Raw genomic sequence first — 40,860 nt, 5'->3', positions numbered from 1 at the left:
CTAGCGATTCCGACTTCATGGAGTCGAGTTGCAGACTCCAATCCGGACTACGACGCACTTTTTGGGATTCGCTCACTCTCGCGAGTTGGCTGCCCTCTGTATGCGCCATTGTAGCACGTGTGTAGCCCTACTCGTAAGGGCCATGATGACTTGACGTCGTCCCCACCTTCCTCCGGTTTATCACCGGCAGTCTCCCTGGAGTTCCCGACATTACTCGCTGGCAAACAAGGATAAGGGTTGCGCTCGTTGCGGGACTTAACCCAACATTTCACAACACGAGCTGACGACAGCCATGCAGCACCTGTCTCAGAGTTCCCGAAGGCACCAATCCATCTCTGGAAAGTTCTCTGGATGTCAAGAGTAGGTAAGGTTCTTCGCGTTGCATCGAATTAAACCACATGCTCCACCGCTTGTGCGGGCCCCCGTCAATTCATTTGAGTTTTAATCTTGCGACCGTACTCCCCAGGCGGTCTACTTAACGCGTTAGCTCCGAAAGCCACGGCTCAAGGCCACAACCTCCAAGTAGACATCGTTTACGGCGTGGACTACCAGGGTATCTAATCCTGTTTGCTCCCCACGCTTTCGCATCTGAGTGTCAGTATCTGTCCAGGGGGCCGCCTTCGCCACTGGTATTCCTTCAGATCTCTACGCATTTCACCGCTACACCTGAAATTCTACCCCCCTCTACAGTACTCTAGTTTGCCAGTTTCAAATGCAGTTCCGAGGTTGAGCCCCGGGCTTTCACATCTGACTTAACAAACCACCTGCATGCGCTTTACGCCCAGTAATTCCGATTAACGCTCGCACCCTCCGTATTACCGCGGCTGCTGGCACGGAGTTAGCCGGTGCTTCTTCTGCAGCTAACGTCAAGAGATGCCGCTATTAACGACACCCCCTTCCTCACTGCTGAAAGTACTTTACAACCCGAAGGCCTTCTTCATACACGCGGCATGGCTGCATCAGGCTTGCGCCCATTGTGCAATATTCCCCACTGCTGCCTCCCGTAGGAGTCTGGACCGTGTCTCAGTTCCAGTGTGGCTGATCATCCTCTCAGACCAGCTAGGGATCGTCGCCTTGGTGAGCCATTACCTCACCAACTAGCTAATCCCACCTAGGCATATCTTGACGCGAGAGGCCCGAAGGTCCCCCTCTTTGGCCCGTAGGCATTATGCGGTATTAGCCATCGTTTCCAATGGTTATCCCCCACATCAAGGCAATTTCCTAGGCATTACTCACCCGTCCGCCGCTCGACGCCGTTATCGTTCCCCGAAGGTTCAGATAACTCGTTTCCGCTCGACTTGCATGTGTTAGGCCTGCCGCCAGCGTTCAATCTGAGCCATGATCAAACTCTTCAATTTAAGATTTTGTGACTCAATGAATACTGATTACATTACATAGTAATGTTGAATTGACTGTGCCGAATCTTACGATTCGAATTGGTCACTCAGTTCATTGAAATCATTTTGATACCGAAGTATCTGTTTGCCTTTGCTTATAAAAGCGAAAACAAACTTAGTGATATTCATCAACGAGTGCCCACACAGATTGATAGGTTCTAATTTTTAAAGAGCTTTACTTTTTTGAGGCTTACCTCTCAAAGTGGACGGCCATTCTAGCGAATTAACATTCAGTGTCAAACACTTTTTGAAAATTAATTTCTTTTGAATTTTCGTCTTACTGATTACTGCTGAAGCCTTGTGGCGCCTGCCGTGTCAGTGAGGCGGCATTATAGAGATACCTAAGAACTTGGCAACTACTTTTTCATAAAAATTGAATAAATAGGGGTTAACTGCCTAATAGTTCATCAAAACCAAAAAAAGAGAGCATTTCTGCTCTCTTTTTGAACGAATTAATACGCTTTTAGTTAAATAAATGCGTAGGCATCAGCGTACATATGCTCGCGTTTCGCATCTTTTTTCTCAGTAAATTGTTCTCTTGCAGCGCCTGCCATTTCAAAACGACCTGCTATATAGATGTCGTAATCAGCCAGAGACTCAAAGTTATGGTTAATTGCTTCTAGCACATTACCGGTTTGACCGTTCCATGCTGCTGGTGCGTCTTCTACTACTGGCACGAAGTGAACATTGCTGTGCTTTTCTGCAATCTCAGTTAGTTCTGCTTTCGCGTAAAGCTGGCGCTCATCTTTAGCCCCCCAGTATAGGTGAATCTCTTTTTGGCTATTCTGGGCGATACAGTGATCAAGAATAGAACGTACGTAACTGAAACCCGTACCACCAGCTACTAGTAATAGTGGACGATCGCTCTCTTCTTTTACCCAAGCGTCACCGTGAGGCGCATCAATCGCGATATCTCCATCTTCTGCTAGCGCTTTCTGCATAGCTTCTACTACTTCGAGCGCGTAAGCGTTATGTTCTGCGGCACCGATATGTAGCTCTAGTTCACCTTCGTGACGGCAAGGGCTGCTCGCAATTGAGAATGGACGCTTATCTTTCTCGCCCATCTCTACCATAAGGTATTGACCAGCTTTAAATGCTACTGGTGTTTCTGGGTGAAGTAGAATCTGGTACGTGTTACACGCCAACGGCTCGATAGACTTCACTTTACATTTAATTGTCATGCTATTCCTCTCACAGACCTTTAATCAGCAAAGGTCAGGACTAAATTACTTTCTGCTATTGCTTGGCAAGCGAAGATCCACCCTTGTTGCTGCTCTTTCTCTGTAAGCATCGGCTCAAGGTGGTAACTGACTTGCCCTTCTAGTTTTTTGCACATGCACATCGCACAAGCGCCGACTTGGCAACGGTTAGGGAAGTTAATGTTGCTGTTGAGCGCAGCATCCAACACCGTTTGCCCTTTTTCTATATCGAAGGTGATATTTTCTGGATACAAGACTACTTGGTAGCTCATAAGATTCCTAGTTGTTCCCAGATACTATCAACTTTTTCGACAATCTTTGGATCTTTTGTAATGGGTGTGCCCCACTCGCGTCGACACTCTTGACCTTGAATCTTATTCGTCGCATCCAATCCCATACGAGACAGTGAAGATGGTTGTGATTCAAAAATCGTATCGCGCGCCGGATCCATTCGCGTGGTGATCGCCCAGATAATATCGTTCCAATCACGAACATTAACGTCGCCATCACACACAATTACGAACTTGTTATCAGCAAACTGCTGCCAGATGGTTTCCATAACCTCTTTTGCATGATGCGCCTTCGCCTTCTCAATCGAAACCACGACCATGCTGCTATTGTTATTTTGCAGATGGATATCGATGATTTCTGGATGAGCTTGCTTGATCTGTTTTAGCGCTTGCTCGCATACCGGCTTGTCTTCACTTACAGCAGAAGCTTCAGGAGACAGTTCAAGCTCAGCATCCCACTTCTTGGTGATATCCAGCCCCATCTTAGAGCCTAAGCCAACAACTGGAGATGCAAAGTCGAGAGAATCAATAGGGGTGCTTTCTATCATCAATGTGTCACGCTTAGGGCTCATATGTTCCGCCATCGCTGCAGTGACTTCAGACCAATCACGTGCATTAACACTCTCATCGCAAACCAGTACAAACTTGGTGTACATGAACTGACGTAAGAAAGACCATACCCCCATCATCACGCGCTTTGCATGACCCGGGTACTGTTTCTTCATGGTCACTACTGCCATTCGGTATGAACACCCTTCAGGCGGTAGGTAGAAATCTTCAATTTCAGGGAACTGCTTTTGCAGAATTGGCACGAACACTTCGTTCAGCGCAACACCTAATACTGCAGGCTCATCTGGCGGACGGCCTGTATAGGTGCTGTGATAAATAGGGTCTTTACGCATGGTGATATGAGTAATGGTAAACACATGGTGTTTTTCTTTCTCATTGTAGTAACCGGTGTGATCACCATATGGACCTTCATCAGCAAACTCGTTCGGGTCGATATAACCTTCCATCACAATCTCTGCGCTGGCTGGCACTTCTAGATTATTGCTAACCGACTTAACCACTTCTGTTTTGCTACCACGTAGCAGACCTGCAAACGCATATTCGGAAAGCGTATCTGGCACTGGTGTTACCGCACCTAATATAGTGGCTGGGTCTGCACCAAAAGCAACTGATACTGGGAATGGCTTACCTGGGTTGGTCTCCATCCAGTCTCGAAGATCGAGTGCTCCACCTCGGTGAGCAAGCCAACGCATAATAATCTTGTTCTTACCTATCTTCTGTTGACGATAGATACCCAAGTTTTGGCGTTTCTTATTTGGCCCACGAGTAACCGTCAAGCCCCAGGTTAGTAGTGGTGCGACATCGTCCGCCCAGCAGCTCATTACCGGAACTTTATCGAGATCAACCTCGTCACCCTGCCAAACGATCTCTTGGCACGATGCTTTACGCAGGCGCTTGGCTGGCATATTTAAGACTTGTTTAAAGACTGGGATTTTTTCTATCGCATCTTTAAAACCTTTTGGCGGCTCTGGCTCTTTAAGATAAGCCAGTAACTTACCTACTTCGCGTAACTCTTTAACGTCCTGACGCCCCATACCGATAGCCACACGCTCAGGCGTACCAAATAAGTTGGTCAACACAGGCATGTTATAGCCAATTGGGTTTTCGAATAGTAATGCAGGACCACCAGCACGTAATGTACGATCGCTGATCTCTGTCATTTCATAATCGGGGTCGACAGGGTGAGAAATGCGCTTTAGCTGACCAATCCCTTCTAGGTGATCAATAAAGTCGCGTAAATCCTTATAACTCATAGGGCTTCTAATGCTGATTAATCTGCAAGCAGTATAACAAAAAGGGGCATCCTGAGATCCCCCTTTTTAGTAAGGTTATTGCGAGGTAAAACCCAGTTACGGTAGCACTTTCTGGATTACAGAGCTTTTAACTTGTGGGTTATCGTTAACTAAGTCTTGTAGCCACCCCGTGTGACCTTGTTTAGCTAACTCACGTGCGACCAACGAGGCTTCGTCTGCTATCGCCATGCGAGAGACTAGAAATGCTTTTACCTCTTCCGAGAGTGGGTTCACTCTTGTGAGTAAGGTGATCGCTTCTTCTTTTAGGCGTGGGTTCTTAGTTGCTGCCATCACCTGCTCCAATGCGAAAGGTTCTTTGCTTTCAGCCAAACGTACTAGCTCTGCTTGACTATGATAGTCGGCTTTCATCTTCCAAAGGATTTGGTAGACCTCAGGGTCTTCGCTGACTTGTGCCAAGCGTACTACCACTTCTGTTGATGGTAACCAACTCACGATTGGCGACTCGGTTAACTGTTTAGCTAGGTAATCCACCGCCTCTGGAGACAAACTATCGAGCTCACGAACTAACAATGCTTCTCGCGTTTGAACCTGATGGTCCGCTCCTGTTAGCCACGACTTTAAGTCGAGATCTTTCTTTTCAGCATTTAATACAAATACCAGGGTATTTTGGTCTTCGCGGAACTGTTTGATAAGACGGTTAGCAATCGATGGGTAGTTAAATGCAGGAACCGTAAATTCGTAGCCATCACCACGTTCTAAAACTTGGTAGGTAGGGGTAATCGCGAGCTGTTGCTCGACAAAGATCGACATCTTAGGAGTAAGAACGATACCTTGCTGCTCTATCTTTTTGAGTAGCTGAAAGCGAGCCACTTCCTGCTGGGGAAAGGTAAGACGCTCAAGGGCAAAGCGCAATGAGTTCACTTCATCGCGCATCACTAACTCTAGAAACTCTGAGGTCTTTTGTTTTACTTGGTCATTCTCCAGCCATGTTTCGACTGTTTGAGGAGACATCTCTGTCGCGAACGATACGCTGACAGGTGTAAATAACAGTGAAATAGACAGGAGTATTGACGACAACAGTCCATGTTGCATTTTAACTTCCTTGTAACACTTTTGGTTATTCTGCAAGCTACTCGCCAAAAATGCAAATAAAAAGCGCTACCAGTGGCAGCGCTTCATAGTCGTTCTAGATAACGATATCTAACTTATTGACGACGCATTGCGTCGAAGAACTCATCGTTGGTCTTCGTCATCGCTAGCTTGTCGATCAGGAATTCCATTGCATCGATTTCGCCCATTGGGTGAACAATCTTACGTAGGATCCACATCTTCTGCAGCTCATCGTTCTTCGTCAGTAGCTCTTCACGACGAGTACCTGAACGGTTAAAGTCGATAGCAGGGAAGACACGCTTCTCAGCGATCTTACGGTTCAAGTGGATTTCCATGTTACCTGTACCCTTGAACTCTTCGTAGATAACTTCGTCCATCTTAGAACCGGTATCAACCAGTGCAGTTGCTAGGATAGTTAAGCTACCACCCTCTTCTACGTTACGTGCAGCACCGAAGAAACGCTTAGGACGGTGTAGTGCGTTCGCATCCACACCACCAGTCAGTACTTTACCTGATGAAGGTACTACGGTGTTGTATGCACGTGCTAGACGAGTAATAGAGTCAAGTAGGATAACAACGTCTTTCTTGTGTTCAACAAGACGTTTCGCTTTCTCGATAACCATTTCTGCAACTTGTACGTGGCGAGATGCTGGCTCATCGAAAGTCGATGCAACTACTTCACCTTTAACTAGGCGTTGCATCTCGGTTACTTCTTCTGGACGCTCATCGATAAGAAGTACCATTAGCTCACACTCTGGGTGGTTGTGAGCAATGCTTTGTGCAATGTTCTGAAGCAACATTGTCTTACCCGCTTTAGGCGGAGCAACAATCAGACCACGCTGACCTTTACCAATTGGTGATGCAAGGTCAAGTACACGTGCTGTGATGTCTTCAGTAGAACCGTTACCGCGCTCCATAACCATACGCTCGTTAGCGTGTAGAGGGGTAAGGTTTTCAAATAGGATTTTGTTACGAGCGTTATCTGGTTTGTCGTGGTTTACCGTGTTTACTTTAAGCAGTGCAAAGTAACGTTCGCCATCTTTAGGTGGGCGAATCTTTCCGGCAATTGAGTCACCAGTACGTAGGTTGAAACGACGAATCTGACTTGGCGATACGTAAATGTCATCAGGACCAGCTAGGTATGAGCTGTCTGCGCTACGTAGGAAACCAAAACCGTCTTGCAGAATTTCTAGAACACCATCACCGAAGATGTCTTCACCACTTTTTGCATGTGCTTTAAGGATGGAGAAGATAATGTCCTGTTTTCTTAGACGAGCTAGGTTTTCTAGGCCTAGGCTTTCGCCAAGTTTAACAAGTTCAGATACAGGTCTGTTCTTCAGTTCTGTAAGATTCATTGTGGTGGATGCTTGTTTAGTCAAAATAAGATCTGTTTTCTAGTTAAGAGGGATTCGGTCACAGGATCGACCAAGAAGAGAAATTTGTTCAATTAACGTGCGATAAATTATCACTAAAACTAAGCCTAGTCTATAGCTTAGAAAAAACAAAACCGTGCATTTGTTAACTGCACGGTTTCTTTTTATTGCTTGCCTATTATAGGTTCGCGTCTAGGAACTCTTTCAGTTGAGTTTTAGACAGAGCACCAACTTTAGTTGCTGCTACGCCACCATCTTTGAAAAGAAGTAGCGTTGGAATACCACGGATACCAAACTTAGGTGGTGTACCCGCGTTTTGGTCGATATTCAGTTTACCGATAGTGAGCTTGCCTTCGTACTCGTCGGCGATTTCATCAAGAATCGGCGCAATCATTTTACATGGACCACACCATTCCGCCCAAAAATCAACAAGAACCGGGCCTGCAGCGTTGATTACGTCGTTATCAAAACCTTCATCAGTAAGCTGCAAAATCTTATCACTCATCTTCCACTCCAATGTGTTTTTTAGAACTGGTTGGATGATAACCAGTAAATAGATGCCCTATTGGAATGTATTTACTTTCGTATTGCAAGCTTAAGCTGATATTCTATAGCTATGAAAAAGACGCATATCACAGAGCAAAAGTTCGCCGATTTGGATTTAAACGCCCAAGTCATTGAAGGATTGGAGAAAAAAGGGTTCGAATATTGTACCCCAATTCAAGCCTTGGCGCTGCCGGTACTGCTCACCGGCCAAGACATCGCAGGCCAGGCCCAAACGGGCACTGGTAAAACGCTCGCGTTTCTTACTGCTACCTTTAACCACCTGCTAAATACGCCTGAACACGAAGGTCGTAAGCCAAATCAGCCTCGTGCGATTATTATGGCTCCGACGCGCGAGCTAGCGATTCAGATCTTTAACGATGCTGAGCCTCTTATCGCGAGTACTGATATTAAAGCGGCACTTGCCTACGGTGGCGAGAGCTACGATAAGCAGTTAGCAAAGCTAGAAGACGGTGTAGACGTTCTGATCGGTACTACTGGCCGTATCATCGACTTCTACAAGCAGAAGGTATTTAACCTGAACCACATCCAAGCCGTTGTACTGGATGAAGCGGACCGTATGTTCGACCTTGGTTTCATTAAAGACATCCGTTTCTTGTTCCGTCGTATGCCTGAGCCAAAAGATCGCCTGAACATGCTGTTCTCTGCGACGCTGTCTTACCGCGTACAAGAGTTGGCGTTCGAGCACATGCACAATCCTGAGCATGTTGTGGTTGAACCTGAGCGTAAAACTGGTCACCGTATCAAAGAAGAGCTGTTCTACCCATCAAACGAACACAAGATGGCACTACTGCAAACTCTGATCGAAGAAGAGTGGCCTGAGCGTGCAATCATCTTTGCCAATACTAAGCACAAGTGTGAATCTGTATGGGGCCACCTAGCAGCTGACGGTCACCGTGTTGGCCTACTAACGGGTGATGTACCTCAGAAGAAACGTGAAAAAATCCTTGAGCAATTCACTAAGGGTGAAGTTGACCTATTGGTTGCAACCGACGTTGCGGCACGTGGCCTACATATTCCTCAAGTAACTCACGTATTCAACTTCGATCTACCTGACGATTGTGAAGATTACGTTCACCGTATCGGCCGTACTGGCCGTGCTGGTGCAAGTGGTCACTCAATCAGCTTCGCTTGTGAAGATTACGCAATTAACCTTCCAACAATCGAAGAGTACATTGAGCACGCAATCCCAGTATCTGACTACGATGCTTCGGCACTTATTGAAGATCTGCCAGCACCATTGCGCCTGCGCACGCGTAACCCGCAACAGCGCCGCTCAAACAACGGTGGTTCTCGTAACGGCAACCGTAAGCCGAACCAAAACCGTCGTCCACGCCAGCCGCGTCATAACAAGGAAGCTTAAACGCCTATGACTCAAACAGTGTCACCCCCGCTATACGCTGCTATCGACCTCGGGTCGAACAGTTTTCATATGCTCGTTGTGCGTCATATCGATGGCAGCGTCCAAACCATGGCCAAGATTAAGCGCAAAGTTCGTTTAGCTGCCGGCTTAGATGAAAATAATGCTCTTAGCTTAGAGGCTATGCAGCGAGGTTGGGATTGTTTGAGTCTCTTTGCTGAGCGACTTCAAGATATTCCTACTGAGAACATCCGTATTGTGGGTACTGCTACTCTGCGTACCGCAACCAACGTGGATATTTTCTTAGAGAAAGCGAACCAGATTCTTGGTCACGACATTAATGTTATCTCTGGTGAAGAAGAAGCTGCGACCATCTATAAAGGCGTAGCGCACACCTCGGGTGGTAGCGGTCGTCGTTTAGTCGTCGATATTGGTGGCGCAAGCACCGAGATGATTATCGGTGAAGGTTTCTCTGCCAAAGCACTAACTAGCCTAAAAATGGGCTGCGTGACATGGCTTGAGCGCCACTTTAAAGATCGCCAACTGACGGCAAGCAACTTCGAGCACGCAATTGATGCTGCTAAAGCGACACTAGAGCCAATCCTAGAGAGCTACACCAAGCTAGGTTGGGATGTGTGTGTGGGCGCGAGCGGCACAGTACAAGCTCTGCAAGAAATCATGCTGGCGCAAGGTATGGATGAGGTTATCACTCATGCCAAGCTTAAGCGTTTGCAAAAGCAAGCGATGATCGCCGAACGTTTAGAAGAGCTAGAGATTGAAGGTCTAACTCTAGAGCGCGCTTTGGTATTCCCAAGCGGCCTTTCTATTCTGATTGCAATCTTTGAACTGCTTGAGATCGACTCAATGACACTGGCCGGTGGTGCACTGCGCGAAGGCCTAGCCTATGAGATGGTCGATGAGCTGCGCCAAGATGACATTCGTGCACGCACGATTGCGAGTGTTCAATCACGCTACCAGATGGATACTCAGTACGCTGAGCAAGTTTCTCAGCTGGCTGAGTCTCTTTACCAACAGGCTGGCAGCAGTGAGTGGATTGCAGAGCCTCAAGCTCTCGTCATGTTACAAACCGCAGCCAAACTGCACGAGATTGGTCTCACTATCGATTTTAAAAAGGGTGGTGAGCATAGTGCTTACTTACTTCAGCATCTCGATTTACCAGGCTTTACACGTGCGCAGAAGCACTTCCTTGGCGAGCTAAGTCGTCGTTACCGTGAGCAGTTGACATCATTACCAGAACAACATGCAATTTCAGGCACCAGCGCTAAGCGTGTACTGCGCTTATTGAGACTGGCTATTCTGTTAACTCACCGCCGTAACCCAGAACTAGAGCCAAAAGTGACGCTTGCTGCCGATGGCGATAACTTAACAGTGACCATCGATAAGCAGTGGCTTACGAGTAATCCGCTTACCGCAGCCGAGCTAGAGATTGAAGCCAACCGTCAAACCGACATTGGTTGGCCACTGACCATCGTTGAGTCGTAATCGGTACACGTATCTCAAATACACAAAAGGCCTTCTCAACTGAAGGCCTTTTTCTTATTTACTTCCCTGCACGCTTCCTTTCCACACTTCTACTCATACGCTCCATGACGAGAGTGCTGACTCCGAACCATGGCATTAATCCGATTGAATTGGGAATGCTCTCTTCCATTTCTTACGGCGATAATCACTATATACGCAGTAGAGTTTGAAGGTGATAAGGATAAACATGACGTACCTCAATGACAAAGAGTCACCATTCTACAAACCCATACCATCACGGCATCAGCAAAGGGTTACCATTCGATAATAACGATATAAAGGAAATATAAACCAAAACTTATCAGTTAGTTAATGGGGGTTATGTCGGTGTTCTAGCTTGAAGTTCGAAGAGATTTTAGAATGAGGAAAACAGCGAAGTGAGAAAAACAAGCGCCCTTTAACAGGAAGTCAAAAAGCGCTGAATAGATAAGTCGTCGTTGTCTATGCGTTTACGCCGGTAGCTTTAAAGCTAGGGTTAACCGCCGTCAGTTTCTTCACGATGTAGTTCAGTAACACGCCGTACATCGGTACGAACAGACCTAAGCTGATCACCAACTTAAAGCCATAGTCCACCAGAGCAATCTCAGTCCAATGTTCAGCCATGAATGGATCTGGGCTTTGGTAGAAAGCAATCGCAAAGAAAGCGATGGTATCAATTGCGTTACCGAATAAGGTTGAACATGTCGGTGCAATCCACCACTGTTTCAGTTGGCGCAGACGGTTAAATACGTGCACATCAAGAATCTGACCTAACAGGTACGCCATAAAGCTTGCTGCTGCGATACGAGCAACAAACAAGTTAAACTCACCAAGCTGCGCAAAACCTTGGAACTGGCCTTCAAAGAACACAACCGATAAGAAGTACGACACCGCTAGTGCAGGCAACATCACCAAGAAGATGATTTTACGCGCTAACTGAGCACCGAAAATACGTACGGTCAGGTCGGTCGCTAGGAAAATAAACGGGAAAGTGAACGCGCCCCATGTGGTATGCATACCGAAGATGGTAAAAGGCAGCTGAACAAGGTAGTTACTTGATGCAATAATGATCAGGTGGAATAGAACTAGCAGGGCTAGAGCTTTGCGCTGTTGCGCAGGCGTAAAGTTACTCATGCGGTACCTTTTTAGTTTGGTTTGGGGGTGAGGGAACCCAAATCGAGTGACTTATTCATTTATCATGAACAAGGCTCTTACCAATAATGTGAATAAAAAATCTGTTTAACTTTGCTCTATTGAGCGGCGGGCGATTATACATTAATCAATTTTGACTGCAATGAGAGGAATAAACGCAAACGTTTATCCCTAACATTTCTTCATTTCAGTAGTGATTCCGCGGGAGTAAAATTAGAAACCGCGTTTAAGCAGAGAAGCCAGATAATCGAACTCTTCTCGACTCGCCTCTGGGCTCAGAGACTCAAACCAGACTGACTCGCTATAATGTTCTGACTTCAGGAACAACTGACATCCTTCAAAATCCACTAGCCAAGAGTGCATATCCGCATCCCACTGCTTTTCAATCACACTGGCAGAAAGCAGCGCAATTAGCTTCTCTCCTAACTCAGGAAAAGTGTCAAAGTCAAAGCTTGGCGTGGTAATCAGCAGTCGCCCTTCTTCAGCAAGATATTCTCTCAGTCCAAATTCCATTTTACTTCTCTATTTATAATTTTCGGGACGTTAACCGTGGTTGGTAATGTGTTCTTGAATCAAATCAAGGAACGGATCGGCATATTTGTCCAACTTACGCTGGCCAACACCGTTGACTGCTAGCATCTCACCGTAAGAGGTTGGCAAAATTTCCGCCATGTCGATCAGTGTGGCATCACTGAAGACAACGTAAGGCGGCAAGCCATCTTCATCGGCAATCGACTTACGTAGCTTGCGTAGCTTAGCAAACAGCTTCTTATCGTAGTTCTTGCTGCTGAGCTTATCCGACTTCGCACTGCGTGCAGCAGTATCCAGACGTGGCACTGCCAATTCTAGCGTCATTTCTCCGCGTAGCAGCGGGCGCGCTTCTTCAGTCAGCTGCAACGTAGAATTACGGGTAATGTTTTGGAACAACAATCCTTTATGAATTAACTGACGGAAGATACTGATCCAGTAATCATGACTGTGGTCACGACCAATACCGTAGGTAGAGAGCTTATCGTGGCCGTTGTCGCGCACACGGATGTTCTGCATACCACGCATCACTTCAACCACATAACCCATACCAAAAGATTGGTTTACTCGATACACGCATGAAAGGGCTTTCTGCGCTTCTTCGGTCGCATCAAAGTGCTTGGGTGGATCGAGACAGATATCGCAGTTGCCACATGGCTTTTCACGATACTCACCAAAGTAGTTAAGCAGTACCTGACGACGACAGGTTTGCGCCTCAGCAAAGGCACTCATCGCATTGAGCTTGTGGGTCTCTACCTGCTTTTGCGGGCCATCATCTTTCTCATCCAACATGCGGCGTAGCCAACCCATATCTGCTGGGTCGTACAACATCATCGCTTCGGCAGGCAGACCATCACGCCCTGCTCTACCCGTCTCTTGGTAGTAAGATTCGATGTTTCTTGGAATATCAAAATGCACCACGAAACGAACATTGGGTTTGTTGATGCCCATACCAAACGCCACGGTTGCGACAACAATCTGAATATCATCACGCTGAAACGCTTCTTGCACATAAGCGCGTTCGTCTGTATCCATGCCAGCATGATAACCCGCAGCGCGAATACCGTTGTTACACAGCTTCTCGGTAACCATCTCTACCTTCTTGCGGCTACCACAATAGATGATGCCGCAATTACCACGCTGGGTTTCAAGGTAACGCACCACTTGAGAAACCGGTTTGTGCTTCTCTACCAGGTTATAGCGGATATTAGGACGGTCAAAGCTGCCTAAGTAGGTGTGAGGATCCACCAGCTGCAAGCGCTGAATAATGTCTTTACGCGTCGCATCGTCCGCGGTTGCCGTCAATGCCATATAAGGGACATGAGGAAAATACTGCTTAAGCTGACCAAGTGATGCGTATTCTGGACGGAAGTCATGACCCCATTGTGAGATACAGTGCGCTTCATCCACTGCGATCATCGACAGCGGCAAACCTTGCAGGCGCTCAATGAAATCACGCATCAACACGCGTTCAGGTGAAACGTAGACCATCTTTAATTGGCCTGAGTTCATGCGATTGAAGACTGAAATTAGCTCTTCACGTGGCATTGAGGAGTTAATACACTCTGCCGCAACACCATTGGCCTTGAGTTGATCCACTTGGTCTTTCATGAGCGAAATCAGTGGCGAGATAACTAATGTGAGCCCCTCACGCACTAACGCGGGAATCTGGTAACAGAGCGACTTACCACCACCGGTTGGCATAATCACTAGGCTATCTTGCCCGGACACCGCCATATCGATCACCTCTTGCTGACCATCTCTGAACTCTTGATAGCCGAACACCTCCTCAAGCACGCTTTGAGCGCTGATGGTGGTATTGGTGGTTTGTTCTGCAATCAAAGTAGCGGTCATTGGGTATCCTAATCGCGGGGTTAAATAAGCTCGCTCAGCAGTAAAGCGAGGCGACACATTGTAGAGGGGAATGGTGGTGAATAAAACCGCAAATTATTAGGTGAAACGGTCTAACGCTCCTATACTGACCAACTCTCTTTATAAATCTTATTCATAAGCACTCTGTGCCAGAGATAATTCATGACACCAGAACAACAACAGCGTACACGCCAAGGTATTTTGCTTGCGATTGGTGCGTATACGATGTGGGGCATTGCGCCTATATATTTCAAATCGTTAAGTGAGGTTTCTCCGTTAGAGATCCTAAGTCACCGTGTAGTTTGGTCTTTTTTCTTACTCGCTTTTCTACTACACCTTGGCCGTAGCTGGCGAAATGTTCGCGACACACTGACCTCCAAGCCGAAAATGACTTATTTGGTTGCTACCTCTCTATTGGTTGGTGCCAACTGGTTAATCTTCATCTGGGCGGTCAACGCCAACCACATGCTCGACGCCAGTCTAGGGTATTACATCAACCCGTTAATTAATGTGGTACTTGGTATGATCTTTTTGGGCGAGCGTCTCAGAAAGCTGCAGTGGTTTGCGGTTGGCTTAGCCGCGATTGGTGTCTTGATTCAGATTGTCGCGTTCGGTTCTATCCCTGTGGTGGCGATTGCTCTCGCCTTCTCATTCGGCTTCTATGGCTTGCTAAGAAAGAAGGTCAGCCTCGAAGCACAGACCGGCCTATTTATTGAAACCTTAGTGATGCTACCTGCTGCTGCCATCTACCTGTTGTTTATCGCGGATAGCGCAACATCGGACTTAGCGGCAAACCCAATGACGCTCAACCTGCTGCTGATCGCTGCTGGTATCGTTACAACCTTACCTCTGCTGTGTTTTACTGGCGCTGCAACACGACTCAAGCTATCGACACTCGGCTTTTTCCAGTACATAGGCCCAAGCTTGATGTTCTTATTAGCGGTTCTCATTTATGGCGAAGCCTTTACGACAGATAAAGCCATCACCTTTGCCTTTATTTGGGGCGCTCTGGTGATCTTCAGCTTTGATGGACTGCGCCACAACAAAAAAAGCAAACGCACTCAACAGTGATGTGATCGTTTTTTACAAGACAATTTAGAAATACAGAGATAAGCTTGGTTGGATTGATGATAATTTAACCAAGCTTTTTTATACCATGGATAAAGTCCACTACTACTCAACACCCACTGAAGATATCAGTCTGATCCAAGCTCAATACCAAGAGTTTGCTTTTCAGCGCCACTATCATTTGGACTTTCACATTGGTTTGATTACCCAAGGACAGCAAAAATTCATCTATAAAGGTACTAGCCATCATGTGGGAGCGGGTCAGGTAGTAATCATGCCACCAGATGAGCTGCATGATGGTCACTCAAAACTAGATTCAGGCTATCAGGTAAGCGTGTTCTCAGTATCTCCTCAATGGTTTCAAGATCTTGCGGATCCCGACCAAAACGGTCACACATTGAGCTTTTCGGAGCTGATCCTTTCTGATCACGCCGCTTTTTCACAACTACGCAACCTGCATGGCTTGCTCATCAATCAAAATATCAGCCAACTCGCCCAAGACTGCCTCCCTTTTGAAGGATTTTCGACGATTGTGGATCGTTACGCCAAGTTTGGATCCAAAACCGAGACTCAACTAGGTAATCAATCTATCGAAACACTGAAAGAGTATTTAATGGCAAACCTAGACCAGCCAGTACGTTTAGAGCAGCTCTCTGAACTATGTGACTTATCAACCACGCAGTTCCAGCGCCACTTTAAGAACAAAATGGGCATTACACCTTATGCTTGGCTAAGTCGTTTGCGTATGGAGCAGAGCATGAGGCTCATCAAATCAGGTGTGTGTGGTACTGACGTGGCGCATCAAGTTGGTTTCTACGATCAAGCGCATTTCTCAAAGGCGTTCAAGACAACCTTTGGTGTCCCGCCTTCACAAATCAACTGAGTGTTGATTATTTACAATTGCTCTGTGTGAGATCTAGGTAAGCTAACCCATATACCAACAACAGTTAGAATCTAGCTAAGCGTTATCGAGATTAGACAATGAACGAAATCACCATCCTTATCACCCTAGCCTCTATCCACTTTATTGCTTTAATGAGCCCCGGTCCTGATTTTGCGCTTGTGGTCCAAAATGCCACACGTCACGGTAGGCAGACAGGCTTGTACATCGCGCTAGGTTTGTCGTGTGGGATTTTACTTCACTCATTACTGAGCTTGACGGGCATCAGCTACCTAGTCCACCAGCAACCAACCCTATTTGCGATTATCCAGTTAGCCGGTGGTAGCTACTTACTTTACTTGGGCTATGGTGCTCTCAAAGCAACATGGGCAACGATTCAAAGTCATGATGACGACAATCAAGCGCTCAACTCGAAAGATCTTATTCTGACCAACAAACGTGAAGCATTCTCTAAAGGCTTTGCCACTAACATCCTCAATCCAAAGGCGTTAGTGTTTTTTATCAGCTTGATGTCGAGCTTAGTTCCTGCAGATATGTCTCTGTCGGGCAAAGGCTTTGCGCTACTTATCTTGTTTGGTCTGTCGCTATTTTGGTTCTCACTATTGGCTTGGATGCTTTCAACCAAAGCACTTCAGAAAAAGCTGCATGAAGCGACCGTTTACATTGACGGCTTGTGTGGCGCGCTATTCAGCATGATAGGTTTAAGTATCTTATGGCAATCGGCTTCATCATTGATCGCCTAAATTAGAATCAAGATTACAATTCGTTAACAACGTACTGGCTAAATATCATTTCCACTGCCAATCTAGCTCTGCATATGAAAAGGAGAAGATCATGCAGTGGAAAACAAAACTAACAACCCTCGCCACTTCTACCCTACTTTTTGCCTCTCACGTCAGTTGGGCAAATCAAGCTGCCGATTCCGTCGCCCCAGAACAAAGTAGTGGTTTAGAAGCCAAGCAACTCGTCAAAGCCAACGATTGGATGGTCACAGCAGCCAACCCATTGGCAACACAAGCAGGCGCTGACGTACTTGCGCGTGGTGGTAACGCAGTAGACGCCATGGTTGCGGTGCAGCTAATGCTTGGCTTAGTTGAACCACAATCGTCTGGAATTGGTGGGGGTGCCTTCCTTGTCTATTTTGATAACGAAGCCAAACAGCTAAAGACCTACGACGGCCGCGAAACTGCACCACTAGATGCGACCCCTCGCCTTTTCCAAGACGAAAATGGAAAGCCCCTTAAATTTTACGATGCCGTTGTTGGCGGACGCTCAGTTGGAACCCCAGGTACTGTCCAATTGCTGTGGGATACTCACCAAAAATACGGCAAGTTGGAGTGGACGTCACTGATAGAACCCGTCGCTCAATTGGCGAAAAAAGGCTTTACCATCAGCCCGCGCTTAGCGACGTTGATTGCCAATGATCAACAGCGCCTTAGCCGCTTTGCCACCACCAAGGCCTACTTCTTTAATACCGATGGCAGCCCGAAAACCGCAGGGACTCTTCTTAAAAACCCAGAGTACGCCGCAACACTAGAGGCCATTGCCAAAGACGGTGCCAAAGCGTTTTATCAAAGTGAAATCTCTGCAGATATCATCAACACAGTACAAACTGCCAAGGGAAATCCCGGTGTCTTAGCGCAAAAAGACTTCGACGCGTACTCTATCAAGCAGCGTGAGCCAGTATGTTCCGCTTATGAGAGCTACGATATCTGTGGCATGGGACCACCAAGCTCAGGAGCGCTCACTGTCGGACAAATCTTAGCAATGACTGAGCAGTTTGATCTCAAATCTTGGGGACCAAACGATGCAAAATCTTGGCAAGTGTTAGCAGACGCTTCTCGCCTAGCCTTTGCAGACCGTGGTATGTACATGGCAGACCAAGATTACGTACCAATGCCAACTCAAGGGTTAGTAAACACTGACTACCTTAAAGAACGTGCGCAGCTCATCACTGCAGGAAAGGCATTGGAAAGCGCGCCATCAGGTACGCCACCTTGGGATCACGCGATGCAAAGAAGCCAAGATATCTCGATTGAGCTTCCTTCCACCAGCCACTTCAATATCGTCGATAGCGATGGCAATGTCGTGTCCATGACCACGACGATTGAGAATGCGTTTGGCTCGCGCTTAATGGTGAGAGGCTTCCTACTTAATAATGAATTAACCGACTTCTCATTTAAAACTCATAACGATGGTAAGCCTATTGCTAACCGCCTAGAACCGGGCAAGCGTCCACGCTCTTCGATGGCGCCAACCATCATTATGCAAGATGATAAGCCTTACATGGCGATTGGCTCTCCGGGTGGCAGCCGCATCATAGGTTATGTTGCACAAGCAATCATCGCTCATACACTGTGGGATATGGATATTCAGCAAGCGATCAACCAACCACACTTCCTAAATCGTTTTGGTACCTTAGATATAGAAAAAGGCACCTCAGCCGAAAACTTCAAACCTGAGCTAGAAAAGATGGGATTTGAGGTCAATATTCGCGATCTTAACTCTGGTTTACACGCTATTCGCATCACTAAAGATGGCTTAGAAGGGGCTGCAGACCCTCGTCGTGAAGGTGCAGCGATAGGTAAATAGTCGGTTATTACGCCTTTTTACTCACTGCCTTGTGAGAGATCTCTTACAAAGCAGTGAGTATATATCGATATTTAACTAAGAAAACTAGCAACAACAGCACCTAAACCATTGAAATAAAACAATACGTCTATTTTGACACCAATATTACTGTGAGAAATTTGAGTTTCAGCCATTGCTGATAAATTGGGGATCGGTAATATGAATGGTGTCGGAAGGATGCTGACACGGAACAGGAAAACACCAAGGACTTGGTTATCTTCAGGATGAAGATTCGATTACTCAGGATGAATAATCGGCACGGATAGCGAAATTGGACATTGAATGGACGCAATAGTAACTAGGATGGTTGCTACTAAGGAAAGACAATGGACACCTCTGGACGAGGAAAGGACTGAACATCAGGATGATGTAAAGGACACCGCTCAAGGAACAAGTGACGCGCGCTAACGAGGATTGTTGGCAGATCGGGATAAGATCAAGGACACCGCTAGGAAGGCGACGAAAGGAATACGCTGAAGGATAACAGCACACTATCATGGATTAGATGCATGGAGCACACTTAGTAGCCGGATTGCTGCGAGTAAGACTATAGACCCCGATGAGCGCAAGCTCTCGGGGTTTTTCTTTATCTGCTGTTTATCGCCTTTCTGGGTACTCAACTTATACCAATCACAGTAAGTAAGTGATCAAAAATAGCGCAGGAAAAAGGCTTGAGAACAAGGCAGTTTTTTTGCAACAGAGAGTTTCGATAAGTAGTTATTCTACAATCAAAAATTCTAATGCAGTTATCGAGCATTTTAACAAGCTAGGGTGAGCAATTATTTACTACGATTGGTATTAAGTATCGCTCAACAAAAAAGCCGCCCGAAGGCAGCTTTTCAAATCACTCTAGTTTTCTAGCACTTAACCTAGCTTCTCTAAACGAGCGTAAGCAGTCACCAGCCATTTGATACCCTCGCCGTTGAAGGCCACCTGAACTCGGCTCTGTGGACCACTGCCCTCAAAGTTGATAATGGTACCTTCACCAAACTTAGGGTGTTTAACACGTGAACCTAAGCTAAAACCAGTTTCGTTGAAGTTCTCTTTAACTGCGGTTTGTCCAAAGCGACCGCTACTTGCCGGACGACTCACCTGTGCTTTCATTCGTACTTCATCAAGACAAGTTTCAGGCAGTTCACGAATAAATCGTGATGGCTTGTGGTACTTATCTTGGCCATATAGGCGACGCATTTCTGCGTAGGTGATGTAGAGCTTCTCCATTGCACGCGTCATACCTACATAACAGAGACGACGTTCCTCTTCTAAGCGCATCGCATCTTCGGCAGACATCTGGCTCGGGAACATTCCCTCTTCGACACCAACCATGAACACCATTGGGAACTCAAGACCTTTAGCACTATGCAGAGTCATCAATTGAACAGCGTCATCAAACTCATCGGCCTGACCCTCACCCGCCTCCAGTGCGGCATGAGTCAAAAATGCCGTCAGCAAGCTCATCTCTTCGGCTTCTTCTGGCTTCTCGAATTGACGAGTCGCCGTAACTAGCTCTTCCAAGTTCTCAATACGTGCCTTCGACTTCTCGCCTTTTTCTTGCTCATACATAGCAAACAAGCCAGACGACTTAATCACGTGGTCAGTCTGTTCATGCAGGCTCATCTCGTGAGTGTCATCTTCTAGTGCGTTGATAAGCTCGATAAATCGGCTCAATGCCCCTGCTGCTCTGCCCGCCAAAACCTGCTCTTCAAGAAGTGCGATACTCGCCTGCCACATCGTCGCGCCACGATCGCGTGCAGCAAAACGAATGGTCTCTAAGGTTTTATCACCCATACCGCGCGTTGGCGTATTCACCACACGTTCAAAGGCTGCGTCATCATTGCGGTTAGACATCAATCGCAGATAGCTCAGTGCATCTTTGATCTCCTGACGTTCGAAGAATCGCATGCCGCCGTAGATACGGTAAGGCAATCCACCTTGAATCAAAGCTTCTTCGAGTACACGAGACTGGGCGTTGTTACGATAAAGCATCGCCGTATCATTCAACGCTCCGCCCTTGTCTTGCCACTCTTTGATTTTGCTCACCGTAAAGCGCGCTTCGTCGAGTTCGTTATAAGCAGAATAAACCGAGATAGGCTCACCGTCATTGCCGTCTGTCCACAGCTCTTTACCCATACGCTCAGTGTTATTCGAAATCAATTCGTTCGATGCTTGCAGAATGGTCTTAGTTGAGCGGTAGTTCTGTTCCAGACGAATGGTGGAAGCACCTGGAAACTCATCTAAGAACTTTTGGATATTCTCAATTTTAGCGCCGCGCCAGCCGTAGATTGATTGGTCATCATCGCCTACGATCATCACGCGACAGTCAGGACCTGCCATCATGCGCAGCCACGCGTATTGAATGTTGTTGGTATCTTGAAATTCGTCGACCAAGATATGCTTAAAGCGCGCTTGGTAGTGTTCACGAATGTGCTTTTTATCACGCAGAAGCTCATGACAACGCAGCAAGATCTCAGCAAAATCAACCAGACCAGCACGATCACACGCCTCTTGATACGCAGCGTAGATCTTAAGCCAGGTCTTAGTGACTGGGTCATTGTAGGTATCAATATGGCTTGGACGTAATCCTTCATCCTTCTTGCCATTGATCCACCAAGACGCTTGTTTCGCTGGCCACTGCTTCTCATCGAGATTTTGCGCTTTAATCAGACGGCGCAATAAACGAATTTGATCATCGGAATCAATGATCTGGAAATCTTCTGGCAATTTCGCATCTAAGTAGTGAGCGCGCAAAACACGGTGACAAATACCGTGGAAGGTGCCGTTCCACATACCTGAAGAGCTACCCATCATCAGCTCATCAATACGACCACGCATTTCAGCGGCCGCTTTGTTGGTAAAAGTCACCGACATGATAGAAAACGGCGACGCCTGCTCTACAGTTTGCAGCCATGCGATACGGTGAACCAACACTCGCGTTTTACCACTGCCTGCTCCCGCTAAGATCAGCAAGTTTTCTAAGGGTGCAGCCACTGCCTCACGCTGCTTGTCGTTGAGGCCATCGAGTAAAAGCGAAGGATCAATCATTTGGGTTTGCTCACTACTGGGTATTTATACATAAAAGTTGATTATAACCTAAACACAGAGCGCAGTTTAGGAGAATAAGAAGAAAAAATATCCAAAAATAAATTATTAATAATCATAACTTTACACATCGATATATCATTTATTTCTATAAATCTTCAGTTCTTTTGAAATTATTTCTTAGTTCTTCCTATCCTTTTTACTAAGCAAGTTAACAAAACCTTAACCTGCTCAATGTAAATAACAATTAAGTCTAGAGGGAATGACTATGAAAAATTCTAATCTTGCTGTAACTGCTGCAATCACAAGTGTACTAGCGTTTGGTGGTACTGTTCTAACTTCGGCTCCTGCAGAAGCGGCAGCGAAAGAAAAGTGTTATGGCGTGTCTAAAGCTGGTCAAAATGACTGTGCGACTAAAACAAGCTCATGTGCTGGTACAGCAAAAGAAGATAACCAAAGCGATGCATTCGTTGTCGTACCTAAAGGGCTTTGTGGCAAGCTTACTGGCGGTAGCACTCAATCTTCATAATACCCGCTATAAACCAGGTGAGCATGCCTATCAGCTCACCTGGATTGTTCCACCCACCGAAGGAGAATACCTGTGGCTCATCCTCTACACCCGCTGGCAGGCGTGGGTTTAAGAACACCTCACTTAGATTATTTTAGCCACAACTCTAATAAGGTCGACTGGTTAGAGATCCACAGTGAGAATTACTTCTCCCCACATGCAAAAGCAACTGAACAACTCAGAGCAATTCGACAAGACCATGAGATTAGCTGCCACGGCGTAGGTTTGTCGCTGGGTTCTGTAGAACGTATCAGTAAGGAGCACTTGTTCCAGCTCAAACGCCTAATTAGCGACATTCAGCCCTTTTTAGTATCAGACCATCTAAGTTGGAGCCAAACCGGTGGTCATCATTTCAATGACCTATTGCCACTGCCTTATACCGAAGAAGCACTCGATGTCTTTTGTCGCAATGTATTAGAGGTTCAGGATGCTCTGCAAAGGCCACTACTTGTTGAAAACCCTTCGAGTTACCTCGCATTCAAACACTCGACAATTCCAGAGTGGCAGTTCCTAGCAGAAGTTCAGAAACGCACTGAGTGCCGATTGTTGCTCGACTTCAATAATATTTTTGTTTCTTCGTTCAATCATCAATTCAGTTGTGATGACTACCTCGAGGGAATCCCGGCCGATGCAGTGGACGAGATCCACCTTGCTGGTTTTACTAAGAAGCAGCTAGAAGATGGTGAGATATGGATAGACACCCACAGTAAGCCTGTTTGTGATGAAGTGTGGCAACTCTACACACAATGGCTTATGACTCACGGCGCGCGGCATACATTGATCGAATGGGACTTAGATATCCCAGAGCCAGGGGTGTTGTTTAATGAAGCTGAAAAAGCCAGCCACCTACTGCATCAATATCAAAACGCAGGGTCATTACGAGGCCAAGCATCATGAGTTCCTTAGCTGAAATACAACAAGCATTTGGTGATGCGCTCCGTTATCAAGGTGAAGATTCACTGTGTCAGGTCGTTAGCGATCACTTCTCAGATAGCCAGAGGCTACAAATCTATCGTAACAACTTCGTGATTGGCGTTAGTGATGTACTTGTGGCTACCTATCCTCTTGCCCAAGCCTTAGTTGGTGAAGAGTGTTTCGCCCAATTGGCACGTCATCACGTGCTTAGTACGCCACCTCAATCGGGTGATGTAACTGAGTACGGAGAAGGCTTTAATGAGGTCGTTAAGCACTTTCCAGCGGTTATAGAAGCCGCTCCTTACCTAGGAAATATGATTCAGTACGAGTGGCACAAAGATGCGCTAATGCGTGCCGAACCAAAGCCCGTTGCGACAGGACAATATCCACTGGCTGCTCTCTCTGCAATTCCAGAGCATCAGCATGCTGAGTTGGTGTTTCACTTGCTTCCAGACATTGTCTTGCTCAACTTCGATTATCAAGTGCTGACTTTAGAACAAGCCATCATCAATAACCAACTCGACGGACTCAATATCGCCCAACCGGAATTTGCTGTCTTACAGAAAATAAATAACCATACCTTGGAGCCTCATATCGTGACGTCAGAAGTCTTCCAGCTTCTGCAAGCCTTCCAAGCCCAACAAATGCTCGCTGATATCGACCCAACGCTGCTAGCCCATCTTAACGATGTCTTGGCGCTCAATATCATCTCTGGATTTTCTATTAGCGGCGAATAGGAGAAATAAAATGGATAACAACACCGTGACCAACATGATGGCTCAATACGATAGCCTCGTTGATAAGTTCCAGGCCCTGTTTGTGCCAGCGTTACTGCTGTTTTGTCGCTTATGGGTTGCTTGGGTTTTCTTTAATTCCGGGCTGACCAAGATTGCCACTTGGGATAGCACTCTGTTTCTGTTCGAGCTTGAGTATCAAGTCCCGCTCATTCCATGGGAAATGGCGGCCTATATGGGTACCGCTGCAGAGTTGATTCTTCCAGTGTTTATTGCATTAGGCTTGTTAAGTCGACCTATGGCAGTTGTCTTATTCGCCTTCAACGTAATTGCAGTCGTCTCTTACCCAGTGCTTTGGGACCAAGGTTTCTACGACCACCAACTGTGGGGGCTGATGATACTGATTGTGATTGTATGGGGTGCGGGTCCGTTTTCACTAGACCACATCCTAAAACGACAATTCCGAGGCTAACCACTAGCCCTCAAGATCAAAAAAACCACTCATTCGAGTGGTTTTTTGTTTACCAAGTAACATCACATCATTACTTGTTCAGAAATGCCTGTAGATCTTCTGCAGAAATGCCTTGCTCTACCATCTCTTTTGCTAACAGTTGAACTTGTTCACCTTTACGGTCTTCAATCACACTCTGAAATTGGAACACAATATCGCGTAGTGTGTTAATTGGAACCTGCTTCGCAGCGCTGCGAATACGCTCACCACTTTGGTTACCAAGCTCGTTCAGCAATTTTCCAAACATGACCTTTTCAGGAGCGTCTTCCATTTGTTCTAAGACGCGTGCCATTTCGTAGGTTGTTAATGACATTACAGTATTATCCGTTGTGATACTCACATTTTAATGAGCGATAAATATACCATGTTTTAACGATGGAAAAACTGTCCATCTGTATAATTTGTCATCCAATTGACTTACGCCTGCTTAAGGACGCCATGCCACGATTTTCCAGCCTTACCAAACAGTACAAATAGTGCTGGAACAATCAGGAACATCTGCAATGCAATCATCACTTGTGGCTCCAATTGCAGTCGCTGCATAGTACCCACCAACAACCCAGAACCACTCATCTGGAACAGGCCTAATAGCGCAGCAGCCGTACCCGCTCGGTCACCAAATGGCTCTAGTGCTTTGCCAGCAGATGCGCCAAGAATCCATGCAAAACCAACTGAAGATAAGAAAATTGGGAACATAAACGCTAATGCTGTTGCCTGGTTCGCCAGTACCAACATCAGTGCGCCTGCTAAGCCCAACAGAAGAATACCAACTACCAATGTCTTGTAGGTACCAAAGCGATCCATGAACTTAGGTGCTGTGAATGCCGCAATGATATTGAATGCTGCATTAATACCAAACCAGAAAGTAAACTCGTTCATGCTCAAGCCTAGGTTTTCCATCAGTACCACTGGCGCAGATGTTACGTAAGCTAAGATTACAGCCATTGCCATCAAGCACAACGAAGCATGGAAGATAAACGATGGCGTTTTAAGTACTGACCAGTAACGCTCAAACCTAAATACCGCAACCTTCTCTGTCGCTGGATTGGTCTCTTTCATCTGGAAGAACAAAATAGCGCCGACAATCACAGCAAAGCCAGCCATAAAGCTGAAGTTAGATCGCCAGCCAAACTCTTGAGTTAGCCAGCTACCTAAAATAGGCGCTAACGCTGGAATAAAACAGATAGCACCGTTTAGGTAGCTGATCATCTTGCCACTTTTTTCAGGACCAAATAGATCGCGAACTGTTGCGAACGCAGCAACGGATGTTGCACACGCTCCTAATCCTTGAAGCAGTCGAGCCATCAACATCATATCAATAGACTGAGCGGCCCACGCCAAGCAAGCGCTCACTGCATAGATGCTGATACCGCCAAGGGCAACAGTTCGGCGACCTAATTTGTCCGCAAGGGGGCCAGCAAACAGTTGGCCAACACCCATCGCGAATAGGAACCAGGTAATGGTGTCTTGAGCTAATGCATGTTCCACGTGGAACGTCTCTGAGATTTGAGGTAAAGCTGGTAAGTAGATATCAATAGCCAACGGGCTAAATAGAACAAGCATTGCCAATAATGCTACTTGCAACTTACTCGGGGATGAATGCACAGACACACGATTTTCCTGATTGATAAATGATGATGGGAATCATAACCAACTAAAGATATGAACAAAAATGGCTTATACTCATTACCATTATTCCCATATGGAAAATCTCATGAATCTCGAAAAATTGTCTCGAATTGACCTCAATTTGCTAGTTTGTTTGCAGGTTCTCCTTGAAGAGCTCAGTGTCACCCGCACCGCTCATCGGCTGTGTTTAAGCCAATCAGCCGTAAGTAAATCACTGGCTAAATTAAGAGAGCAATTCGACGATCCGCTATTTACACGCAGTGCCCATGGTTTGCGTCCGACGCCCAAAGCGGTGTTCCTAAAGCCGCGCCTGGAAAACCTTATTAACCAACTTGAAGTGCTAACACAACCGGAAACGTTCACGCCTTACAATAGCGATCACAGCTTCCACATTGCCGCAGTTGAGAGTGTCTACCCGCTTATCCTACCGCACTTTCTGCCAGCCATTTTCCAACAAGCGCCACACGTCAACATCAATACTCACGCATGGTCAGAGCAAACCTTTAAAAAGCTTCAGCTTGGCGAACTCGATATCGGTTTAACCGGTAAAGATATCGACATCAATGACGCGCGACTCACCATGCTGCCACCTGATGATATCTGTGAACAAGAGATCTATCGAGATGCACAAATGTGTGTTTTAAGGCGTAACCATCCAGCCCTTGAACATAATTGGGACTTAGAGACCTACTTGGCCCAAAGACACGTTCAAGTTAGGTGCGATGGCAACGACCGCTGGTTGCTCGATTATAAACTAGCGGACATTGGTCGACAGCGTGATATCGCTATCTCAGTTCCCGATTTCAACAGTGCGGCTAGCTTGTGTACTTACACCGATTTTGTGTTCACCGCCCCAAGCCATTTTACTTATCTTGTTGCAAAACAGATGGATCTCGTCGTGGTGCCTCTACCTCTAGAATTTCCCCCGATGGCATACACTCTGTTCTGGCATAGAGACAGAGAGAATGACCCAGCACTGACTTGGTTGCGAGATATCATCAAAGAAAAAACCTTACACCTTAGATAAAAATGACGTACGCCGTTTGCTCTCTTGCGATAAAATGAGTAGCTTAACTGTCGATAGTCCTTTTTGGCTCATCTATGGCCAGTTGTATTCCAGCTCAATTGAAATATCGACCTTATTCAGTTGACCCATGTCTTGCTGTAAGCAGATGGATACAGCGTCCACACCTGAGCATCAAGGAGCGGTAATTTGAAGGAATAAACACAGATGCATAACGATACTCAAAGCCGCGTGAATGCAATTCGCGAATGGCTAGCACAACACAATATTGATGCCCTACTTGTCCCACACGAAGACGAGTACTTGGGTGAATACGTACCGGCTCACAATGAGCGCCTACATTGGCTAACTGGCTTTACTGGTTCAGCGGGCGTTGCTGTTATCACCAACAACAAAGCTGCAATGTTTGTCGATGGTCGCTACACGGTACAAGTGACAAAACAGGTACCTGCCGAACTTTTCGAATATCGTCATCTGATTGAAGAGCCTGCTCTTGACTGGATCAAAGAACAGCTTGCTCAAGGTGCATCTGTTGCTATCGACCCTCGAATGCACAACTCAGCATGGCTAGATGTTGCACAAGCTAAACTAGCTGGTGACATTGAACTTAAGATCTTAGAAAGCAACCCTATCGATGAGTTGTGGAGCGACCGCCCTGCACCTGTTGTTTCTGACGTACGCCTAATGCCAACAGACGCTGTTGGTCAATCAAGCGAAAGCAAGCGTCAAGAGATCGCAGAGCTTATGAAAAAAGCGGGAGCTGATAGCGCAGTTATTACAGCTCTAGATTCTATCTGTTGGTTGCTCAATGTTCGTGGCTTAGATGTATCACGCTTGCCTGTTCTGCTTTCTCACGCAATTCTGCATGCTGATTCTAGCGTTGAGTTCTTCTTAGACCCAGAACGCATCCCAGCTGAATTCGCTGCGCATGTTGGAGCGGATGTTACTGTTCACCACCCAGAAGCACTTCAATCTCGTTTAGAAGTTCTAACAGGCAAAAACGTTCTTGTAGACCCAGCAACCAGCAATGCTTGGTTTAAGCTAGTGTTACAAAACTCGGGCGCGAATGTAGTCAGCAAAGCTGATCCATGTCTAATGCCAAAAGCAGCAAAAAATGCTGTAGAAATCGCGGGTATGAAAGCATGTCATGTTCGCGACGGTGTTGCTATGACTCAGTTCTTATGTTGGTTGGATGCAGAAGTTGCTGCAGGTAACCTACACGATGAAGCAACGCTATCTGACAAGTTAGAGTCTTTCCGTCAGCAAGATCCAACACTGATGGACCTAAGCTTTGATACTATTTCTGCAGCCGGTGGTAACGCAGCAATGTGTCACTACAACCATGAGAATCAACCTGAGCCAGGTAAGCTTGAGCTTAATACCCTTTACCTTGTCGATTCAGGCGGTCAGTACCTAGATGGCACAACAGATATCACTCGTACAATTGCGATCGGCCAACCATCACCTGAGATGATCAAGCAGTTCACCTTGGCACTGAAAGGCCACATTGGTGTTGCTCGTGCGCGTTTCCCGAAAGGCACACGTGGTTACCAGATCGATACCCTAGCTCGTCAGCACCTTTGGGCTGAGGGCTACGACTACGATCACGGGACAGGTCACGGCGTAGGTCACTTCCTAAGTGTTCATGAAGGCCCAGCGAGCATTTCGAAGAAGCAAATTGATGTACCGCTAACCGAAGGCATGGTGCTATCTAATGAGCCTGGTTACTACCGAGCTGATGCCTTTGGTATTCGTATCGAGAACCTAGAGCTTGTGGTTGAAACACCAACTCAAGGTGACTTCCCTGTTCTGTCATTTGAATCACTAACACGTTGCCCAATCGACAAGCGCAACATCAATGTCGATATGCTAACGCGTCCGGAACTAGCATGGCTAAACGACTACCATCAGAAAGTGTGGGATGACATCGGTCCATTAGTCGAAGGTGATGTGAAAGAGTGGCTACGTGCTGCGACTCTACCGGTAGCACACTCATAAGCTGCTAACATCACCGTTGCTAAATATATAAAAAGGCTCTCCATCGGAGAGCCTTTTGTTTTGGGTAACCTAGCAAATTTTATGTGTTCTGGTTTATGTTTCACGTGAAACACTATCTGTATTGATTAACCAGAATAAGCTGAGTGCCAATCTCGCCATACAGGGTCAAAACCCTTCGCACGGATCATATCCTCTACCGATGCCGCACTGCGCTCATCACTGATCTCAAACTGCTCCAGCTCAACATCGTCCATCGCGTAACCCCCTGGTTGAGTTTTCGATGCGGCAGACATTGAAGTAATACCAAGAGGCAATACGTTATCTCTAAACGCAGGCGATTCTCGTGTCGATAACGATAGTTCCACCTCCGGGTTCAGCAAACGATAAGCGCAAATCAACTGCACTAGCTGCTTATCCGTCATCACTGACTTAGGCTGTAAAGCCCCTTCACAAGGACGCAAGCGCGGGAATGAGATCGAATAACGCGTTTGCCAATACGTTCGCTCAAGGTAATCCAAATGTGCCGCAACATAAAAACAGTCGGTGCGCCACTCCTCCAACCCTATCAACGCTCCGATGCCAATTTTATCGATACCCGCTTTGGCCAGACGATCAGGTGTATCAAGGCGATATTCAAAGTCGGTTTTGTTACCACGCAAATGGTGTTCGCCATAGGTAGATGGATGATAGGTTTCTTGGTAAACCATCACAGCATCGAGACCTAGAGTTTTAAGCTCTGCATATTGCTCTTGGTCGAGAGGCTGCACTTCCATCGCAAGGTAGTTAAACTGCTCCTTAATCATCGGAACCATTTCACGGAAGTATTTCATCCCTACTTTGGTTTCATGCTCTCCGGTTACCAATAACACACTATCAAACTTCATCGCCTTGATAGCATCAATTTCAGCAGATACCTCATCACGGTCTAGTGTCTTACGCTTTATGCGGTTCTCCATCGAAAAGCCACAGTAAGTGCACGCATTGGCACATAGGTTCGACAGGTACAATGGTATGTACAAAGACATGGTATTACCAAAGCGCTTGCGCGTAAGTGAATACGACAGCTGTGCCATTTGCTCGAGATAAGGCTCCGCAGCAGGAGAAATCAAGGCCTTAAAATCCTCTAAATCACGCTTGGGTTTACTCAATGCGCGTTCAACATCACTCGCTGTTTTGGAATAAATCGACATCGAAATATCATCCCAGTTGAGCTTGTTAAACTGGTCCACGAAACTCATGGTTAATCCTCGTCGATTTGTTAAAGCTCATCTAAGAATGAAGTGAGCGGACTCGAAGCCACTGCGTGCGATACCTTGCCAGCCAAACCGGCCTCATACGCCATTCGACCAGACTCAACAGCTAACTTAAATGCTTTTGCCATAGCAACCGGATTGCTCGATGCTGCGATGGCCGTATTTACAAGTACCGCATCCGCGCCCATCTCCATTGCGCGAGCAGCATGCGAAGGTGCTCCGATACCAGCATCAACAACAACTGGTACGTTTGCTTGGTCGATTATGATCTCCAAGAAGTCATGAGATACAATCCCCTTGTTTGAGCCGATTGGCGCTCCTAGTGGCATCACCGCTGCACAACCCACCTCTTCGAGTCGCTTACACAACACAGGATCGGCATGACAGTAAGGCAGAACAATAAACCCTTTGCGAACCAATTGCTCAGCAGCAGCGAGTGTTTCGATAGGATCTGGCATTAAGTATTTTGGGTCAGGGTGAATCTCTAGCTTCAACCAATTGGTTCCTAATGCCTCTCGCGCAAGCTGCGCAGCAAACACCGCGTCTTTGGCATTTTTGGCACCTGAAGTGTTTGGCAGTAAACTAACTCCAGCTTCAACCAAGGGTTTTAAGATGTCGTCTTGCTGATCGTTAACATCCACACGCTTAAGGGCCATAGTCGCGAGTTGAGAACCTGACGCTTGTATCGCTTCAGCCATTAAGTGACTATTGGCGAACTTTCCAGTTCCGGTAAATAGTCTTGATTCAAACTTCTTATCTCCGATATGCAGCATCTCATTACCCCCCTGCTATTGCTTGAAACAGAGAGATACTATCTCCCTCACTAAGTAACGTGCTACCCCATTCACCACGAGGTATCACCGTATTATTGATAGCGAAAACACACCCCATTTCGGGTAACTCAAATTGATGAATGATTTTCTGTAGATCGCTCTGATTAACTATTTGCTGAGGCTGTTCGTTAATGACGATTGTTATCATCTCACTGCGTTCACTTGCGCCTTCAAGGTTTGCTCGTTCAAATATTGTCATTGCTCTTAATTCTCTTTATTACCTGTAACCCAGTGCTAACTGCAAACCTGACAGCTGCTATCTTTTGTTATTGCTAGCTTCTGCCATTGCATTTTCAAACCATCAAATAGGTGCAGTTCGTTTGCTTTGACGTGGAATTTGCCTGTCGCAAGTTTTTGAATAGCGGCCAGTGCTTGGTAGTTACCCATAGTCCCAACCACCGGACCTACAACACCAGATTCGCTGCACTTCTGTGTCTGTTTGAGTTCATCAAATGGATATAAGCATCGATAACAAGCGGCTGATTGTTGTGACTCTTGGTGGTCAAATACTGCAAACTGGCCCTGCCATCCAATAGCGGCAGCAGAAACAAGCGGGGTGTTTTGCTCAAAGCAGGTTTGGTTTATCAATTGCCTTGTCGGCATGTTGTCACTACAGTCCAAGACCACATCCGCCAACATAACCTCAAGTGAAAGCTGACTTGGTTCTAAACGCTTATTGATAGTACGTACTTGCACCATAGGATTCAGTTCCGCTAATTGCTTTACTGTTGCACTGGTCTTAGGCGTGCCTAGGTCTCGTTCACGATATATGACTTGCCTTTGTAAGTTACTGCTCTCAACAATGTCATCATCCACAATCACTAGTTTTCCGACACCTGCAGCAGCCAAATACAAACAAGCGGCACTACCTAGCCCTCCACAACCAATTACCAAAACATGAGATTGGCCAAGCTGAACTTGTCCATTCTCACCCACTTCAGGTAATGACACTTGACGCTGATAACGCAGAAACTGTTTATCGTTCAGCACAGGCTATCCTCGGTTCACTCTGATTTTGTTTGGAAGTCACTTCCTGCTCCGCACCCATTAGGCTGGCAAAAAAGTTAATCACCGACTGAGGGTCGCTCGATAAGGTAATTGCGCGGACGACAGCAAGGCTCGATACCCCACACTCCCAAACTTGGTCAGCATTGCTTTGGTCAATACCGCCGATTGCAACGGTTGGAAAGCCAAATTGTTGCTTACTGCTCTCTCCAGCGATCCCATATGGAATGGTATCAATGAGTTTCTGATACAGAGCTAATCGAACTAAACCTTGAGGCTTAGATGGCATCTCTTTAGTGGTTGTCGGGAAGATATGCCCCAAGGCAATGTAGCTTGGATGAATTTGTACGATGCGTAGTAACTCGTAATAACCGTGTGTCGATAAACCAAGGCGTACTCCAGCTTTACTTAACTGAGCTAGGTTAGATTCCTCGATGTCTTCTTGGCCAAGGTGAACACCATAAGCACCATGCTTAATTGCCAGTTTCCAGTAATCATTAATGAAGACTTGCGCATCGTGTTGACGCCCCAATTCGATCGCTTTCTTCACTTGTTGCTCGAGGTCTACTTGTTGTGGGTTCTTAATCCGAAGCTGAATGGTATTGATACCCATAGGTAAGAGGCGTTCAATCCACGATACATCATCAACAACCGGATACAGACCTAGGCTAGGTTTGGTCAGTGTCGCAAAACTAACGCTTTCGCCTTGAGCAGACCAGCCAACTTGAATACCTAAACGTTCATCTTCAAGAACAGGGGTTGGAAAAGCACTAAACTCAAATGCCCATACCTTAACAACATGATTTGAAGATATTGTACGAGTATCAAAAGCCGATGTTTCACGTGAAACATCCCCTGCCGGAGACATCATCGCGCGTGCTAGAGTTAACGCATCCTCGATCGGAAAATCGAGTATCGATAGAGTCACGAACCAAGCCAAATGCAATTCTGGAGACAAGTGGACGGCTAGGTGTGGAGCAACCGAAAGTGCTCTAACTTCATTATTTATAGGGTGATGCCAGATATCTAATTGACTGGAATTCTGAGCATCTCTCGAGTCTCTATCTAGAATACCAATGAATATGTCGGTTGACTCCTGATGACGACACTCTCTAATACTCAGCCTAGAATGATAGTAAAGCTTGTAATCTGAGACGTTAGAAGCCTCAACATCAGAGACAATGTCAGTTGAAAAGCTAGTAGTGTGTTGGTCATGAATGAGCTGTATCGATTGAGTTGGGCTCACACCCAACTCAACGTTTTCGATAGTAAAACCCTGCTCTTTCGCCAACAACAAACATTGCTGAACTAAGCCAGTTAGCTCAATCAATGATGACGGAATAAGGATTTTGTTCATTAATCGGCAACCTCTGCACTAGCGGCTGGATGATAGAGCTCAGACCCTGTTTCACGGAACTCTTGCGATTTTTGACGCATCCCCTCTAATGGGTCATCAAGCATCTTAATCGATATCGCTTGGTCAGCAGCAACCTGCTCTGTATCTTTGGCATATTCGCGTACCTCTTGCGAGATCTTCATCGAACAGAATTTAGGTCCACACATAGAGCAGAAATGGGCAACCTTACCTGACTCTTGTGGCAAGGTCTCATCATGGAAAGCTCGCGCCGTTTCAGGATCGAGAGAAAGGTTGAATTGGTCTTCCCAACGGAACTCAAAGCGCGCTTTTGACAAAGCGTTATCACGTACTTGTGCACCTGGGTGGCCTTTAGCGAGATCACCAGCATGAGCAGCAAGCTTGTAGGTAATCAAACCGGTTTTAACGTCTTCTTTATTTGGTAAACCAAGATGCTCTTTTGGTGTCACATAACAGAGCATTGCACAGCCATACCAACCAATCATGGCGGCACCAATACCCGAGGTAATATGGTCATATCCTGGTGCAATATCTGTCGTCAATGGACCTAGGGTATAAAACGGCGCTTCATGACAGTGTTCAAGCTGCTCGTCCATGTTCTCTTTGATCATATGCATCGGCACGTGACCCGGCCCTTCAATGATCACCTGTACATCGTATTCCCAAGCGATCTTGGTCAGCTCACCCAACGTGCGAAGTTCAGCAAATTGAGCTTCATCATTAGCATCAGCAACTGAACCTGGACGCAAGCCATCACCTAGCGATAGAGCAACATCGTACTTAGCACAGATCTCACAGATCTCTCTGAAGTTGGTGTATAGGAAGCTTTCTTGATGATGAGCCAAGCACCATTTAGCGATGATTGAACCGCCTCGCGAGACGATACCCGTTACGCGCTTGGCAGTCATAGGTACGTAACGAAGTAATAAACCAGCATGAATCGTAAAGTAGTCAACACCCTGCTCAGCTTGTTCAATCAGAGTATCTCGCATCACTTCCCAGTTTAGACTCTCAGCAACACCATTAACCTTCTCTAGTGCTTGATACATAGGAACCGTACCGATCGGCACTGGGCTATTACGCAGTATCCATTCGCGCGTCTCATGAATATTTCGTCCAGTAGAGAGATCCATTACGGTATCGCCACCCCAGCGAGTTGCCCATACTAGCTTCTCAACCTCTTCCTCAATAGAAGATGACACGGAAGAGTTACCGATGTTTGCATTGACCTTTACCAGGAAGTTTCGACCAATAATCATTGGCTCAGATTCTGGGTGATTAATATTGGAAGGAATAATTGCGCGGCCTTCAGCGACCTCTTTACGAACGAATTCAGGAGTGATGTCTTTAGGCAGATTAGCCCCAAAGCTCTGTCCTGGATGTTGCTGAGTTAATACTTCATCACGGTACTGAGCTCTGCCCATGTTCTCACGCAGAGCAATGTATTCCATTTCTGGAGTAATGATGCCCTGACGAGCATAATGCATTTGAGTTACACACTGGCCATCTTTAGCACGTCGAATACGTGGTAGATTGCCGTAGCGAAGCTCATCTAAGGTCTCATCTTCTAGGCGTTCTTTGGTGTAAACCGAACTCACATCATCAAGTAGTTCAGTATCAGCTCGTTCTTCAATCCAACCCTCTCGCAGCTTCGGTAAGCCATTATAAAGATCGATTTCGTGCTCTGGGTCCGTGTACACACCCGAAGTGTCATAAACGCGAATAGGCTCATTAGGCTCAAAGATTGGCGCCTCTTTGGTGCCACCTATTAGGCTATCGGCTAAAGAGATCTCGCGCATAGGGACACGAATATCGGCACGAGAGCCTTCTACGTAAACCTTGGTTGAATTTGGGTACGGCTGTACCGAGAGAGTTTCTATAAACTGTTTTGCTTCCAGTCTCGCTTGCTTGCGATTCGACATAGCATTTTTCCTTGCTTCGTTATTCTAGATAATAAATTCGGATAAAAATGCTTGGCGGAAAGATGCGACAAGAGGAGCTGAGCATAGACATACCTAAGGCAGGTAAAAACGGTCTATTGCTTAGCTTATTGATAGGTCTGCTAGAGAGAATTCCAGCAAGGATATCTTCTCTTGTTCCCTTCGCAGGTATTAACCTGATCAGGTTCAACGGATCCCGAATGAACGGTCTCAGCCTTATGGCACTCCGACAAGTGAATTCAGTATATAAAATCGGCTTGGTTAAACCAAGCCGACCTGTGTGATTTTAATACGAATCTGGAAAACTAACTCTTAATTAGCAACTGAAAGCCAATCCAGGCTGCCGAAATACTCAATACCACATTCAAAAGAACATTGAGTCCCATCTTAAAAAAAGCGCCCTGCTGCATCAATAACACGTTATCCATAGAGAAAGTGGAGAACGTTGTTAATGCACCTAGAAAGCCTAACCCAATGATCTGACGCCACGGTTCAGTTGCTAGCATCTCATTTTCGAATGCAGCGATCAGCAGACCCATAATAAATGAACCGACGACATTCACCGTCAGGGTGCCGTATGGAAAACCACGCCCTAGTAGCACGACACACAACTCAGATATTAGGTAACGAGAACACGCACCAAATGCACCGCCAATGGCGATAAACCCCAAAATTGAAAACTGACCCATAATTCCCCCACATAAGACTTAAGGATATTCTAGCCTCACTCGATTTTTTTTCGAGATAATTAGTGAATAAATTACTTGGATAAATTTTAAGATTAAAAAGTTACAGGAGTCACTTTACTTCAATATAACCCATCAAACCGGTCTTCATATGTTCAATGACATGGCAGTGATACATCCAACGGCCTGGGTTATCAGCAACAAACGCTGCCTTAGCACTGCCATTCTTACCAAGCAGAACGGTATCTGTGTGGAATGGCTCTTCGACTTTTTTCCCATCCAGCTCAAGTACGGTAAAGGTATGGCCATGAATATGGATCGGGTGGTGATACTGAGTCACATTCTTGAGATCGAAAATGTATGTCTTTCCTAACTCTAACGTCGCAAGTGGTTCAGGAATATTATCCTTACTCATCCCTTCCCAAGCGCGCTTGTTCGTGAGCCAGAATTTAGGCATCGACTTGCCATCTTTTCCTGTCGGACTGATCGCTCCCTCCCACTCAAACAGAAAGTCGATTTCAGTGGCATTCACGAGGTCTAGATTAGGAACCGGGTTGAGTGGTAAAGAAGGTAATGTCTGCTCAGATGGTAAGTTCGAGTCCACGACTTCTAATGAACATAATGAAAATGGAAAACGTCCTTTCATCTGCAAGACATTTATAGTGGTACCTTTAGTCGGAGCAACAAACCCAATATCCACTCGCATGCCCGGACCAATCTTATGTTGTGTCAATCGATAAGGCGTTTTGACAGGGTTGCCATCGATAGCAATAACCCAAGCCTCCACACCCTCGACCGCAATAGGATAGGTAATCGTATTGTCGACATTAGCGATTCGTAGGCGTGTTGTCGCATGTTGCTTAATCTGGTAGTTCGGCTCATGAACACCATTCACACTACTCCACTCCCCAGGGGTGCCCATACGAGCACTCATTCGTGGGATCATCAGGTCCTTCCACTGCCCTTGCTTATCAAGATGCCAATGTTTAAGCATCAGGGGTAACTCTTCATCAAAAGCAACAGGCTGAGACTCTTCAACAATGATCAGCCCTACTAACCCCATTCCTAACTGTTTAACGCTATTCATATGTGGGTGATACCAGAAGGTACCCGCATCTGGTGGAGTAAACTCATAAACAAAGGTCTCTCCAGGCATGATTGGAGGCTGACTTAGGAACGGCACGCCATCCATTTCGATCGGGATTCTTAAGCCATGCCAGTGGATTGTGGTTGGTTCTGCGAGCTTATTGGTAAAACGGATGACAACTTTCTCACCTTGACGGCAGCGAATGGTAGGTGCTGGTATTTGCCCATCAAAGCCGAGTACTTTAGTCGTATACCCTGGAACGAGCTCAGCTGTTGCTGGCTCTGCCGTCAGGTCGTATACGTATCGTCCTTTTTCATCGACAGATTGAGTAACACTACAAGCAGGCAAGATTGATAGTGCTGATATAGCAATAGAAGACTTAATAAACTGGCGACGAGAAATATCCATACTGTTCTACTCTTAAATTAACCTGCGCAAAATGTAACAGATTATTAATAACAATTCTCATTACGACGCTAATTTTGAGTCTTAGGTAGCCTTGTCTGTTTGTTTCTTCACTGAATGGTACAAATAAAAAAGGAGACGTCTCCGTCTCCTTATAAGTAATATTTTCAGTCCAAGCTATTGCAACTTAAAGCGATCAACAATCGCCAGCAGCTGCTTATTGCTATTGGTCAGTTGAACCGTGCCTGCAGTGGCTTGAGCACCGTTGTCAGTCAGTTCATTCACCATCCCCTGAATCGTTGTCATGTTACGACTAACCTCATCAGTTACAGCACTTTGTTGGCTCGCTGCCGTAGCGATCTCAAGGCCGAGATCATTAATACGCACGATCGAGTTAACCATCACGTCTAAACTCTGATTAACATTCTCTGTAGTGTGAGCGGTCTCTTCACAACGTACTTTGGTATCGTCCATAGCTTTGACAACCGTCTTGGTGCCTTCATTTAAGTTCGCTAGCATGCTATTGATCTCTGAAGTACTTTGTTGAGTTCTCGCGGCAAGTGCACGAACCTCATCAGCAACCACTGCAAAGCCTCGACCTTGTTCTCCAGCTCGTGCTGCTTCGATCGCAGCATTGAGTGCAAGCAGGTTAGTTTGATCAGCAATCTCACCAATAACAGTTAAGACTGAGCCTATCTTTTGAGAGTCTTCGTTCATCGATTGAATGCTTTGAGCCATGGCTTCAACTTCGCCAACTAATTCAGCCACACTGCGAACAGCGCTTGCGACAACCTCTTTGGATTGACTAGCCTCATCATTCGTCATCTTAGTAAATTCAGCCGTCTTAGAGGCGCTCTCAGCAACACTATCAGCCGTTGAGCTCATCTCTGTCATAGCAGTGACTACCTGTGTAGTCTCCATTGCATGAGAGGTCAACACAGCCTCATTATTATGGGTTTGCTCTTCGAGTAAATGGATGTTTTGCGAAATCTGGTTCGAAGCACTGGTCACCTCAAGCATCATTGCTTGTAGGTTACTAATAAACGTATTCACTGCCTGTGCTATCTGCCCAAGGTCGTCCTGAGAATGGACTTCTAGTCGACGAGTTAAATCACCGTGACCTTGCGATAAGTCTAATATCGTACTCTTCAGTGCCAAGATTGGTCGGTATGCATAATTAAGGATGACTAGGAAAATTGCACACGAGATCGAAAGTAAGATAATGGCAGAATAGAGAGCCGCTTCTAACGCATCGTCCATCTCAGCGTAAGCGATCGATTTATCTACACCCACGAGTAAATGCCAAGTCACTGCATCATCAATTCGGATAGTTTGGAAGAAAGCCACCTTGTCGACTCCACCTAGACTGTAGTCTTGCATACCAGATGGAATAGACAGAAGAGAGTCGGTCAATGGCTTGAGATCTCCAAAGTCATAGAGTTTCGTCTCACCAGGAACATCAACTTCTCCATTAGAGGCAATCGTCAGGCTGGTTTGGTCATACAGGCCCATCATAGCCCCAGGGAAAGGTGCTTTTCTTACCAGTTCATCAAGCAGCGTAAGCTCGATATCCGCAAGTAATACACCTTGTAGCTGACCTTGTGCATAAAACGGCTCAGCAATGCTAACCATTAAGCTTTTCGTCAAGGCATCACTATAGATATCGGTAACAATCGTTCCACGCTTAGCAACGGCCTGTTTATACCAATCTCGAGTTCTTGGATCATACTGTGATAAGTCACGTTTACCACTATTGTTTCCGTAAGAGCGTCCATCTTCATAACCAACCAAAATATCAGAAGCCGGAGAGGTATTGGCGATCTGCCTGATCATCAATAAAATTTGCTGGTCATTATCAACAGAAACGAAGTCAGGAGCGTTCGATACTAAGCCCGACTTAATGGTATCTAACCAAGTTGTAATGGTGTCGCTCGTGGTCTCAATCTTCAGCATCGAATATTCATTAATCCGTTCTTCAATTGACGCTGAAAGTTGTTTATAGGATAGGTAACTAGATACCGTTAATGACATTGTAATTAAGAGAATGACAACGGTAACCACTCTTCCCTTAAAGCTACTTAACACATTCATTTTTAAGCTCTATTTTATAAATTTGAACAAATGTATCATTATTGAGACTTAACTTAATTACATTGCAATAAAGTTAATATGTTGATCACACTTTTATTGCACAAAATACATTCACCCAATAAATACAATCAGTGTTAAGCCCATGATTAGGCTGACTAAATAGCGGAAGAGTTTAGTTGCTTACATGAGAGTAGTAAGTATCAGCTAATCAATGATTGAGATTTCAGAGATCGATAGAGTTGGCGAACAAGTTCGCAATACGTATGGGCTTATTTAGAGTGAAATAAGCTACAGGACAGTAGTATTGCAGTATAGAGCAAAGAATCGCGTCGAAGGGCATCACAGTAAAAAGGGATGCGGTAGAAAACAAAAAGGCTCTAGTCTTTCGACTAGAGCCTTAGATATGGCAGGGGTGGAGAGATTCGAACTCCCAACACGCGGATTTGGAATCCGCTGCTCTGCCAATTGGAGCTACACCCCTAAAATTTCAATACTGTAGATTCGAAAAAACCTCGCACTAGGCGAGGCTCTCGAATAAGTGGCGGAGTGGACGGGACTCGAACCCGCGACCCCCGGCGTGACAGGCCGGTATTCTAACCAACTGAACTACCACTCCGCAGTGGTAAACACGTCTTTAGACGTGGTTCCAAAATTAAAGCCTGGCGATGTCCTACTCTCACATGGGGAAGCCCCACACTACCATCGGCGCTATTGCGTTTCACTTCTGAGTTCGGCATGGAATCAGGTGGGTCCACAACGCTATGGTCGCCAAGCAAATTCTTAAAATTCGGAAAGCTGTTTCTATTCTCTTCAAACTCATTCAAGTGTTTGTATCTTTGAGTCCATCAAAACCCCTTGGGTGTTGTATGGTTAAGCCTCACGGGCAATTAGTACAGGTTAGCTCAACGCCTCACAGCGCTTACACACCCTGCCTATCAACGTTCTAGTCTTGAACAACCCTTTAGGACGCTTAAAGCG

Annotated in this window: 33 protein-coding genes, 2 tRNA genes, 3 rRNA genes and 1 riboswitch; of the genes, 12 read left to right on the top strand and 26 right to left on the bottom strand. The window is 46.1% G+C overall.

What is annotated here, in order from left to right; translation table 11 throughout:
• The 7 genes from AC6R05_RS19095 to trxA all read right to left on the bottom strand — a co-directional run.
• Positions 1 to 1,358, bottom strand: a 16S ribosomal RNA gene (locus tag AC6R05_RS19095); the annotation flags it as partial.
• A 506-nt stretch (positions 1,359 to 1,864) separates the two neighbouring features.
• Positions 1,865 to 2,578 carry an NAD(P)H-flavin reductase gene (gene fre, locus AC6R05_RS19090; protein WP_152469453.1) on the bottom strand — a complete coding sequence of 238 codons (714 nt, stop codon included), beginning with the start codon at positions 2,576 to 2,578 and terminating at the stop codon, positions 1,865 to 1,867.
• A 20-nt stretch (positions 2,579 to 2,598) separates the two neighbouring features.
• On the bottom strand, positions 2,599 to 2,868 hold the full coding sequence (locus AC6R05_RS19085) for a 2Fe-2S iron-sulfur cluster-binding protein (protein ID WP_032552274.1): 270 nt from the start codon (positions 2,866 to 2,868) through the stop codon (positions 2,599 to 2,601).
• Entirely contained in the window at positions 2,865 to 4,709 is a 1,845-nt protein-coding gene (ubiD, locus tag AC6R05_RS19080) for a 4-hydroxy-3-polyprenylbenzoate decarboxylase (RefSeq protein WP_500648325.1), read from the bottom strand. The genes AC6R05_RS19085 and ubiD overlap by 4 nt, the downstream gene beginning before the upstream one ends.
• A gap of 96 nt (positions 4,710 to 4,805) precedes the next feature.
• Positions 4,806 to 5,801 carry a hypothetical protein gene (locus tag AC6R05_RS19075; protein WP_500648324.1) on the bottom strand — a complete coding sequence of 332 codons (996 nt, stop codon included), beginning with the start codon at positions 5,799 to 5,801 and terminating at the stop codon, positions 4,806 to 4,808.
• A 113-nt stretch (positions 5,802 to 5,914) separates the two neighbouring features.
• Positions 5,915 to 7,174, bottom strand: a complete 1,260-nt coding sequence (gene rho / locus AC6R05_RS19070) for a transcription termination factor Rho (protein ID WP_032552271.1) — start codon at positions 7,172 to 7,174, stop codon at positions 5,915 to 5,917.
• Positions 7,175 to 7,370: 196 nt separating this feature from the next.
• On the bottom strand, positions 7,371 to 7,697 hold the full coding sequence (gene trxA / locus AC6R05_RS19065) for a thioredoxin TrxA (RefSeq protein WP_032552270.1): 327 nt from the start codon (positions 7,695 to 7,697) through the stop codon (positions 7,371 to 7,373).
• Between the two features lie 111 nt (positions 7,698 to 7,808).
• On the opposite strand from trxA, the gene rhlB reads away from it, so the two are divergent.
• Complete coding sequence (rhlB, locus tag AC6R05_RS19060) at positions 7,809 to 9,119, top strand: ATP-dependent RNA helicase RhlB (RefSeq protein ID WP_500648323.1); 1,311 nt, start codon at positions 7,809 to 7,811, stop codon at positions 9,117 to 9,119.
• Positions 9,120 to 9,125: 6 nt separating this feature from the next.
• Entirely contained in the window at positions 9,126 to 10,619 is a 1,494-nt protein-coding gene (gene gppA, locus AC6R05_RS19055) for a guanosine-5'-triphosphate,3'-diphosphate diphosphatase (RefSeq protein ID WP_500648322.1), read from the top strand.
• A gap of 480 nt (positions 10,620 to 11,099) precedes the next feature.
• On the opposite strand, the gene AC6R05_RS19050 is transcribed toward gppA, so the two are convergent.
• From AC6R05_RS19050 to recQ, 3 genes are all read right to left on the bottom strand, one after another.
• Positions 11,100 to 11,771 (bottom strand): 7-cyano-7-deazaguanine/7-aminomethyl-7-deazaguanine transporter, encoded by a 672-nt coding sequence (locus tag AC6R05_RS19050; protein ID WP_032552267.1) that lies wholly within the window; start codon positions 11,769 to 11,771, stop codon positions 11,100 to 11,102.
• 231 nt (positions 11,772 to 12,002) lie between these two features.
• Positions 12,003 to 12,302 (bottom strand): DUF3630 family protein, encoded by a 300-nt coding sequence (locus AC6R05_RS19045; protein WP_500648321.1) that lies wholly within the window; start codon positions 12,300 to 12,302, stop codon positions 12,003 to 12,005.
• Positions 12,303 to 12,332: 30 nt separating this feature from the next.
• The gene (gene recQ, locus AC6R05_RS19040) at positions 12,333 to 14,171 is read right to left on the bottom strand and encodes an ATP-dependent DNA helicase RecQ (protein ID WP_032552264.1); all 1,839 of its coding nucleotides are present in this window, start codon (positions 14,169 to 14,171) and stop codon (positions 12,333 to 12,335) included.
• Positions 14,172 to 14,351: 180 nt separating this feature from the next.
• Here recQ and rarD point away from each other — a divergent pair, with 180 nt between their 5' ends.
• From rarD to ggt, 4 genes are all read left to right on the top strand, one after another.
• Positions 14,352 to 15,260 carry an EamA family transporter RarD gene (rarD, locus tag AC6R05_RS19035; protein WP_150895985.1) on the top strand — a complete coding sequence of 303 codons (909 nt, stop codon included), beginning with the start codon at positions 14,352 to 14,354 and terminating at the stop codon, positions 15,258 to 15,260.
• A gap of 85 nt (positions 15,261 to 15,345) precedes the next feature.
• Complete coding sequence (locus AC6R05_RS19030; RefSeq protein WP_500648320.1) at positions 15,346 to 16,140, top strand: helix-turn-helix domain-containing protein; 795 nt, start codon at positions 15,346 to 15,348, stop codon at positions 16,138 to 16,140.
• A 98-nt stretch (positions 16,141 to 16,238) separates the two neighbouring features.
• Complete coding sequence (locus AC6R05_RS19025; RefSeq protein WP_032552261.1) at positions 16,239 to 16,901, top strand: LysE family translocator; 663 nt, start codon at positions 16,239 to 16,241, stop codon at positions 16,899 to 16,901.
• Between the two features lie 91 nt (positions 16,902 to 16,992).
• Positions 16,993 to 18,750: a gamma-glutamyltransferase gene (gene ggt / locus AC6R05_RS19020; RefSeq protein WP_500648319.1), complete on the top strand. Its 1,758-nt coding sequence runs from the start codon at positions 16,993 to 16,995 to the stop codon at positions 18,748 to 18,750.
• Positions 18,751 to 19,653: 903 nt separating this feature from the next.
• Here ggt and uvrD read toward each other — a convergent pair.
• The gene (gene uvrD, locus AC6R05_RS19015; RefSeq protein WP_032552259.1) at positions 19,654 to 21,831 is read right to left on the bottom strand and encodes a DNA helicase II; all 2,178 of its coding nucleotides are present in this window, start codon (positions 21,829 to 21,831) and stop codon (positions 19,654 to 19,656) included.
• A 265-nt stretch (positions 21,832 to 22,096) separates the two neighbouring features.
• On the opposite strand from uvrD, the gene AC6R05_RS19010 reads away from it, so the two are divergent.
• From AC6R05_RS19010 to AC6R05_RS18995, 4 genes are all read left to right on the top strand, one after another.
• Positions 22,097 to 22,357, top strand: a complete 261-nt coding sequence (locus AC6R05_RS19010; RefSeq protein WP_032552258.1) for a BufA1 family periplasmic bufferin-type metallophore — start codon at positions 22,097 to 22,099, stop codon at positions 22,355 to 22,357.
• A gap of 72 nt (positions 22,358 to 22,429) precedes the next feature.
• Positions 22,430 to 23,293, top strand: a complete 864-nt coding sequence (gene bufB, locus AC6R05_RS19005) for an MNIO family bufferin maturase (protein WP_500648318.1) — start codon at positions 22,430 to 22,432, stop codon at positions 23,291 to 23,293.
• Positions 23,287 to 24,048, top strand: a complete 762-nt coding sequence (locus AC6R05_RS19000) for an HvfC/BufC N-terminal domain-containing protein (protein ID WP_500648327.1) — start codon at positions 23,287 to 23,289, stop codon at positions 24,046 to 24,048. Before bufB ends, AC6R05_RS19000 begins: the two co-directional genes overlap by 7 nt.
• A 10-nt stretch (positions 24,049 to 24,058) precedes the next feature.
• A complete protein-coding gene (locus tag AC6R05_RS18995; RefSeq protein ID WP_032552255.1) occupies positions 24,059 to 24,517 on the top strand; it encodes a DoxX family protein in 459 nt (152 codons plus the stop codon).
• A gap of 70 nt (positions 24,518 to 24,587) precedes the next feature.
• On the opposite strand, the gene tsrA is transcribed toward AC6R05_RS18995, so the two are convergent.
• The gene (tsrA, locus tag AC6R05_RS18990; protein ID WP_032552254.1) at positions 24,588 to 24,869 is read right to left on the bottom strand and encodes an H-NS-like global regulator TsrA; all 282 of its coding nucleotides are present in this window, start codon (positions 24,867 to 24,869) and stop codon (positions 24,588 to 24,590) included.
• A 104-nt stretch (positions 24,870 to 24,973) separates the two neighbouring features.
• Positions 24,974 to 26,119 (bottom strand): multidrug effflux MFS transporter, encoded by a 1,146-nt coding sequence (locus AC6R05_RS18985; protein WP_500648326.1) that lies wholly within the window; start codon positions 26,117 to 26,119, stop codon positions 24,974 to 24,976.
• 151 nt (positions 26,120 to 26,270) lie between these two features.
• Here AC6R05_RS18985 and AC6R05_RS18980 point away from each other — a divergent pair, with 151 nt between their 5' ends.
• Entirely contained in the window at positions 26,271 to 27,212 is a 942-nt protein-coding gene (locus AC6R05_RS18980) for a LysR substrate-binding domain-containing protein (RefSeq protein WP_032552252.1), read from the top strand.
• Positions 27,213 to 27,416: 204 nt separating this feature from the next.
• Positions 27,417 to 29,207 carry an aminopeptidase P family protein gene (locus AC6R05_RS18975; RefSeq protein ID WP_500648317.1) on the top strand — a complete coding sequence of 597 codons (1,791 nt, stop codon included), beginning with the start codon at positions 27,417 to 27,419 and terminating at the stop codon, positions 29,205 to 29,207.
• Positions 29,208 to 29,332: 125 nt separating this feature from the next.
• Here AC6R05_RS18975 and thiH read toward each other — a convergent pair whose 3' ends face one another.
• The 13 genes from thiH to AC6R05_RS18910 form a co-directional block, all read right to left on the bottom strand.
• Complete coding sequence (gene thiH / locus AC6R05_RS18970) at positions 29,333 to 30,445, bottom strand: 2-iminoacetate synthase ThiH (RefSeq protein ID WP_500648316.1); 1,113 nt, start codon at positions 30,443 to 30,445, stop codon at positions 29,333 to 29,335.
• A gap of 20 nt (positions 30,446 to 30,465) precedes the next feature.
• Positions 30,466 to 31,233, bottom strand: coding sequence for a thiazole synthase (locus AC6R05_RS18965; protein WP_500648315.1), 768 nt, complete (start codon positions 31,231 to 31,233; stop codon positions 30,466 to 30,468).
• A gap of 4 nt (positions 31,234 to 31,237) precedes the next feature.
• The gene (gene thiS, locus AC6R05_RS18960) at positions 31,238 to 31,492 is read right to left on the bottom strand and encodes a sulfur carrier protein ThiS (protein WP_500648314.1); all 255 of its coding nucleotides are present in this window, start codon (positions 31,490 to 31,492) and stop codon (positions 31,238 to 31,240) included.
• A 35-nt stretch (positions 31,493 to 31,527) separates the two neighbouring features.
• A complete protein-coding gene (locus AC6R05_RS18955; protein ID WP_500648313.1) occupies positions 31,528 to 32,283 on the bottom strand; it encodes a HesA/MoeB/ThiF family protein in 756 nt (251 codons plus the stop codon).
• Positions 32,270 to 33,655, bottom strand: coding sequence for a thiamine phosphate synthase (locus AC6R05_RS18950; RefSeq protein ID WP_500648312.1), 1,386 nt, complete (start codon positions 33,653 to 33,655; stop codon positions 32,270 to 32,272). Before AC6R05_RS18950 ends, AC6R05_RS18955 begins: the two co-directional genes overlap by 14 nt.
• Positions 33,655 to 35,595: a phosphomethylpyrimidine synthase ThiC gene (gene thiC / locus AC6R05_RS18945; protein ID WP_500648311.1), complete on the bottom strand. Its 1,941-nt coding sequence runs from the start codon at positions 35,593 to 35,595 to the stop codon at positions 33,655 to 33,657. Before thiC ends, AC6R05_RS18950 begins: the two co-directional genes overlap by 1 nt.
• 158 nt (positions 35,596 to 35,753) lie before the next feature.
• Positions 35,754 to 35,852, bottom strand: a riboswitch (TPP riboswitch).
• A 66-nt stretch (positions 35,853 to 35,918) separates the two neighbouring features.
• A complete protein-coding gene (crcB, locus tag AC6R05_RS18940; protein ID WP_032552243.1) occupies positions 35,919 to 36,302 on the bottom strand; it encodes a fluoride efflux transporter CrcB in 384 nt (127 codons plus the stop codon).
• Positions 36,303 to 36,411: 109 nt separating this feature from the next.
• Entirely contained in the window at positions 36,412 to 37,794 is a 1,383-nt protein-coding gene (locus tag AC6R05_RS18935) for a multicopper oxidase domain-containing protein (protein ID WP_500648310.1), read from the bottom strand.
• A 174-nt stretch (positions 37,795 to 37,968) separates the two neighbouring features.
• Entirely contained in the window at positions 37,969 to 39,744 is a 1,776-nt protein-coding gene (locus AC6R05_RS18930; RefSeq protein ID WP_500648309.1) for a methyl-accepting chemotaxis protein, read from the bottom strand.
• Positions 39,745 to 40,286: 542 nt separating this feature from the next.
• Positions 40,287 to 40,363 (bottom strand) — tRNA-Trp (locus AC6R05_RS18925).
• Positions 40,364 to 40,421: 58 nt separating this feature from the next.
• A tRNA-Asp gene (locus AC6R05_RS18920) sits at positions 40,422 to 40,498 on the bottom strand.
• Positions 40,499 to 40,539: 41 nt separating this feature from the next.
• Positions 40,540 to 40,655, bottom strand: a 5S ribosomal RNA gene (rrf, locus tag AC6R05_RS18915).
• Positions 40,656 to 40,748: 93 nt separating this feature from the next.
• Positions 40,749 to 40,860: ribosomal RNA gene (locus AC6R05_RS18910) — 23S ribosomal RNA — on the bottom strand; the annotation flags it as partial.

Source organism: Vibrio sp. R11-SG3-ISO9, from assembly GCF_059834255.1.
Note: the sequence above shows the minus strand (reverse complement) of the source record. Positions and strands in the feature narration are given on the sequence as shown.

Excerpts from the sequence above, each read along its gene's own strand:
- fre (WP_152469453.1), bottom strand. The coding sequence starts at position 2,578 with ATGACAATTAAATGTAAAGTGAAGTCTATCGAGCCGTTGGCGTGTAAC.
- AC6R05_RS19085 (WP_032552274.1), bottom strand. The coding sequence starts at position 2,868 with ATGAGCTACCAAGTAGTCTTGTATCCAGAAAATATCACCTTCGATATA.
- ubiD (WP_500648325.1), bottom strand. The coding sequence starts at position 4,709 with ATGAGTTATAAGGATTTACGCGACTTTATTGATCACCTAGAAGGGATT.
- AC6R05_RS19075 (WP_500648324.1), bottom strand. The coding sequence starts at position 5,801 with ATGCAACATGGACTGTTGTCGTCAATACTCCTGTCTATTTCACTGTTA.
- rho (WP_032552271.1), bottom strand. The coding sequence starts at position 7,174 with ATGAATCTTACAGAACTGAAGAACAGACCTGTATCTGAACTTGTTAAA.
- trxA (WP_032552270.1), bottom strand. The coding sequence starts at position 7,697 with ATGAGTGATAAGATTTTGCAGCTTACTGATGAAGGTTTTGATAACGAC.
- rhlB (WP_500648323.1), top strand. The coding sequence starts at position 7,809 with ATGAAAAAGACGCATATCACAGAGCAAAAGTTCGCCGATTTGGATTTA.
- gppA (WP_500648322.1), top strand. The coding sequence starts at position 9,126 with ATGACTCAAACAGTGTCACCCCCGCTATACGCTGCTATCGACCTCGGG.
- AC6R05_RS19050 (WP_032552267.1), bottom strand. The coding sequence starts at position 11,771 with ATGAGTAACTTTACGCCTGCGCAACAGCGCAAAGCTCTAGCCCTGCTA.
- AC6R05_RS19045 (WP_500648321.1), bottom strand. The coding sequence starts at position 12,302 with ATGGAATTTGGACTGAGAGAATATCTTGCTGAAGAAGGGCGACTGCTG.
- recQ (WP_032552264.1), bottom strand. The coding sequence starts at position 14,171 with ATGACCGCTACTTTGATTGCAGAACAAACCACCAATACCACCATCAGC.
- rarD (WP_150895985.1), top strand. The coding sequence starts at position 14,352 with ATGACACCAGAACAACAACAGCGTACACGCCAAGGTATTTTGCTTGCG.
- AC6R05_RS19030 (WP_500648320.1), top strand. The coding sequence starts at position 15,346 with ATGGATAAAGTCCACTACTACTCAACACCCACTGAAGATATCAGTCTG.
- AC6R05_RS19025 (WP_032552261.1), top strand. The coding sequence starts at position 16,239 with ATGAACGAAATCACCATCCTTATCACCCTAGCCTCTATCCACTTTATT.
- ggt (WP_500648319.1), top strand. The coding sequence starts at position 16,993 with ATGCAGTGGAAAACAAAACTAACAACCCTCGCCACTTCTACCCTACTT.
- uvrD (WP_032552259.1), bottom strand. The coding sequence starts at position 21,831 with ATGATTGATCCTTCGCTTTTACTCGATGGCCTCAACGACAAGCAGCGT.
- AC6R05_RS19010 (WP_032552258.1), top strand. The coding sequence starts at position 22,097 with ATGAAAAATTCTAATCTTGCTGTAACTGCTGCAATCACAAGTGTACTA.
- AC6R05_RS18995 (WP_032552255.1), top strand. The coding sequence starts at position 24,059 with ATGGATAACAACACCGTGACCAACATGATGGCTCAATACGATAGCCTC.
- tsrA (WP_032552254.1), bottom strand. The coding sequence starts at position 24,869 with ATGTCATTAACAACCTACGAAATGGCACGCGTCTTAGAACAAATGGAA.
- AC6R05_RS18985 (WP_500648326.1), bottom strand. The coding sequence starts at position 26,119 with ATGCTTGTTCTATTTAGCCCGTTGGCTATTGATATCTACTTACCAGCT.
- AC6R05_RS18980 (WP_032552252.1), top strand. The coding sequence starts at position 26,271 with ATGAATCTCGAAAAATTGTCTCGAATTGACCTCAATTTGCTAGTTTGT.
- AC6R05_RS18975 (WP_500648317.1), top strand. The coding sequence starts at position 27,417 with ATGCATAACGATACTCAAAGCCGCGTGAATGCAATTCGCGAATGGCTA.
- thiH (WP_500648316.1), bottom strand. The coding sequence starts at position 30,445 with ATGAGTTTCGTGGACCAGTTTAACAAGCTCAACTGGGATGATATTTCG.
- AC6R05_RS18965 (WP_500648315.1), bottom strand. The coding sequence starts at position 31,233 with ATGCTGCATATCGGAGATAAGAAGTTTGAATCAAGACTATTTACCGGA.
- thiS (WP_500648314.1), bottom strand. The coding sequence starts at position 31,492 with ATGACAATATTTGAACGAGCAAACCTTGAAGGCGCAAGTGAACGCAGT.
- AC6R05_RS18950 (WP_500648312.1), bottom strand. The coding sequence starts at position 33,655 with ATGAACAAAATCCTTATTCCGTCATCATTGATTGAGCTAACTGGCTTA.
- thiC (WP_500648311.1), bottom strand. The coding sequence starts at position 35,595 with ATGTCGAATCGCAAGCAAGCGAGACTGGAAGCAAAACAGTTTATAGAA.
- crcB (WP_032552243.1), bottom strand. The coding sequence starts at position 36,302 with ATGGGTCAGTTTTCAATTTTGGGGTTTATCGCCATTGGCGGTGCATTT.
- AC6R05_RS18935 (WP_500648310.1), bottom strand. The coding sequence starts at position 37,794 with ATGGATATTTCTCGTCGCCAGTTTATTAAGTCTTCTATTGCTATATCA.
- AC6R05_RS18930 (WP_500648309.1), bottom strand. The coding sequence starts at position 39,744 with ATGCTGAAGATTGAGACCACGAGCGACACCATTACAACTTGGTTAGAT.